62 protein-coding genes (1 of these 62 running past the window's edge) are annotated in these 57,671 nt (G+C 39.9%); 41 read left to right on the top strand and 21 right to left on the bottom strand.

The window, feature by feature from the left end; genetic code table 11:
• A protein-coding gene (gene pmbA, locus H4J59_RS18015; protein ID WP_182241363.1) for a metalloprotease PmbA crosses the window boundary here: on the top strand, positions 1 to 145 show its end. Its footprint begins 1,211 nt before the window's first position; only the last 145 of its 1,356 coding nucleotides appear in the window; the start codon falls outside the window, past its left edge; its stop codon occupies positions 143 to 145.
• A gap of 112 nt (positions 146 to 257) precedes the next feature.
• Here the strand turns inward: pmbA and mgtE are convergent, their stop codons facing one another.
• From mgtE to H4J59_RS17955, 12 genes are all read right to left on the bottom strand, one after another.
• The gene (gene mgtE, locus H4J59_RS18010) at positions 258 to 1,619 is read right to left on the bottom strand and encodes a magnesium transporter (RefSeq protein ID WP_182241362.1); all 1,362 of its coding nucleotides are present in this window, start codon (positions 1,617 to 1,619) and stop codon (positions 258 to 260) included.
• Between the two features lie 514 nt (positions 1,620 to 2,133).
• Positions 2,134 to 2,412, bottom strand: a complete 279-nt coding sequence (locus H4J59_RS18005) for an HPr family phosphocarrier protein (protein WP_182241361.1) — start codon at positions 2,410 to 2,412, stop codon at positions 2,134 to 2,136.
• Between the two features lie 6 nt (positions 2,413 to 2,418).
• Positions 2,419 to 3,273 carry an RNase adapter RapZ gene (rapZ, locus tag H4J59_RS18000; RefSeq protein WP_182241360.1) on the bottom strand — a complete coding sequence of 285 codons (855 nt, stop codon included), beginning with the start codon at positions 3,271 to 3,273 and terminating at the stop codon, positions 2,419 to 2,421.
• Positions 3,274 to 3,279: 6 nt separating this feature from the next.
• Positions 3,280 to 3,738: a PTS IIA-like nitrogen regulatory protein PtsN gene (gene ptsN / locus H4J59_RS17995; RefSeq protein WP_182191487.1), complete on the bottom strand. Its 459-nt coding sequence runs from the start codon at positions 3,736 to 3,738 to the stop codon at positions 3,280 to 3,282.
• 29 nt (positions 3,739 to 3,767) lie between these two features.
• Positions 3,768 to 4,055 (bottom strand): ribosome hibernation promoting factor, encoded by a 288-nt coding sequence (gene hpf, locus H4J59_RS17990; RefSeq protein WP_146879615.1) that lies wholly within the window; start codon positions 4,053 to 4,055, stop codon positions 3,768 to 3,770.
• Between the two features lie 36 nt (positions 4,056 to 4,091).
• On the bottom strand, positions 4,092 to 5,597 hold the full coding sequence (locus tag H4J59_RS17985; RefSeq protein WP_182241359.1) for an RNA polymerase factor sigma-54: 1,506 nt from the start codon (positions 5,595 to 5,597) through the stop codon (positions 4,092 to 4,094).
• Between the two features lie 51 nt (positions 5,598 to 5,648).
• Positions 5,649 to 6,380, bottom strand: coding sequence for an LPS export ABC transporter ATP-binding protein (gene lptB / locus H4J59_RS17980; protein WP_182183828.1), 732 nt, complete (start codon positions 6,378 to 6,380; stop codon positions 5,649 to 5,651).
• The gene (lptA, locus tag H4J59_RS17975) at positions 6,381 to 6,941 is read right to left on the bottom strand and encodes a lipopolysaccharide transport periplasmic protein LptA (RefSeq protein ID WP_182241358.1); all 561 of its coding nucleotides are present in this window, start codon (positions 6,939 to 6,941) and stop codon (positions 6,381 to 6,383) included. It abuts the gene before it with no gap.
• Entirely contained in the window at positions 6,907 to 7,473 is a 567-nt protein-coding gene (gene lptC / locus H4J59_RS17970; RefSeq protein ID WP_182241357.1) for an LPS export ABC transporter periplasmic protein LptC, read from the bottom strand. Before lptC ends, lptA begins: the two co-directional genes overlap by 35 nt.
• Positions 7,470 to 8,015: a 3-deoxy-manno-octulosonate-8-phosphatase KdsC gene (kdsC, locus tag H4J59_RS17965; RefSeq protein ID WP_182241356.1), complete on the bottom strand. Its 546-nt coding sequence runs from the start codon at positions 8,013 to 8,015 to the stop codon at positions 7,470 to 7,472. The genes lptC and kdsC overlap by 4 nt, the downstream gene beginning before the upstream one ends.
• 2 nt (positions 8,016 to 8,017) lie before the next feature.
• The gene (locus tag H4J59_RS17960; RefSeq protein WP_182241355.1) at positions 8,018 to 8,983 is read right to left on the bottom strand and encodes a KpsF/GutQ family sugar-phosphate isomerase; all 966 of its coding nucleotides are present in this window, start codon (positions 8,981 to 8,983) and stop codon (positions 8,018 to 8,020) included.
• Positions 8,984 to 8,999: 16 nt separating this feature from the next.
• Positions 9,000 to 9,980, bottom strand: a complete 981-nt coding sequence (locus tag H4J59_RS17955; RefSeq protein WP_182241354.1) for a calcium/sodium antiporter — start codon at positions 9,978 to 9,980, stop codon at positions 9,000 to 9,002.
• Positions 9,981 to 10,346: 366 nt separating this feature from the next.
• On the opposite strand from H4J59_RS17955, the gene mlaF reads away from it, so the two are divergent.
• From mlaF to murA, 7 genes are all read left to right on the top strand, one after another.
• On the top strand, positions 10,347 to 11,156 hold the full coding sequence (gene mlaF / locus H4J59_RS17950; protein ID WP_182241405.1) for a phospholipid ABC transporter ATP-binding protein MlaF: 810 nt from the start codon (positions 10,347 to 10,349) through the stop codon (positions 11,154 to 11,156).
• Positions 11,153 to 11,929 (top strand): lipid asymmetry maintenance ABC transporter permease subunit MlaE, encoded by a 777-nt coding sequence (mlaE, locus tag H4J59_RS17945; protein ID WP_182241353.1) that lies wholly within the window; start codon positions 11,153 to 11,155, stop codon positions 11,927 to 11,929. The genes mlaF and mlaE overlap by 4 nt, the downstream gene beginning before the upstream one ends.
• Before the next feature lie 60 nt (positions 11,930 to 11,989).
• Positions 11,990 to 12,460, top strand: a complete 471-nt coding sequence (gene mlaD / locus H4J59_RS17940) for an outer membrane lipid asymmetry maintenance protein MlaD (protein WP_182241352.1) — start codon at positions 11,990 to 11,992, stop codon at positions 12,458 to 12,460.
• The gene (locus tag H4J59_RS17935; RefSeq protein ID WP_259369591.1) at positions 12,460 to 13,107 is read left to right on the top strand and encodes an ABC transporter substrate-binding protein; all 648 of its coding nucleotides are present in this window, start codon (positions 12,460 to 12,462) and stop codon (positions 13,105 to 13,107) included. Before mlaD ends, H4J59_RS17935 begins: the two co-directional genes overlap by 1 nt.
• A 62-nt stretch (positions 13,108 to 13,169) precedes the next feature.
• Positions 13,170 to 13,466 (top strand): lipid asymmetry maintenance protein MlaB, encoded by a 297-nt coding sequence (locus H4J59_RS17930; protein ID WP_182241351.1) that lies wholly within the window; start codon positions 13,170 to 13,172, stop codon positions 13,464 to 13,466.
• 24 nt (positions 13,467 to 13,490) lie between these two features.
• Positions 13,491 to 13,748, top strand: a complete 258-nt coding sequence (locus tag H4J59_RS17925; protein ID WP_182241350.1) for a BolA family protein — start codon at positions 13,491 to 13,493, stop codon at positions 13,746 to 13,748.
• Positions 13,749 to 13,775: 27 nt separating this feature from the next.
• Positions 13,776 to 15,038: a UDP-N-acetylglucosamine 1-carboxyvinyltransferase gene (murA, locus tag H4J59_RS17920; protein ID WP_182241349.1), complete on the top strand. Its 1,263-nt coding sequence runs from the start codon at positions 13,776 to 13,778 to the stop codon at positions 15,036 to 15,038.
• Between the two features lie 83 nt (positions 15,039 to 15,121).
• Here the strand turns inward: murA and H4J59_RS17915 are convergent, their stop codons facing one another.
• From H4J59_RS17915 to H4J59_RS17900, 4 genes are all read right to left on the bottom strand, one after another.
• Positions 15,122 to 16,126, bottom strand: a complete 1,005-nt coding sequence (locus H4J59_RS17915) for a trypsin-like peptidase domain-containing protein (protein ID WP_182241348.1) — start codon at positions 16,124 to 16,126, stop codon at positions 15,122 to 15,124.
• Between the two features lie 408 nt (positions 16,127 to 16,534).
• Complete coding sequence (locus H4J59_RS17910; protein WP_182241347.1) at positions 16,535 to 17,224, bottom strand: glucosaminidase domain-containing protein; 690 nt, start codon at positions 17,222 to 17,224, stop codon at positions 16,535 to 16,537.
• 544 nt (positions 17,225 to 17,768) lie between these two features.
• Positions 17,769 to 19,130: a Do family serine endopeptidase gene (locus H4J59_RS17905; protein WP_220469878.1), complete on the bottom strand. Its 1,362-nt coding sequence runs from the start codon at positions 19,128 to 19,130 to the stop codon at positions 17,769 to 17,771.
• A 118-nt stretch (positions 19,131 to 19,248) separates the two neighbouring features.
• Positions 19,249 to 19,713, bottom strand: coding sequence for a YhcB family protein (locus H4J59_RS17900; RefSeq protein ID WP_182241346.1), 465 nt, complete (start codon positions 19,711 to 19,713; stop codon positions 19,249 to 19,251).
• A gap of 178 nt (positions 19,714 to 19,891) precedes the next feature.
• Between H4J59_RS17900 and zapE the strand changes: the two genes are divergently transcribed.
• The 9 genes from zapE (at position 19,892) to H4J59_RS17855 (ending at position 27,888) form a co-directional block, all read left to right on the top strand.
• Positions 19,892 to 21,007, top strand: a complete 1,116-nt coding sequence (gene zapE / locus H4J59_RS17895; RefSeq protein WP_182241345.1) for a cell division protein ZapE — start codon at positions 19,892 to 19,894, stop codon at positions 21,005 to 21,007.
• 110 nt (positions 21,008 to 21,117) lie between these two features.
• Complete coding sequence (locus H4J59_RS17890) at positions 21,118 to 22,044, top strand: hypothetical protein (protein ID WP_182241344.1); 927 nt, start codon at positions 21,118 to 21,120, stop codon at positions 22,042 to 22,044.
• Positions 22,045 to 22,273: 229 nt separating this feature from the next.
• Entirely contained in the window at positions 22,274 to 22,702 is a 429-nt protein-coding gene (gene rplM, locus H4J59_RS17885) for a 50S ribosomal protein L13 (protein WP_182136671.1), read from the top strand.
• Between the two features lie 3 nt (positions 22,703 to 22,705).
• Positions 22,706 to 23,098 (top strand): 30S ribosomal protein S9, encoded by a 393-nt coding sequence (rpsI, locus tag H4J59_RS17880; protein WP_182241343.1) that lies wholly within the window; start codon positions 22,706 to 22,708, stop codon positions 23,096 to 23,098.
• A 1,001-nt stretch (positions 23,099 to 24,099) separates the two neighbouring features.
• The gene (gene petA, locus H4J59_RS17875) at positions 24,100 to 24,690 is read left to right on the top strand and encodes a ubiquinol-cytochrome c reductase iron-sulfur subunit (RefSeq protein ID WP_182136669.1); all 591 of its coding nucleotides are present in this window, start codon (positions 24,100 to 24,102) and stop codon (positions 24,688 to 24,690) included.
• Positions 24,690 to 25,958 (top strand): cytochrome bc complex cytochrome b subunit, encoded by a 1,269-nt coding sequence (locus tag H4J59_RS17870; protein WP_182136668.1) that lies wholly within the window; start codon positions 24,690 to 24,692, stop codon positions 25,956 to 25,958. Before petA ends, H4J59_RS17870 begins: the two co-directional genes overlap by 1 nt.
• Entirely contained in the window at positions 25,955 to 26,653 is a 699-nt protein-coding gene (locus H4J59_RS17865; RefSeq protein WP_182241342.1) for a cytochrome c1, read from the top strand. The genes H4J59_RS17870 and H4J59_RS17865 overlap by 4 nt, the downstream gene beginning before the upstream one ends.
• Before the next feature lie 96 nt (positions 26,654 to 26,749).
• Positions 26,750 to 27,391, top strand: coding sequence for a stringent starvation protein SspA (gene sspA / locus H4J59_RS17860; RefSeq protein ID WP_182241341.1), 642 nt, complete (start codon positions 26,750 to 26,752; stop codon positions 27,389 to 27,391).
• Positions 27,392 to 27,402: 11 nt separating this feature from the next.
• Positions 27,403 to 27,888, top strand: a complete 486-nt coding sequence (locus H4J59_RS17855; protein ID WP_220469877.1) for a ClpXP protease specificity-enhancing factor — start codon at positions 27,403 to 27,405, stop codon at positions 27,886 to 27,888.
• Positions 27,889 to 27,978: 90 nt separating this feature from the next.
• Here the strand turns inward: H4J59_RS17855 and hemL are convergent, their stop codons facing one another.
• The 4 genes from hemL to H4J59_RS17835 form a co-directional block, all read right to left on the bottom strand.
• Entirely contained in the window at positions 27,979 to 29,262 is a 1,284-nt protein-coding gene (hemL, locus tag H4J59_RS17850; protein WP_182241340.1) for a glutamate-1-semialdehyde 2,1-aminomutase, read from the bottom strand.
• A gap of 45 nt (positions 29,263 to 29,307) precedes the next feature.
• Positions 29,308 to 30,318, bottom strand: coding sequence for an aspartate carbamoyltransferase (locus H4J59_RS17845; RefSeq protein ID WP_220464247.1), 1,011 nt, complete (start codon positions 30,316 to 30,318; stop codon positions 29,308 to 29,310).
• A gap of 533 nt (positions 30,319 to 30,851) precedes the next feature.
• Entirely contained in the window at positions 30,852 to 31,283 is a 432-nt protein-coding gene (locus tag H4J59_RS17840) for a CopD family protein (protein ID WP_182241339.1), read from the bottom strand.
• Positions 31,283 to 32,971 (bottom strand): chloride channel protein, encoded by a 1,689-nt coding sequence (locus H4J59_RS17835; RefSeq protein ID WP_182241338.1) that lies wholly within the window; start codon positions 32,969 to 32,971, stop codon positions 31,283 to 31,285. The genes H4J59_RS17840 and H4J59_RS17835 overlap by 1 nt, the downstream gene beginning before the upstream one ends.
• Before the next feature lie 289 nt (positions 32,972 to 33,260).
• Here H4J59_RS17835 and H4J59_RS17830 point away from each other — a divergent pair, with 289 nt between their 5' ends.
• From H4J59_RS17830 to H4J59_RS17775, 13 genes are all read left to right on the top strand, one after another.
• Positions 33,261 to 33,575: a DUF6776 family protein gene (locus H4J59_RS17830; RefSeq protein ID WP_182241337.1), complete on the top strand. Its 315-nt coding sequence runs from the start codon at positions 33,261 to 33,263 to the stop codon at positions 33,573 to 33,575.
• 14 nt (positions 33,576 to 33,589) lie between these two features.
• Positions 33,590 to 33,655, top strand: coding sequence for a hypothetical protein (locus tag H4J59_RS19890; protein WP_404852036.1), 66 nt, complete (start codon positions 33,590 to 33,592; stop codon positions 33,653 to 33,655).
• A 136-nt stretch (positions 33,656 to 33,791) separates the two neighbouring features.
• On the top strand, positions 33,792 to 34,133 hold the full coding sequence (erpA, locus tag H4J59_RS17825) for an iron-sulfur cluster insertion protein ErpA (protein ID WP_182191558.1): 342 nt from the start codon (positions 33,792 to 33,794) through the stop codon (positions 34,131 to 34,133).
• Between the two features lie 284 nt (positions 34,134 to 34,417).
• A complete protein-coding gene (locus H4J59_RS17820) occupies positions 34,418 to 35,827 on the top strand; it encodes a M20/M25/M40 family metallo-hydrolase (RefSeq protein WP_182241336.1) in 1,410 nt (469 codons plus the stop codon).
• Positions 35,828 to 36,288: 461 nt separating this feature from the next.
• Positions 36,289 to 36,906 (top strand): tetratricopeptide repeat protein, encoded by a 618-nt coding sequence (locus H4J59_RS17815; protein WP_182241335.1) that lies wholly within the window; start codon positions 36,289 to 36,291, stop codon positions 36,904 to 36,906.
• 156 nt (positions 36,907 to 37,062) lie between these two features.
• Entirely contained in the window at positions 37,063 to 39,510 is a 2,448-nt protein-coding gene (gene rnr, locus H4J59_RS17810) for a ribonuclease R (protein WP_182241334.1), read from the top strand.
• 137 nt (positions 39,511 to 39,647) lie between these two features.
• Positions 39,648 to 40,406 carry a 23S rRNA (guanosine(2251)-2'-O)-methyltransferase RlmB gene (gene rlmB, locus H4J59_RS17805; protein ID WP_182241333.1) on the top strand — a complete coding sequence of 253 codons (759 nt, stop codon included), beginning with the start codon at positions 39,648 to 39,650 and terminating at the stop codon, positions 40,404 to 40,406.
• 82 nt (positions 40,407 to 40,488) lie between these two features.
• A complete protein-coding gene (locus H4J59_RS17800) occupies positions 40,489 to 41,781 on the top strand; it encodes a DUF945 family protein (RefSeq protein ID WP_182241332.1) in 1,293 nt (430 codons plus the stop codon).
• Between the two features lie 256 nt (positions 41,782 to 42,037).
• Positions 42,038 to 42,481 carry a 30S ribosomal protein S6 gene (gene rpsF / locus H4J59_RS17795; protein ID WP_182241331.1) on the top strand — a complete coding sequence of 148 codons (444 nt, stop codon included), beginning with the start codon at positions 42,038 to 42,040 and terminating at the stop codon, positions 42,479 to 42,481.
• A gap of 7 nt (positions 42,482 to 42,488) precedes the next feature.
• Positions 42,489 to 42,821 (top strand): primosomal replication protein N, encoded by a 333-nt coding sequence (priB, locus tag H4J59_RS17790; protein WP_404842473.1) that lies wholly within the window; start codon positions 42,489 to 42,491, stop codon positions 42,819 to 42,821.
• A 64-nt stretch (positions 42,822 to 42,885) separates the two neighbouring features.
• A complete protein-coding gene (rpsR, locus tag H4J59_RS17785; protein WP_077283912.1) occupies positions 42,886 to 43,113 on the top strand; it encodes a 30S ribosomal protein S18 in 228 nt (75 codons plus the stop codon).
• Positions 43,114 to 43,133: 20 nt separating this feature from the next.
• A complete protein-coding gene (gene rplI, locus H4J59_RS17780) occupies positions 43,134 to 43,586 on the top strand; it encodes a 50S ribosomal protein L9 (protein ID WP_182241330.1) in 453 nt (150 codons plus the stop codon).
• A gap of 581 nt (positions 43,587 to 44,167) precedes the next feature.
• A complete protein-coding gene (locus H4J59_RS17775) occupies positions 44,168 to 46,018 on the top strand; it encodes an EAL domain-containing protein (RefSeq protein ID WP_182241329.1) in 1,851 nt (616 codons plus the stop codon).
• Here H4J59_RS17775 and H4J59_RS17770 read toward each other — a convergent pair.
• Positions 45,972 to 46,916, bottom strand: coding sequence for a 1-aminocyclopropane-1-carboxylate deaminase/D-cysteine desulfhydrase (locus H4J59_RS17770; protein WP_182241328.1), 945 nt, complete (start codon positions 46,914 to 46,916; stop codon positions 45,972 to 45,974). The two genes, H4J59_RS17775 and H4J59_RS17770, sit on opposite strands and share 47 nt — an antisense overlap.
• Positions 46,917 to 47,046: 130 nt before the next feature.
• On the opposite strand from H4J59_RS17770, the gene H4J59_RS17765 reads away from it, so the two are divergent.
• From H4J59_RS17765 to H4J59_RS19710, 11 genes are all read left to right on the top strand, one after another.
• The gene (locus tag H4J59_RS17765) at positions 47,047 to 47,946 is read left to right on the top strand and encodes an MSHA biogenesis protein MshI (protein WP_182241327.1); all 900 of its coding nucleotides are present in this window, start codon (positions 47,047 to 47,049) and stop codon (positions 47,944 to 47,946) included.
• 1 nt (position 47,947) lies between these two features.
• Positions 47,948 to 48,544 carry a PilN domain-containing protein gene (locus tag H4J59_RS17760; protein WP_182241326.1) on the top strand — a complete coding sequence of 199 codons (597 nt, stop codon included), beginning with the start codon at positions 47,948 to 47,950 and terminating at the stop codon, positions 48,542 to 48,544.
• Positions 48,545 to 48,547: 3 nt separating this feature from the next.
• Positions 48,548 to 49,246: a hypothetical protein gene (locus H4J59_RS17755; protein WP_182241325.1), complete on the top strand. Its 699-nt coding sequence runs from the start codon at positions 48,548 to 48,550 to the stop codon at positions 49,244 to 49,246.
• Positions 49,239 to 49,562 (top strand): hypothetical protein, encoded by a 324-nt coding sequence (locus tag H4J59_RS17750; RefSeq protein WP_182241324.1) that lies wholly within the window; start codon positions 49,239 to 49,241, stop codon positions 49,560 to 49,562. Before H4J59_RS17755 ends, H4J59_RS17750 begins: the two co-directional genes overlap by 8 nt.
• On the top strand, positions 49,559 to 51,259 hold the full coding sequence (gene mshL, locus H4J59_RS17745) for a pilus (MSHA type) biogenesis protein MshL (RefSeq protein ID WP_259369590.1): 1,701 nt from the start codon (positions 49,559 to 49,561) through the stop codon (positions 51,257 to 51,259). The genes H4J59_RS17750 and mshL overlap by 4 nt, the downstream gene beginning before the upstream one ends.
• A gap of 11 nt (positions 51,260 to 51,270) precedes the next feature.
• Positions 51,271 to 52,179: an ExeA family protein gene (locus tag H4J59_RS17740; protein ID WP_182241323.1), complete on the top strand. Its 909-nt coding sequence runs from the start codon at positions 51,271 to 51,273 to the stop codon at positions 52,177 to 52,179.
• Positions 52,176 to 53,288, top strand: a complete 1,113-nt coding sequence (locus tag H4J59_RS17735) for a lipopolysaccharide assembly protein LapB (RefSeq protein ID WP_182241322.1) — start codon at positions 52,176 to 52,178, stop codon at positions 53,286 to 53,288. Before H4J59_RS17740 ends, H4J59_RS17735 begins: the two co-directional genes overlap by 4 nt.
• A gap of 1 nt (position 53,289) precedes the next feature.
• Entirely contained in the window at positions 53,290 to 55,005 is a 1,716-nt protein-coding gene (locus H4J59_RS17730; RefSeq protein WP_182241321.1) for a GspE/PulE family protein, read from the top strand.
• Between the two features lie 11 nt (positions 55,006 to 55,016).
• On the top strand, positions 55,017 to 56,255 hold the full coding sequence (locus H4J59_RS17725; protein ID WP_182241320.1) for a type II secretion system F family protein: 1,239 nt from the start codon (positions 55,017 to 55,019) through the stop codon (positions 56,253 to 56,255).
• A 28-nt stretch (positions 56,256 to 56,283) separates the two neighbouring features.
• A complete protein-coding gene (locus tag H4J59_RS17720; RefSeq protein WP_182241319.1) occupies positions 56,284 to 56,790 on the top strand; it encodes a hypothetical protein in 507 nt (168 codons plus the stop codon).
• Between the two features lie 230 nt (positions 56,791 to 57,020).
• Positions 57,021 to 57,638, top strand: coding sequence for a type II secretion system protein (locus tag H4J59_RS19710; RefSeq protein ID WP_182241318.1), 618 nt, complete (start codon positions 57,021 to 57,023; stop codon positions 57,636 to 57,638).
• Positions 57,639 to 57,671 lie beyond the last annotated feature (33 nt).

Below are 57,671 nucleotides of genomic sequence, written 5' to 3'. Positions count from 1 at the left end.
TTATCCAGTGGATGAAATTACCATTGCGGGTAAATTACAGGATATGTTTGCTGGTATTGTCGCTATTGGTAACGATACCGATATGCGAGGCAGTATTCGTACCGGTTCTATTATTGTTAACCAGATGCAAGTAGCGGGCAGTTAAAAATAATAGAAGTTTGAAGTTAAAAGCTGTCAGCTGTCAGAAAAAACAACTGAACAGTAACTAGTTTCAGTTGTTTACTGACAGCTTTAAACTGAAAGCTTATCGCTATGGTTTATTTTCCAAGCAGCAAGGTCGCTGTGCCTAAGAAGGCAAATATACCCACGACATCGGTTACCGTTGTCAAGATAACACTACCGGCTAAGGCGGGATCTATATTCATTTTTTTCAACATTAATGGCACGGTAACACCGGCAATGCCAGCCGCGGTCATATTCATTAACATGGCAAAGGCAATGATGGCGCCCAGCATTAAGTTTTGCTGCCAAATCGCCACAACAGAAGCGATTAACACCGCCCAAATTAGACCATTAAAAAAACCAATGGCCAATTCTTTATAGAGTAAAATTCGCGAGTTACTTTCACCAACATGGCCTAAGGCCATAGCGCGGATAACTAAGGTTAAAGTTTGGTTGCCGGCGACGCCGCCCATGCTAGGCACTAAAGAGTTTAACACCGCCAAAATAGCCAGTTGATTTAAAATGCCTTCAAACATGCTCGACACTGCGACAGCCAGAAGAGCGGTGATTAAGTTCACGCCTAACCAAATAGAACGGCGTTGGGTACTTTTTAAGACCGGAGCAAAGGTGTCAGCCTCGTCATCTAGACCCGCCATACTCATCATAGAATGCTCGGCTTCCTCACGAATAATATCAATAACATCATCGATGGTAATACGACCCAGTAGTCGTGCTTCGTGATCGACAACAGGGGCAGAAAACCAATCATAGCGCTCAAATAGCTGCGCGACATCTTTTTCATTCATATCGGCGGTAATGGCTTGAATATCTTTATTGATTAGGTCTGAGATAATGGTTTCTGCTTTGGCAGTAACAATAGCAGATAAAGATACTGAACCAAGGAAATGATCAGCTCTGTCAACCACATAAAAAGAGTCGGTTGCTTCAGGTAATTCACCACGTAGTCGTAAATAACGTAGCACCACATCTACCGTAACATCAGGACGAATAGAGATGGTATCGGTATTCATGATACCGCCGGCCGTGTCTTCCTCAAATGAAAGTGCAGCCTCAACACGATGGCGATCTTGCCAGTCCATCGCGTTAAGCACTTCCTGATAAACTGTGTCAGGTAGTGTTCTGAATACTTCAGCTAAATCGTCAACATCCATTCCTTCTGCAACGGCAGCTAGTTTTTCTGGATGAATATTTTTCAGAATGCCTTTTCGAACTTCTTCGTTTAACTCTTCGAGCACATCACCGTGATGATCGGCATCAATAAGCTGCCAAAGTGCGACACGGCTTTTGCTTGGCGATGACTCTAATAATAAAGCGAGATCGTAAGTGGGCATGTCTTGCAATAGCTTGCGAACATGGACAAACATACCACTATCAAGGGCATCATTAACCTGCTGAAGGCGCTGATGATTGTATTCTTGTTTAGAACCTTCCGGCATATATTCACCTTTTGCCGTTGTAAAACGAAAACTGAAAATTATCAGGGGTTGTTGAACTGACTTTAGTGCAGTTTGTTTAGTAGGTAGGCTCAGCAAACACATGATATGCCGCTGGCTACATAGACGTATGAGCACGCCATAGCCCTTGCAAACTAATACTATTATCTTTGGGTTTATCTAAAGCTACTGAAGCGAGTTCAATGTTAACCCAAAAAGTTAAACAGATCCTATTATGAGAGATAACTATTAAGCTTTTGTTATAGCCAATAAATAAACATAAGCATCGATAGATTTGGACGGTAGTGCGACTCAGGAGACACAGTTGAAAACGGTTATGCTTGAGTTATTTCGCTTATTCTAAAAGCTTTAATGTAGTGCTAAATTGGCTAGTATATTATTTTAGTCACTAGGGTTCGTTAATAATTATCCGCGTAGAGTTTACCGTAATCTAGCCATTTTAGCAGCTTTTTTATTGACTTAAGCGTGTGCTTAGCAAGGATAAAGCACTCAGTTATTATTCGGCTTCATTAAATTTGTCACTAAAGAGTTGGCAAATCTCTACTAGGGCTTGTTCAGCATCTTGGCCAGAAGCAATAACCTTGACGGTTTTACCTTGGGCGCCTGCCAGCAGCATTAGCCCCATAATACTATTCGCGTCTGCTCGGTTTTCGTCTAATTCAATAATGACTTTAGCGGTGAATTTTTGGCTTAATTGGGCAAGCTTAGAAGCCGCTCGGGCATGCAGCCCAAGTTTATTGATAATAAGTACAGTGCAGCTAGTGGACTTGCTCATCTTAGTTTATGTGCCTTCAACGGTTAAGTCACGGTGGCGAGATTGCACATCTTTACGCTCTTTACGCAAATTATTTGCCAGTAATTCGGCAATATAGACCGAGCGATGCTTGCCACCCGTACAACCAATGGCAATGGTGATATAACTGCGATTATTACGTTCTAAGTGGGGTAACCAGGTCATCATAAAACTGTTAATTTGCCAAACAAATTTAGTCACAATGGGCTGGCTAGCAAGAAAGTCTTGTACCGGTTTGTCTAAACCTGTGTAGCCTTTTAGCTCTTTATCCCAAAATGGATTAGGTAAAAAGCGTGCATCAAAGACATAATCAGCATCTTGTGGTACACCATGTTTAAAACCAAATGATTCAAACACAACCACCATTGAACCAGACGTTTTACCCAGAACTCGCTCTCTAACTAAGTCAGCGAGTTGGTGCGGTGTCAGTTGACTGGTATTGATGTATAAGTCTGCCCGACTGGCGATGGGCTCAAGTAATTTTTTCTCCAAGGCAATCGCTTGGTCTAGCGCAATATTTTGCTTGATCAACGGATGTAAACGTCGCGTTTCACTGAACCGGCGAATAAGGTCACTATCATCAGCATCTAAATACAGTATGCTCAATTCTACCGCATTGGGCAGATATTCAATAATTTCGGGTACGTCGTTAGGATCGGCTGGTAGGTTACGAACATCGAGGCTTACGGCAACATTTTCATAATCATTAATAACCGTATGGGTCAGTGCGGGTAACAAGTTGACAGGGATATTATCAACACAATAATAACCTAAATCCTCTAAAACACGCAGTGCAACACTTTTCCCTGATCCTGAGCGGCCACTTACAATAATTAATTTCATCCGTGTTTAACTCGCTTGTTGTATTAACTGAAACAGTTCTTGATTACTTTTGCATTTACGCACTTGCTTGCAAAATTGCTTGTCACGAAAGATTTTTGCGATACTTTGCAGCGTACTCAAGTGGCTCTGGCATTCTTCTTCAGGAACGAATAAGGCGATAAAAATATCAACGGGGCGATGATCAATAGCGTCAAAATTAATCGCTTGTTCTGTGGTAATAACCACGGCAATAGGTTTCGTAGGCGTAGCATTTTCTAGACGGCCATGAGGTATAGCAATGCCATTACCTATGCCCGTTGAACCCATTCTTTCGCGTTTAACTAAGCTTTCTAAGAGCTGAAAAGTATCATGACTGTCGAGTTTATCGGCGGCCAAGCGACTTAAATATTCTAATATACGTTTTTTACTGGCACCCGGTGCTGCACAAATAGTGCAGTCCGGGGTTAAGATGTCTTGCAACTTCATAAACTTCTAAGACCTGTAGCGAAATGGCGCTAATGTTTGTTGATTTTACCTTTATATTTCAATATTTGGCGATCTAGCTTGTCAATTAATGCATCAATCGATGCATACATGTCACTATGCTGTGCCTTAGCATGAACTTCGGTGCCACTTAAGTGCACTGTTGATTCAGCAATCTGATTCTGTTTTTCTACCGTTAATACTACATGTACATTATTGATATGATCAAAATGACGTTCTAGTTTTTCAAACTTGCCATTGACATAATCACGTAATGAATCGGTAACATCGACATGGTGTCCAGTAAGATTAATTTGCATATACTTCAATCCTCTTTATTGGCTGAATAAAACTGCCTACAATAGGCTTTTACGTTGATTTGATGGCGGTATAGAAAGTGACTCTCGATATTTGGCAATGGTACGCCTTGCCACTTGTATACCTTGCTCTGCTAAAATATCTGCCATTTTACTATCGCTGAGTGGCTTTGCAGGCACTTCAGCAGCCACTAGCTTTTTAATTAATTCTCGAATAGCCGTTGATGAACATTCGCCGCCGTTTTCAGTACTAACGTGGCTAGAAAAAAAGTACTTAAGCTCAAAAATTCCTCTAGGCGTGTGCATATATTTTTGCGTGGTCACACGAGAAATAGTTGATTCATGCATATCTACGGCTTCGGCAATATCGTTCAATACCATAGGGCGCATTGACTCAGGTCCATGTTCAAAAAAGCCTTGTTGGCGTTGCACAATACAATTTGAAACCTTTAAAAGCGTTTCGTTACGGCTCTCTAAGCTTTTAATAAACCATTTTGCTTCTTGCAAGTTAGAGCGAATAAATTGATTATCAGTAGATGACTTCATTGAACGAGACATAGCCGCGTATTGCTGATTAACCGATAGTTTAGGTGCAGTGTCAGGATTGAGCTCTACTGTCCAGCGGCCGTTTTTCTTTTCAACAGACACGTCTGGGATAACATATTGTTCTTCACTTTTTATGACGCTATCACCTGGACGGGGATCTAAACTTTGTATTAGGCGAATAACTTCGCGTAATTGCTCTTCTTTCAAGCGTAATTTACGCATCAATTGACGATAATCGCGATTACCGAGTAAATCAATATACTCGCTGACGGCAATTTTGCTTTCCGCTAACCAAGGGGTATCTTTAGCAAATTGATTAAGCTGAATACGCAAGCACTCGGGAATTGAACGAGCGGCTACACCAATGGGGTCAAATACGTTAATACGCTTTAACACCACTTCAATCTCATCAAGTTCTACACCATCAATACCGACACTTTCTAAGATCTCTTCGGCTGAAACGGTTAAATAACCTGCTTCATCTATGGCTTCAATAATGGCAATGGCAATGGTTCTGTCAGTGTCAGTAAAGGGCGTTAGTTCCATCTGCCAAATCAGATGGTCTTGTAATGAGTCTTTCGTTTCACCTTGATAAGTATAATCTTCTGAGGCATGGCCAACACCGCCACTACTGACACCGGCACTGAAGTTATCATCCCATGTGCTATCACTGTTTAGTTCTTCGGGGATGTCTGTTTTTGCTAAACCTTCAGAGGAGCTAATTTCGTCTATCGAGGGAGTGGAGTCTTCGCTGCCATCAGAGGATGTTGCTGACTTTTCGCCTAAAGTTACCGAATATCCTGCTTCTAAATGGTCAGGGGTATTTTCTGAATTGTTATCGTGCGTTTCGTCAACTTCAAGCAAAGGGTTACTTTCAAGTGCCTCTTGAATCTCTAGTTGAAGATCCAAAGTTGATAATTGCAACAGTTTGATCGCCTGCTGCAATTGCGGGGTCATCGTTAACTGTTGTCCGATACGGAGTTGCAGAGTAGGACGCATTTACGTTTTCTTTTCCCTATTCAAATTCATTAGTTCAATTGGTTTTATTCACTATAGCGTGAATTGTTCGCCAAGGTATACATCTCTTACATGTTGATTTGCAAGAATTTGCTTTGAATTACCCTCAGCGATAAGTTCACCATGACTAACGATGTAGGCATGTTCACAAACATCGAGTGTTTCTCGTACATTGTGATCTGTGATCAAAATACCTATGCCACGATCTTTTAAGTGTAGGATAATTTTTTTTATATCACCTACTGAAATTGGGTCAACACCGGCAAAGGGTTCATCCAGAAGTATAAATTTAGGATCTGCGGCTAATGCCCGTGCTATTTCAACTCGTCGGCGCTCACCGCCAGATAAACTCATGCCTAAGTTATCTTTTATATGGCCTATGTTGAACTCTTCTAATAAATGTTCAAGTTTTTCTTGTCGGTCAACGTCACTAAGTGATTTACGTGTTTGTAAAATGGCCATGATGTTGTCATGAACCGATAACTTACGAAAAATAGAGGCTTCTTGTGGCAAATAACCGATACCTTTTCTCGCGCGCTCGTGCATCGGCAGTAAGGTTATATCTTCATCATTTAAGACAATTGAGCCACTGTCGTTCTTCACCAAGCCAACAATCATATAAAAAGAGGTGGTTTTACCTGCGCCATTTGGTCCTAATAAGCCAACAATTTGTCCTGCTGAAACGTGCATACTGACGTTTTTAACAACTTTCCTGCCTTTATAGGACTTGGCAAGGCCGGTTGCTGATAATGTAGAAGTTGACATTTACTCTTGCTTATCCTTTGATTTTATAGGCAATTTAATTTTGTTTTTCGGCTGTAATACGGTTTCAACTTTAGCATTGTCTAGGCTTTCGGCGTTGACATATTCTGTGGAAAAATTATAGGTGATTTTACTGCCACTGACTTTACTGCCTTCTTGGCTAAGGAGGGCATTGCCTGAAATAACGACGGTATTCATACTCGGCTCATAACGGATTTCATTGGCTTGCAAATTGATTGGGCTACCATCTTGAAGTGTTTGTTCAAAGGTCGCCGGTGAGCCTTTGGCAATATAAATTTTGCTGTCACTTTTTTCTTGGGTGATAACCTGTACTAACTCAGCATGTATGGTTAGTGTGCCCTGAGAAATAATGACATTATCAATATAACTGAATATTTTATTTTTGAGATCGGCAGCTTGGCGTGAAGAAGATATTTTAATCTCTTGTTCTACGTCAAATTTTTCTGCACTTGCGACAGGCACTAATAATGCTAACGCCGTGAGGCAATATAAGTTACTTTTTAATAAGTTACTTTTTAATTTTTTTATAAATAGTCTGTACATGTTCGGTCAATGTCATCTGTGTTGTGTTTAAGTCTACAATTAATCCTGAGCCATACATAGTAAATCCTTTACCTAATATTAAGATAGTTTGCTCTGAGCTGATAATATTAGTTTTTAAGTCCATTTCTAAATTTTTACCATGCACTTCCTGTATCAAACTTTCTTTATCAGTGGCGATTAAACGTACGCGATTTGCTAATTTTACGCGATTGTTGTTATACAAGGTGCCTTCATTGGCGGTTATTTTCCAAGTAGGTTTGTTGTTCCTTGGGTATAATGTATAGCGTGGATATTCAAAGTGTGTGACCCCTAATTCAGCATAATGTTCCATGCGTTTCGCTTCTACATTATAAGATAATGCCCCAGTATTTTTATACACATCACTGTTAAGGTTTTCAGCAATAAATTCAGGGTTATTTGCGGTATCGAGAATGTTGCTGGTTTCTTCCTTCGCGCCATACCATTCAAGTAAGCCATAGGTGGTTAAGGCCAATAAAAATAAGCTTATACTGACAAGGTATATGCGATTCATAGGCTAGCGCCCGTTGCATCAGCTAGGGTATTTTGGCTTTGCATAATAAGATCGCAAGTTTCGCGCACGGCGCCGAAACCACCTCGGGTATAGGTGATGTAGTCACAAGATTTTAAAATGGTGGGGTGCGCGTCATTGACCGCAATACTAAAACCAACATAATTAAGGCAGTCAAAATCTGGCATATCGTCGCCGATGTAAGCCACTTGTTCAGGCGCTAATGTTAATGCGCTGAGCATAGCTTTTAAAGCCGGTAGCTTATTTTCTTCGCCTTGTACTATGTGCTTAACATTTAATGCACTCATACGGGTTTGCACGATAGTTGAAGTTCTGCCCGTGATCACCGCTACATCAACGCCGCTTGCACCTAAGGCTTTAACGCCATAACCATCTTTAGTATGAAAGGCTTTCAATTCTTCACCATTATTACCTAAGTAAATACGACCATCTGAAAAAACGCCGTCTATATCACAAACAAAGAGTTTGATGTTTTGCGCTTTTTGCCAAACACTTGGCGCTACTTTTCCGTATAAACTGTTCACCTTTAGAGCACTCCAGATTTTAATAAGTCATGCATGTTCATCGCGCCAATGGGTTGGTTATTATCGTTAACAATAATTAAGCCGTTAATTTTTTTGTCTTCCATGATCTTTAATGCTTCAGCCGCCAGCATATCTTGCTTAGCCACTAAAGGTTTTTTTGTCATTACGCTGGTAATGCTGTCTTGGTGAATATTAATTTCTTCATCTAAAATACGGCGTAAATCACCATCAGTAAACAGGCCTATTAAGCTATTGTTTGCGTCAACAACAGCGGTCATACCCAAGCCTTTTAGTGACATTTCAACTAAGGCGTCTTTTATTTTAGCTTCTTGGCTTACTGTTGGCAGGCGTTCGTCTTTGTGCATGATATCGCCCAAGCGTAATAATAGCCTTTTACCTAAGCTGCCACCGGGGTGAGATAAGGCAAAATCATCTGCAGTAAAGCCGCGCGCATTCAATAAAGCCACCGCTAGGGCATCGCCCATAACTAAGGCTGCTGTGGTGCTAGAGGTGGGTGCCAAGCCTAGTGGGCAAGCTTCTTGTGCTACTTTTACACAAACATGGCTATCGGCAAGTTTAGCCAGCGTAGAGTCAGGATTACCCGTCATAGCGATGAGTTTTGTCCCGATACGCTTTAGAACCGGAATAATGGCCAAAACTTCGCCAGTTTCACCCGAATTAGAAATGGTCAGTACCACATCATCTACAGTCACCATACCTAGATCGCCATGGCTCGCTTCCCCCGGGTGAATAAAAAATGCGGGTGTGCCGGTACTCGCTAAGGTTGCGGCAATTTTACCACCAATATGCCCCGATTTTCCCATACCGATCACGATGACGCGGCCCCGACAATTAAACATTAACTCACAAGCTTGAGCAAAGTCGTCGTCAATAAATTGCGATAATTGTGCAACAGCTTGCTGCTCAATGTTAATGACATTTAGGGCTAATTGTTTGAAGTTTTTCATTGCTATAAACCACTTGTTACCTGTTAATTTGACTAAAAAGTAGCACTTGATAACCAATAAATACGGCTAATAATAGTAACCCTTTCGCCCGTGTGATGCGAAACTTTCCACCTCGACTAAAACAAAGTATAAATAATAAGAAGGTTGTTGCCAGCATAAATGGCGCGTCACGCACCGCGGCGGCATTATCGATATCGCCCGGCGCAATTAAGCCAGCTAACGATAAAACCGCAAGTATATTAAAGATATTCGAACCAATAATATTACCGAGTGCTAAATCATCTTCTTTTTTAATAATGCTCATAATACTGGCAGCTAACTCAGGTAGGCTAGTGCCAATAGCGATAACCGTTAAGCCGATGACTAAATCACTAATGCCAAAAGCTTTGGCTATAAATATTGATGAGTCAACCAGAAAACTAGCACTTAGCGGCAGTAGTATCATACCAACCACTAACCAGATTACCGATTGTTTGGTACTGACCCCATCAGGCACTTCTTGTTCTGCTTCTAAGACCATTTTATCGTCAATAGGGTTTTGTTTTGAACGTCTTAACGTGACGACAAGCAAGGTAGCAATATAAAGTACAAAGCCGACAATCAGTATTAAGCCTTCATTAAAACTAAAGTTGCTGTTGGCTAGCATATATGTCGCGATAGCCGTAACAACCAAAATAAGCGGGATTTCACGTTTAATGGTCGTTGAGGAAACCGATAAAGGATGAAACAGTGCCGTTAAGCCTAACACTAACGCAATGTTGGTAATATTTGAGCCAATGGCATTGCCGACGGCAGTATCTACATTACCCTGTAAAGAAGCCGTGACCGCTATCATGATTTCAGGTGCTGAAGAGCCCATAGCAACAATAGTTAAGCCAATTATCATAGGAGAAATACCCAGATTGCGTGCTAATGCTGAGGCACCAAATACAAATTTGTCTGCACTCCACACTAAAGTGATTAGTGAAAGTAATAAGATCAAAATTTGGATGAACATTCAAAGCTCCTGTTTGGCTAAGATAAATAAATAGTGTTTGTGCTAATTGATGAAAGACAAAGAGGAATTATAAACCACGGATGGTAACCGATGACACTCAATTAATACTCATTTTGCTAACATAACGTGAGCGAAAAGCATTATAAACTTTTTCTGATATTATTGGCACGTGGATTCACAATAAAATAACTAAGCCAAGAAAAAGGCTTGTTCATTACGCTAACTTTACACTTGCGTTACATTTATATACTTTTGGTTACTCTTTTAGCACTAAATAGTTGTGAATTTGTAATGACTGAGGTGTTGCGCTGCGGTAGAATTCTACTACATAAAACAATAATTGACAGTGATGTTATTCCAAGCGATATGTCTGAAATTTTAGTTGATATCAAAAATATGACCTTTAAGCGTAACGAGCGTGTTATTTATGATGGCATTAGTTTGTCTATTCCTAAAGGTAAAGTTACCGCGATAATGGGTCCAAGTGGTATTGGTAAAACTACGTTATTGCGCTTAATTGGTGGTCAAATTAAACCAGAGTCTGGGCAGATCCTTTTCGATGGCCACGACATTCCTAAATTGTCTCGTAGTGCATTATATGAAATACGTAAACGTATGAGTATGCTATTTCAAAGTGGTGCCTTGTTTACCGACATGAGTGTTTACGACAATATCGCCTTTCCTATACGCGAGCATACCCAGTTATCAGAAGACATCATTGAAAAAATGGTGTTAATGAAATTAGAAGCGGTGGGTTTGCGTGGTGCAAGAAATTTACGTCCAGGTGAACTCTCTGGTGGTATGGCGCGTCGAGCAGCATTAGCTCGCTCAATTGCGCTTGACCCTGAACTTATTCTTTACGATGAGCCCTTTGCTGGCCAAGATCCTATTTCTATGGGCGTGATTGTCCGGCTCATTCATCAACTAGGTGATGCATTGGGATTAACCTCTGTGGTGGTATCTCATGATGTCCCAGAAGCGATGAGTATTGCAGATTATATTTATATTATTGCCGAGCAAAAAATTATTGGCCAAGGTACGCCGGAAGAAATCTACGCGCACACCTCACCTTTAGTGCAGCAATTTGTTAAAGGTGAAGCGGATGGCCCGGTGCCATTTCATTATCCTGCGGCGTCATATAGTGAAGAGTTAATTGGTCGAGGTGTTGAGAAGTGAATCAGCTGCAAATATTGGGTCATAGCATTATCGAACAAATCTCAGGCTTAGGCAGAGCTTTGTTGATGTTAGCATCAGCGCTCTTGCATATTCCGAACCCACGCAAAGGTTTTCCTTTGTTGTTGAACCAATTGTACTCCGTTGGCGTATTATCTTTAGTTATCATCGTTGTTTCGGGTTTGTTTATCGGCATGGTATTGGCTTTACAGGGTTATACTATTCTGGTTGATTTTGGCGCTGAAGCTAGCTTAGGGCCAATGGTCGCCTTGTCGTTATTACGTGAGTTAGGTCCAGTGGTTGCCGCCTTACTTTTTGCTGGTCGAGCTGGGTCTGCGCTGACTGCTGAAATAGGTTTGATGAAAGCAACAGAGCAACTTTCTAGCCTTGAAATGATGGCAGTAGATCCTTTGCGTCGTATTATTGCCCCGCGCTTTTGGGCTGGTTTTATCAGTTTGCCACTATTAGCAGCTATATTTTCTGCGGTGGGCATTTTAGGTGCTCATCTAGTTGGTGTTGATTGGTTAGGTGTTGACAGCGGTACGTTTTGGTCAGTAATGCAGTCGCAAGTGTCATTCGAAAAAGACGTTTTAAATGGCATTATTAAAAGCTTAGTATTTGCTTTTGTAGTGACTTGGATCGCGGTTTATAAAGGTTATGCTTGTGAGCCAACTTCTGAAGGTATCAGCCGAGCAACAACTTCAACTGTAGTGCAGTCGTCATTATTAATTTTAGGATTAGATTTTGTATTAACCGCGTTAATGTTTACAAGTTGATGTTTTTAAAGAAATTATAGTGGTTATTTAGTTAAATATTATTTGAATTTGGTGGAAGACATGGTGTCGAAAAAAATAGAATTATTGGTTGGACTATTTGCTGCAATTGGTATTGCTGCATTGTTAATGCTAGCACTAAAAGTAGCTAACAGCGGTATTACAGGTAGTGGCAACACGTATCAGTTGTATGCCAAATTTGACAACATTGGCGGCTTGAAAGTTCGCTCGCCGATAAAAGTGGGTGGTGTTGTCATCGGTCGTGTCAGTGCGATTTCGTTAGACAGTGAAGATTATACGCCTTTGGTGACTTTAGAAATTTTTGCCGAGTATAAGAACTTCTCAGAGGCGACTTCAGTGTCAATATTAACGGCGGGCTTATTAGGTGAACAATATGTAGGTTTGTTACCGGGTTTTATTCATACCTCAGTTGAAATCTTAAAACCAGGTGATTATATTGAAGATACCAAGCCGGCATTGATATTAGAAGAATTGATCGGTCAATTTTTATTCAGCCAAGGAAGTGGTGATTAATGATGATAAACAATGCGATGAAAAAATGCTTTTTTTGTTTAGCACTGCTAGGTTTGTCGATATCGGTTAGTGCCACAGGAAATGTTGATAAAAAAGACCCTTATCAAATGATTAAAACGGTTGCCAAGATCACTTTTAAGCGTTTTGCCAATGAACAAGTGGCTATACGTGCAGAGCCTAATTTATTGAAAAAAATTGTTCGCGAAGAATTAATGCCGTATATAAATTATCAATATGCTGCTTATAAAGTTATTGGTAGCAACTTCAAGAAAACCAATCAGGCTGACCGAGCTGAGTTTGTACCGGCATTTCGTGAGTATCTTATCACCTCTTATGCTCAGGTTTTTACCTTGTACAATAACCAAAAGGTCGAATTTGCACCGGCAGAAGATTTTGCTAAACATCGCGTAGTGTCTGTTGATACGAGTGTAATAGAGCCAGGTCGCGGTCCAATTAATATTTCCTTTCGTGTGCGCAAGCATAAAAAAACCGGCGACTGGAAAGCTTATGATATGGTAGCAGAAGGTGTCAGCTTACTTGACAGCAAACAAGCTGAGTTAAGTAGTTTGATCCGTCAAAAAGGCCTAGCTTATGTCACTGAAATGCTAAAAGAAAAAAGTGAAAAGAGCATTGTTTTTAAATCGTAAAGATTAATTTTTGCCAAGCATACAAACAAAGTAGCGTATTATAAGGTTATTAGTAGATTAAAATGATAGAAGTCCAACAAGCAGAGCAAAAAGCGATTTTTAGTGGTGCGTTAACCCGTGCTACAATAACGCCTGCATTTGATAAAAAGTACCGAAAATTAATCAATAATGAACGAATTATTATTGATTTGGCTAAGGTGAGTCAAGTTGACACCGCAGGCTTAGCATGGATTTTATTATTAATTGAACTAGCGGCCAGCAAAGCTTGTCATATCAGTTTGATTAATTTACCTGAAGACTTATTAAAGCTGGCAAAGTTAAGTGCAGTTGATACGTTATTGCCGATAGAAACCCCTTAATCTACACGCTATTTGGAGCAAAAAGTGGAAGTAAAAGAGATAGAAAAATTAATTACCGATGCCGTTGAATTAGACGAGATTCATGTAGCATTTGATGGTTCACAATGTAAAGTAATTGCCATTGCTGACTTTTTAGGTGATTTAAGCCGAGTGAAAAAACAACAAACTATTTATGCCCCTTTAGCGCAAATTATTAACGAAGGTGTCATTCACGCGGTATCCATTAAAACCTTCACAACGTCTGACTGGCGCCGTGAAAAAATGTTTAACCTACCCCTTTAATTCACACCGACATATAAGAATATACTCTTGGACGCATTTAAAATTATTGGTGGGCAACCACTACATGGCGAAGTGACTATTTCAGGCGCAAAAAATGCGGCATTACCTATTCTAATGTCGGCATTGCTCTCAGAAACACCGGTTACTTTTTCTAATGTTCCGAAACTTAATGATATAGAAACGACGATTAAACTCTTGTCACAATTAGGCGCTAAATGTCAGTGGCTTAGTGAGAGTAGCTTGATGATTGATGCTAGTAGCATCGAGCATTGTCGCGCGTCATATGAGTTAGTGAAAACTATGCGCGCTTCTATCTTGGTTTTAGGGCCTTTACTTGCCCGTTTTGGTCATGCTGAAGTGTCTTTACCTGGCGGTTGTGCCATTGGCGCGCGACCAGTTAACTTGCATATTCATGGTTTAAAGTTGATGGGTGCAGATATAGCGGTTGAAAATGGTTATATCATTGCGCGCAATAGTGGTCGACTTAAAGGTGCGACTATCTTTATGGACACCGTTAGTGTTACCGGTACTGAAAATCTAATGATGGCTGCCGCTTTGGCTGATGGCATCACTGTTATCGAGAATGCAGCGCGTGAGCCTGAAATTGTCGATCTAGCGCATTGTTTAAATAGCATGGGTGCTAAAGTTTCAGGCGCAGGTACTGAAACCTTAACGATTACCGGCGTTGAAAAGCTTCATGGCGCAGGTTATTCAGTCATGCCAGATCGCATAGAAACCGGAACATTTTTAGTTGCAGCGGCGGTCACTCAAGGTAAAGTAAAGTGTTTAAACACAGATCCTAAAGCGTTAGACGCGGTACTGACTAAGTTAAGAGAAGCTGGCGCAGTTATCACCATAGGAGATAACTGGATAGAGCTGGAAATGACCTCAAGGCCAAAAGCGGTCAATATACGCACCGCACCTCATCCGGCATTTCCAACCGATATGCAAGCACAATTTGTTGCACTTAATGCGATAGCTGATGGCACGGCAACAACAACTGAAACGATTTTTGAAAATCGCTTTATGCATGTGCCTGAACTACAGCGTATGGGGGCAAATATAAGTCTTGAAGGCAATATAGCAATAAGTACCGGTGTAGAGCAGTTAAATGGTGCGCAAGTTATGGCGACTGATTTACGTGCCTCTGCGAGCTTAGTTATTGCGGGACTTGTTGCGGGCACTGAAACGCAAGTAGACCGTATTTATCATATTGATCGTGGCTATCAAAAAATTGAAGATAAGCTGCAAGCGTTAGGCGCAAATATCACCCGTATTACGGTTAAATAAGGTTAATTAATCGTTTGCGAGTGATAAAAAATCCCAGCTACTTTGCTGGGATTTTTATTTGCTTGGTGAATTGCTTGCAGGATTTACTTTGGTACTTCAACAATAGTCACGGGTAAGGTTAATTGTTGATTATCGCGAGAGATCATAAAACTCAATACTGCACCTGGCGCAGCCTCAGCAACAACGTCTAAGCCTTGTTTCGCATTTTGTAACCGAATATCGTCTATTTGATAAACCACATCACCTGATTGTAATCCAGCTTTCATAGCCGGACTCTCTGGCGTTACTGCACCAATAATAAAGCCCTTAAGATTAGTCACAGAGTCGTTTGCCTCAACACCAAGCCAGCCACGCACCACGCGACCATGCTCAATAATTTTTAACATAATGGTACGTGCCAATTGATAAGGTACAGCAAAAAATATGCCCTGAATATTGAGATTAGGATTCGCTTGGGTAAATTTCCTTGAATTAATGCCGACTAACTCACCATTAGAATTTATCAGAGCACCACCAGAATTGCCCTCATTAATAGCGGCATCCATTTGTAAAAATTGTAAATAGCTGGTGCTTAGACCACTTTGTCCGGTTGCACTGACAATGCCTTGAGTGACGGTTTGCCCTAAATTTAGTGGATTACCTATGGCTAATACTACGTCACCGACTTGCGGTGTTAATGTGCTCATTTGAGGAATAACCGGCAAATTGTTCGCTTGCACTTTTAATACAGCAAGATCAGTCAAGACATCATAACCAATGAGTTCAGCATGAAGCTCTTGGCCTCGTTGTAAAACCACTACAGTTAAATCAGCACTTTGTACCACATGGTAATTGGTTAAAATATAACCTTGACTGTGCATGATAACGCCACTACCTAAGCGGGTTACTTTTCGCGGTTGGCGGCCATAAGTTGGGTTTACTTGAATTTCTTCAGAGTAAATATTCACTACAGCAGGGCCAGCTAGACGTACCGCTTTTGCATAAGACAAAGGCGCTTGTATTTTCTCGGCGCTAGTAAATAATTGCCAAGGAAGCATGTTTTTTTCACGCAGCTCAGGGACTAGTATCAACAAAACGAACGCAAACATGACACCGTAGCTAGCTGAACGAATGAAAAACTTTAGGGCATTAATAATTTTCAACAGGATTATTTTTATTGGTCTGATTTTTTATAGATTAACATAAAGCCTTTGTTGTTATAAAGTTTTTGTCTTAGATAATCGCTGAGCTGACTTTGAGTATGGGCTAGAGGTTAGCCTGATTTAAATAGCGGACATACTGATTTTGTGAGCTAAATAGTGAAAATATTTGGCTCTGAGACATAATGTCACCATGAATCCGCCTGCAATAAAAGCTGTTGCAGGCGGATTCAGTAGGCTTGTTGTCGCTTGAAAATTTTTCTAGTCTATATCTCTAGCTTATATGGAATTTTTCAATGCTATAAATCTAAGGTGAGGTTAAATCTCATGCCTAATTTTAGCGCATACTGCTTGAGTTTATTCATTAGCATCAAGTTGATGAAACTTATTAAACTTAATAATCGAGGTTAATTCATGACCATATTCTGCACCTTTTTCAGAATAGCGGTCTAATTTTTTAACTAAAGCAAATGGGTCATCAGTTTTCATTTTTAATTTTCTAAATTCTTTAAATGCACCACCACGGGCAATGGTCCTATAATAGTCGCTAACAGAGGCTTTTATCGATGGATATTCTTTTACCCAAATAGTTTTATCACCGCGTTTTTTAAGGGCAGCAATTCTAGGTTCATTTTTATCAAACGACCAAACACCAAATATATTATAAGCTTCTCTAAAAAAACGAGATGTTGCCCAAGAACTTTCCATTGCGGCTTGTGCAATCGCAATACTTTTAGGGTGTGGTTTCAGTGCCATTAAAAGCTCTGCATTGCTTTTTGCTTTATATTCCACTTTCAGCTTGGCTATTTTATCGGCATCACTACCTGATTCTAGTGACGCTGAAACCTTATTATATCGAACCATAAGTTCAGCATAAACATCGTCTACTGCCGGAATAATGAGGTTTTTAAACCTGGCCTTTTTTTCTTGCACTGTCATTTTAGGCAGCGCTGTATCTTCTGATGAGTAAAAATAAATAACGGCAGAAAATAAGAGTATGGCAATAAGTGCAGCTAATGCTTTTGATTGCAAAGAGGTTAATTTCATATAAAGCCTTACTTAAAGTGTAAAAAAAAATAGTAAACTATAATAGCATATAATTTATCTCTGCTGAAAAGTTGCTCATTGAGCTGAGCCTTAACCTTGGTCGACAATAAAAGTTGTTTGTTTATCCAGGCACTTTTTACCTGTAATAGTCTACTGCTTCAAACTTGCGAGCCAAAGACTAAACCTTGGTGAAAGTTGAGCTTAGCTTTTAGTTTACCCAGATAGAGATAAAGCAAGTTTCATTAAATTTTTAGTTTCAATACTTAGCGCACCTACACCTTTGTGAGCGAAGCTGTTTAGCATAAGTGCTAGCTATATTGCGGGTCATGTTATTTACACAATCAAAGTAAAGGCTAGGCTTTAAAATTAGACATAGTTTGTCAAATACGTCTTAATCAATGGCAAGTTAAAAGTTTAGTCGATGATGGTGGCAGAATAAAAACTATAAAAAAAGCCTGTCGTTCGACAGGCTTAGGTTTAGTGCTTAGGTTAGCGATTAATACCGTGCCGTTAGCAGATAGTGACAGCTCTTAAGGTGAAAGTATTAGCGGATCATCAAGAACAATGACGTGTTGTTACGCTGAACATTCAGTGCAAAAACGCCCTTATGATCGCTTAAGTAACTACGTAGCTCACCAATGTTATTAATGGGTTGGCGGTTAATACCATTAATAACATCACCTTTGCGTAAACCGACTGCAGCAGCAGGGCTGTTTTCAGCAGCTTCAGCAACACTGATACCATTACCTTTACTGTTATTTTCTAGTTCAGCACCATCAAGCATGGGATGTAAACTCGCGGCTTCAATATTAGCCATGTCAGCTTTTTTCAAAGTAACATCATATGTTTTTTCTTTACCGTCTTTTCTGATCACGGTAATTTTTACTGTTTGCCCCGCGCCAATTGAACCAATTTTACCTCTGAGTGCGTTAAAGGTTTTAATCATTTTACCGTTAATTTTAATAATAACATCACCAGCACGAATACCGGCTTCATCAGCGGCTGAATCTGGCATTACTTGTTCGACAAAACCGCCTTGACTAATATCAAGTTCCATTGCTTTAGCAATTTCACTGGTAACACTGCGACCAGCAACACCTAAAACGCCGCGTCGTACTTCACCAAACTCAATAATTTGATTAACCAAGTTTTGTACCATGTTACTTGGAATGGCAAAACCAATACCAACATTGCCACCGTTAGGGCCTAAGATGGCGGTGTTGATACCAATCAGCTCACCACGTAAGTTGATCAAAGCACCCCCTGAATTACCACTATTAATCGCGGCATCGGTTTGAATAAAATCTTCGTAGTTTTCAACGTTTAGGCCACTACGACCTAAGGCGCTGACGATACCAGAGGTAACCGTCTGTCCTAAGCCAAATGGGCTACCTATAGCAACCGCAAAATCCCCAACACGTATATTGTCAGAGTCTGCGATTTTTACTGCAACCAGGTCATCCGCTACTATCTGTAATAAAGCGATATCGCTGGCTTCATCACCACCAATTTTTTTAGCGTCAAGTTGGCGTCCATCTTTTAGCGTAATTTGGATTTTGTCAGCATCGTTAATCACATGGCTGTTAGTGACAATGTAACCTTTGTCAGCGTCAAGAATAACACCTGAGCCCAAACCTCGAAACTGTCGTTCTTTTTGTTGGCTTTGGCCTTGGCGGGGGGTACCAAAGAAAAATTTGAAAGCTTCTGGCACACGTTGTTCAACTTCATGGGTGCCACGAACTGAAATGAGCACAACTCCCGGTGTTACTTGCTCTAACATAGGTGCAAGGCTAGGCATATTTTGCCCATTGAACGATTGAGGTAATTTGGCTTGTGCGGGTAAACTTGCCATGGCAATCGTTGAGGAAAGTAAGACAATATTGATTAAAACTGATAAATTCTTCATGTAACAGAAAACTCCTAATTAAAGTATGTATAAGCAACAGGATTGTTTAGTTACATAAATCAGTTAAACAAACCTGTTGGGTCACTCAATTAAAGACCTGCAATAAAAAGATTAGTTCCTAATTATTTTTTTCAGTATTTGTCACACTGTATTTCTTATCATTAAACAAGCCACTGGGTGCGCCGGAATAATCTAACGGAGGCTCTGATGTTGTTTCGTCATTTTTGCGAAGATTTTTGTCGTGTCGTAAATTTACCGTTTCCGCTAATTGCTCTTGGGTTTCTTTAGAGAAAAAGGGCATACTTTCAATATGATCAGGGGTTACTTGTTGCAACAGTTGGGTGCTTTGGGCCATTTGAGTCATAGCAACTTGGCAGGTACTGTTCATTTGTTCAAGCAAATTGGCGGAGTTTGCAAGATGGTCTGCTACGTCAAGTTTATATCGTGCTAATTCTGCTTCACTTTGGCTGGCTTTAGTCGCAAGTTTTTGTGTTTCTTGTGCCGATGAAAAAAGCGTTCTGTTAGCAAAAAAACCGACAATTGCGCCAACGATAAATAGTCCGAGCCCTAAAACAACATTCATATTTCTTTACCTTCATTGTATTCATGGAAAAAATTAGAGAAAATAAGCTTCAATAAATTTAATATAACGTGCTTCACGCTACTTACCTAATGAATATATTTGTAAAAAAAAATATTTCAAGCTGAGTTGGCTTAAACGTTATAAAAAATAAAGTCAGTATTAATTAAATGGCAGTTAAATGATCAAATTATCTCCAATTGGAAAATACACACAAGATTTAACCCGCGATGATTTTCTCTTTGACGCGGCACAAGAAAATGCAGTTAAAAATTTACAACGTTTGTACGACGATTTAATGACTCAACCTTTACCGGTAACGGGCTTTAAAAAGGTGCTTAATCGCTGGAAGCGCGTGGTAAAAAAACCCGAAATTAAGCAGATAAAGGGCATTTATTTTTGGGGGGGTGTTGGGCGTGGTAAAACCTATCTCGTTGATACTTTTTATGATGGCTTACCCTTTTCTAATAAAATGCGCGTGCATTTTCACCGCTTTATGCATCGTGTGCATGAAGAGTTAAAATTGCTACAAGGGCAATCTGACCCACTAAAAATTATTGCTAAACGCTTTGCCGATGAAACCTGTATTATCTGCTTTGATGAGTTTTTTGTTTCAGATATTACTGACGCGATGATTTTAGGGACTTTATTTGAAGAATTATTTGCTCACAATGTCACGCTTGTTGCGACATCAAATATTATTCCAGATGACTTATATCGTAACGGCTTGCAACGCGAACGTTTTATGCCGGCAATAAAGTTAATTAATCAATGTTGCGATATTATCAATGTTGATAGCGGGGTCGATTATCGTCTTCGTACTTTGGAGCAAGCCGAAATATTTCATTTTCCCTTGGATCAACAAGCCGATGACAATTTAAGACATTACTTTCAAAGCTTGTCACTTGAAGCGGGTCATAAAGACAAGGTTATTGAAATTAATCATCGGCCATTACCCACCGTTCAGGAGTCAGATGGTGTGGTGCACTTTGAATTTTCAACCTTGTGTGAGTCTGCGCGTAGTCAGAGCGACTATATGGAACTAAGCCGTTTATATCATACGGTATTAATCGCTAATGTTATGCAAATGGGCGTCGATAATGATGACAGTACACGGCGATTTATTGCCTTAGTCGATGAATTTTATGAGCGCAATGTTAAATTAATCATCTCGGCAGAAGTCGCCTTAGAGTGTTTATATGTTAACGGTCGTTTAAGTTTTGAATTCAAGCGTTGTTTAAGTCGACTGCAAGAAATGCAGTCACATAGTTATTTAGCGAGTGAGCATTTACCATAATTAATGTTTTTATGAGTAAAACATAATAAGTTGTTTTTATATTGAAAAGAAGTTTATAAAAAATGATTAACAAGCGGGTTGTTAGCTTTAGCGTCATATTCATGGCGCTTGTGTCGTTAAATGTATTTGCTGGGGTAACTGATAATCCTTTTAGGAAATCACTAGAAATAACAGAAGCATATCTGCCAAAAGCTATTTTGACTATGTGGCAGAGTGAGCATTTGATATGGCGTGCTCAGTTATTTAATAGCGCGTGCGAGGAAAATACTCAAGCGGTAAAGCACGCGATTAATGCCGGATTTGCCTTAGTGAATCAAGTCATTATTGATCAAGCGATAATAAATCATCAGCTAATTGATGAAAACGCTAAACTGATATTGCAAGATAGTAATAAGTTGTATTACCAAATTTTTAGCAGAGTATACGCCTATGCCTATACAGAACGACTGAGAATAATTCAGCAATATTACCCTGAAATCAGTGCAGATTTATGTGCGCATTCTAAGACAATGTCACAACAGTATCGGCCTGATGATTTGCCGATAGTACCTTGGCAATTAACTGATCAAACCGAGTTTAAAGCATGGCGAGCTGATTTATTTTCAATGCGTGTGGTTAATCAGCATTTTGTTGCGGCCTTTATTAAACGCCAACAAGCATTTGCTCACATCATAGATGCAGAAATTTATGCCATGATGCAACACAATGAAAAGGCAATCAGTGCATTTTCTGCTCTTAGCGGTAGCTATCAATATAACCATTTATTGATGAAAGAAATAACTCAAGCGTATAGCGAAGTAAAAGGTAAAAAATTACCTGATGAGCTTTGGCGAGCAGGTTATGCCCAGGCCGCCAGTTTATCGGCAACGTATGCCTATAAGTTAGCAACAATATCAGCATTAAGGCAAATTAGAGCGCTTTATCCTGAGCTATATCAGCGTATTGAAGCTCATACTATGAGTTATGTAAAATTACAGTTGAGCAGATTGAAAATGAGTAAATCACAGTTGAATAAAGCGTTTAATCAGCACGAGTAGCACTTTTTGTTAATTTCGTTTGGCTTATAAAGAAAGATCAAAGATTAGGCGTGATCTTTTGCGTATTGTTCTGTATAATCCGGCCTCCCTACGTTACAAAGCCTGTTCTTTTTCCAGAGGACCGGCAACGGACTCGATGCTCGAAGGGGCAATGGCGTAGTCTTTAACGGATAACTTGAGGTTTTCTTAGGTTATTATTTAAGTAACATTTATATAATTGGGTTTTTTAATGAAAACTTTTGTAGCTAAACCAGAGAGCGTACAACGCGAATGGTTCTTAGTGGACGCCGAAAATAAAACTTTAGGCCGTATCGCTACTGAAATTGCAAGCCGTTTGCGCGGTAAGCATAAAGCAGAATTTACTCCTCATGTAGATACTGGCGATTACATCGTTGTTATCAATGCTGAGAAAGTAAAAGTAACTGGTAATAAAGCGAAGGGTAAAATTTACTACTCGCATACAGAATTTGTTGGTGGTCTTAAGCAAATTAGCTTTGAAAAGCTAATCGCAAAAGCTCCAGAGCGCGTTATTGAATTCGCAGTTAAGGGTATGTTACCTAAAGGTCCTTTAGGTCGTGAAATGTTCCGTAAGCTTAAAGTTTACGCGGGTACTGAACATAAACATACTGCACAACAACCACAACTTTTGGAGCTGTAAGTCATGGCTGATAATCAATATTACGGTACTGGTCGTCGCAAGAGCTCAACTGCTCGTGTGTTCATGAAAGCTGGTAACGGTGCAATCACAATTAACAAACGTGACATTTCTGTATACTTTGGCCGTGAAACGGCTCGTATGGTTGTTCGTCAACCATTAGACTTAGTTGAAATGTTAGAAAAGTTTGATTTTAACATCACTGTTACAGGTGGTGGTATTTCTGGTCAAGCTGGCGCAATTCGTCACGGTATTACTCGTGCATTAATGGAGTTCGATGAAACTTTACGTGGTACTTTACGTAATGCTGGTTTCGTTACTCGTGATGCTCGTAAAGTTGAACGTAAGAAAGTTGGTCTACACAAGGCTCGTAAAAAGCCACAATTTTCAAAACGTTAATATTTACGTTATGTTATTTCAAAAACCGGCTTCTGTCGGTTTTTTTATGTCAAAAATACTAGCTATATTACGATTATAGGGTCGTTCTTAGCCATCACGGCAATTACTCCTGCATGACTCTAATGACTTGTACCAAATTGATTAATTATCCGCTTATTTTAATCTAATGAAATGAGCAAAAATTAGTGAGATTATTATATCCCTTAAGAGCATGGCTCCATGGTATTTGTGCCTCCATACACGTCGATGTGAAAGTGTCGCGATGGCAAAATTTTCTGGGTGTTATATATTACTTGTTCTGTACCAAAGTGCTCTGTACCGAAGCGATAAATTAACTGTTCACTATGCCAATGCGCAACATAATAAACTAATTCGTTGTGAGCAAGCATATACGCGAGCGATTGCTCGACAATATGCTCTTGCGTTGTTTTAACGGTTTACGGCCATCTAGCCGCAATCAAGCGTATCACCTGCAGGAATTTAGGTGCTATGTGTAGAGCGATAACCATAACCATGAGTATTTGACTATTTATCGCCATTATCCGGATTGAATTTTACTGAATTGGTATAATGTCTATGTGTATTTTAATCAACAAATTAGCTTTAAGATGCAAGGTTACTTTTAGCTCAGTATCCATGCCGAGAATATGGCGAAAATCCCCACCCTACAAGTAAAATTGTAACCAACAGCGAGGTGTTTTTTCTTTTTAATAGATAGTTGAACACTTAAAACTGACCGGTGTTTTATGGCAACTTGCAAGGTAATAAAGCCATAAATACGAATAGTTTTTATTCATTGGGTGCGTGGTTATAATAATTGACTTTTATTTGCATAAACCTGTCTTGAAAAGGTTAATTGCCTTGTAAAAAACGAGGGTTTTCTTTATTATCAGAGCAATTTTTTTATCGTTGATTTAGTAGATCAACAATCTACACAATTACTAGGTAATCCTCTTAGTCATGTGTTGTTGTATTAGCTAGATAATAATTGGAGAGTTTGAATGAGCAATGCGCCTGTTAACAACGGTCGTCGACGCTTTTTGACTGCAGCTACTTCGGTAGTCGGTGGTATTGGTGTTGTCGGTGTGGCTGTGCCTTTCATTGGTTCTTGGAACCCTAGTGCTCGTGCGAAAGCCGCAGGTGCGCCGGTTGAAGTCAATGTAAGTAAAATCGAGCCTGGTCAATTAATTCGTGCTGAATGGCGCGGTAAACCAGTGTATGTGGTCCGTAGATCAGAAGAAATTCTTTCTGGTTTAAGTACGCATGATGACCAATTAAAAGATCCACAATCAGAAGTGCCACAACAACCTGCTTATGCGATGAATGCACATCGCTCGATTAAACCTGATTTATTGGTGGCACTGGGTGTATGTACGCATTTAGGTTGTGCACCAACTTACCGCAAAGGTGACTTTGATCAGGAAGTTGCTGGTGTTAAAGACGGTTTTTACTGTCCTTGTCATGGCTCTAAATTTGATATGGCCGGTCGTGTTTTCCAAAATGTCCCGGCACCGACTAACTTGATGGTGCCTGAACACTCTTTCCCAAATGAAGATACCCTACTCATTGGTGTGTCTGGAGGAGAAGCATAATGTCTTTTAAATTAATGGATTGGATCGAACAGCGTCTACCTTTAATGGAAGCAATAAACAAGCATGTTACACAATACCCAGCACCAAAAAATTTCAACTTTTGGTATGTGTTTGGTATTTTAGCGAGTGTTGTTTTAGTCAACCAATTGTTAACCGGTGTGTGGTTAACAATGAACTACGAACCATCAGGTGAAGGTGCCTTTGCTTCTGTAGAATATATTATGCGTGACGTCGACTACGGTTGGTTATTACGTTATATGCACTCAACGGGTGCATCAGCATTTTTTGTTGTTATTTATATGCATATGTTTCGTGGCATGATGTATGGCTCCTACCAAAAGCCTCGTGAATTATTGTGGCTGTTCGGTATGCTGATTTTCTTGGTATTAATGGCTGAAGCCTTTATGGGCTACTTATTACCTTGGGGTAATATGTCATATTGGGGAGCGCAAGTCATTATCTCCATTTTTGGTGCTATTCCGATCATTGGTGATGACTTAACCCTGTGGATACGTGGTGATTATGTTATCTCAGGAGCGACATTAAATCGTTTCTTTGCTTTACATGTTATTGCCTTGCCATTAGTGCTGGTCGTGTTAGTTTTCCTACATATTTTAGCGCTACATGAAGTGGGTTCAAACAACCCAGACGGCACTAATATTAAAAAGCCTAAAGGCAGCGTGGCTCCCGAAGAGTTAAGTAAATTTGCCTTTCATGAGCAGTACACTAAGAAGTACGACATTGTTGACGCTATACCTTTTCATCCCTACTACACAGTAAAAGATTTGGTCGCTATTGTGATCTTCTTAATTATATTTTGTGGGGTTATGTTCTTTGCGCCAGAAGGTGGTGGCTACTTTATAGAAGCGCCAAACTTTGAGCCGGCTAATGGCCTGAAAACACCAGAGCATATAGCACCTGTATGGTACTTTGGTCCCTTCTACACCATTTTACGTATTATTCCTGATAAGCTTTTAGGCGCTGTGGGTATGTTTGGTGCGATTATCGCCTTGTTCATGTTGCCTTGGTGTGACCGTGGTGTGGTTAAATCAATACGTTACCGTTGTACCGCTCATACGGTAAACCTTGTTCAATTCGCTATTTGTTTTATTATTTTAGGTGTTTTAGGTACTTTACCTGCATCGCCGCTGAATAACATGATTGGTGTTGTGGCAAGTTTCGGTTACTTTGGCTTTTTCGTGGCTATCTGGATTTACAGTAAAAACGAAAAAACGAAGCCAGTTCCAGATAGGGTGACAGGAAAATGAAAAAATTTATTATAGCAATTTTAGCTATGCTTCCTATGCTCGCTTCGGCAGCTGGGCCCAGCATACAATTAGATGAGGCTAATAATGACTTACGTGATAAAGCCTCGTTAAAACGTGGTTTTGAAGCTTTTATTAATAATTGTTTAGCTTGTCACCAGTTGCAATATCAGCGTTATAATCGCACTTTTGATGACTTGGGTATTTCTAATGAAGATGGCTTAGCAAATTATATGTACACCGGTGAAAAAGTGGGTGATCATATAACCAATACTATGCCAGCTAAAGATGCGGCTAAGTGGTTTGGTGGCGCGCCACCAGATTTAACACTTGAAGCACGCTTTAGAAGCCCTGATTGGATTTACACTTACTTGCGATCTTTTTATGTTGATGAAAGTCGTCCGTTTGGCGTGAACAATAAAGTTTTTAAAGATGTGGGTATGCCACATGTATTACAAAACCTTCAAGGTGTTAAAACAATAGATGAGCACGGTAATCTTTCTGAGGCTACTGGCGGTTCAATGACAACAGAAGAATATGATACTTTTGTTCGTGATATAACCAACTTCTTGGAATACACCGGTGAGCCAAATAAACTTGAGCGTGAAAGCCTAGGTTATTGGGTTATTGGTTTCCTCTTTATCTTGTTGTTCTTTGCCTATTTACTGAAGAAAGAATACTGGAGAGATGTACACTAATTACAAATTTTTTGTGAAACAGTGTAAACTTTAGATATTATTGGGGGCTTTGGCCCCCTTTGTTAGTTTTTTAAATAAGAATTTTTTGGAGGCATTATGGCCATCGCCGCAAACAAACGCTCTGTTATGACTTTATATTCGCATGCAGATGATATGTATAGTCATCAAACCCGCATCGTGTTGGCAGAGAAAGGTGTCGGAGTTGATATTAACTTGGTCGACTTAGCCGATTTACCTGAGGATTTATTGGATTTAAACCCTTATGGCACAGTGCCTACGTTAATTGATCGTGAATTAGCGCTTTATGAAGCGTCAATTATTATCGAATATTTGGATGAGCGTTTTCCGCATCCACCACTTATGCCAGTTTACCCGGTATCTCGTGGTCGTAGCCGTTTAATGATGCATCGTATCGAACAAGACTGGTACAGCCTAGCTAAAGTTATCTACAATGGACCAGCTGATGCAGCCGCAAAAGCACGTCAAGAATTGAAAGAAAGCTTGTTAAGTGTAGCGCCTATTTTGAATGAAGCGCCTTATTTTATGAGTGAAGAATTCAGTTTGGTTGATTGTTATTTAGCTCCGCTATTGTGGCGTTTACCTGTTATGGGTATTGAGCTTGATGGTGAAGGCTCAAAAGAATTAAAAACTTATATGTTAAGAGTCTTTGAACGTGAGTCATTTCAAGCGTCATTAACTGAGTCTGAGCGTGAATTACGCTTTGGCGCTCCAGTATAAAGTCGTAAGCTATGACAAGTGAAATGAGCTCAAATAAGCCTTATATTGTTAAGGCTTTTTATGACTGGATTTTTGATAACGGCCTAACACCTTACATTGTTGTTGATGTCAATGTTTATGGCGTTATTGTACCTATGTCTTATGCTGATGACGGTCAAATCGTGTTAAATGTCTCACCGTCAGCTGTCGGTAGTATTGCCATGGGGGAAGAAACTATTGAGCTTAGCGCACGTTTTGGCGGCAAGCTTGAAAACATGAGCATACCTTATGGTGCTGTTGTGGCTATTTATGCCAAAGAAAACGGTGCTGGCACATCGCTAGCGATTGAGCACCCTGAGCCAGGCACCATTACTGAGGAACCTCTTTTACCTTCACCGGTGAAAATGTCTTCAGTCAAAGCAGTAGATAGTAAGATAACGACTAAAGCGTCAGCTAAGCAGCAAAGCACTCAAGCATCAAAAGTGAAAAAGCCCAGCCTGTCGGTAGTAAAAAAGTAAGCAAAATTAAGTATATTATAATTTTGTTAACCATTAAAAAAGGTAAGCGTTATGCTTACCTTTTTTATTGTCTGCTTGATAATGTAAAGTTTACAGTTGAGCGAAACAACGCTCAGCCGCGGCTAAGGTAAATTCAACTTCTGCTTCACCGTGTGCCGTTGATACAAAGCCGGCTTCAAATGAAGAAGGGGCAAGATAAACGCCTTCATCCAACATCAAATGAAAGAAGCGTTTAAACTTTTCACCATCACATGCGGTTGCCTGAGCAAAGCAAGTCACGTTTTCTTCCTCAGTAAAAAAGAAACCAAACATACCGCCAACATAATTAACCGCTAATGATATACCATTGCGCTCTGCAGCGGCTTTTAAGCCCATTGCTAGCTTTTCTGTCGTAGCACTGAGTTGTTCGTGCTTATTATCTTTAGATAGCTCATTTAACGTTGCCAAACCAGCTGCCATAGCAATAGGGTTGCCTGATAATGTACCCGCTTGATAAACAGGTCCAATAGGGGCAATGTAATCCATGATTTCTTTTTTCCCACCAAAAGCTCCTACCGGCATGCCACCACCGATAACTTTACCTAAGGTAGTTAAATCAGGCACTATGTTGTAGTGAGCTTGGGCTCCACCTAAGGCAATGCGAAAGCCGGTCATGACTTCATCAAAAATTAAGAGGCTTTTATATTGATCACAAATGGCGCGTAATCCTTCCAAGAAACCTTCGACCGGTGGAACACAGTTCATATTGCCAGCAACAGGTTCAACAATGATACAAGCGATTTCATCACCCATTTCAGCGAAAATTTGTTTGACTTCATCAAGGTTATTAAAGCTAACGGTTAACGTGTGTTTAGCAACATCTTCAGGAATGCCAGGAGAGCTTGGCACGCCCATGGTTAACATGCCTGAGCCAGCCTTGACTAATAAAGAGTCGGCATGGCCGTGATAACAACCTTCAAATTTTAATATTTTGTCACGACCCGTAAAGCCACGGGCCAATCGTATAGAGCTCATGGTTGCTTCAGTGCCTGAACTGGTCATACGTAATTTCTCCATTGAAGGAACCATTTCGCGCACTTTTTCAGCCATGGTTATTTCAAGTTCTGTTGGAGCGCCAAAGCTAAGTCCGTTCTGGGCAGTTTCAATTACAGCGGCCAGAATTGCTGGGTGATTGTGACCTAAAATCATCGGTCCCCATGAACCAACATAATCAACATACTGCTTATCATCAACATCAAAAATATAGGCTCCTTGTGCTTTTTTGATAAACAGTGGTGTGCCACCTACGCCATTAAAGGCACGAACCGGTGAATTTACGCCACCAGGAATAACTTCTTGGGCGGCATTAAATAATTGCTGGGAATTTTTTGTCATAATATGCTACTCGCGGTTGAGGTAACCTAACTATTGAGGTTAAAATTAGTATTTATTGGTGTGCCAAATGACAGGTTTTTCATAATGGCTAAGTTGGTTTTCAACCCCTAAACTTAGGGCAAATAATGCCATACGTACCAGTACACCGTTTTGCGCTTGGCGAAAAATAGCTAAATTATCTAGGTCATTTAAATCGATATCGAGTTCATTCGCTTCAGCACGAGAATCGCGCGGTAATGGGTGCATGATTACCGTATGTTCGTGGCAATATTGCTGATAAATTTTTCGATTCAAACTAAAGTGACCACGGTATAAATCGGCTTCATCTTTACTGGCAAAACGCTCTTGTTGAATACGGGTTTGGTAAATAACATCACAGGCCAAGTTGCCTTCAATTTTGTCAGTAATAACCACTTGGTGTCCGGCGTCAGTTAAGGTAGCCACTATGCTATCTGGCATTTGCAGAGCCTTAGGGGCAATCATAGTGATTTTGATGTTGTTATATAAGCTAATTAATTTAGACAGAGAATGCACGGTTCTACCATGTTTAAGATCGCCCATTAAGACAATGTTTAAGCCATCTAGCCCCATGTCATAACGCGCCATTTCTGACTGTATGGTAAATAAATCTAGTAGCGCCTGTGTTGGGTGTTCGTTAGCGCCGTCGCCACCATTAATCACAGGCACACTGCTGCCTTTAGCAAAGTCAGCAACCGAATGCATGGTGGGGTGGCGCATGGCAATCACGTCTGAATAACCACTAATAACACGGGCGGTGTCAAATAATGACTCGCCTTTTGAAAGCGAAGAGTTCTCTTGTCCAACCGTTTCTCTGACAAAGCCACCCAGTAAATTAAAGGCGGTACCAAAGCTAACACGGGTGCGGGTGCTGGGTTCAAAAAATAAATTACTTAATATTGCCCCTTCAAGTACATGGCAGCGCTTTTTTCGCATGGCGTAGGGCGCCATTAAGGTTGAAATCTCTAAAATACGGGAAATACTCTCTCTATCGAACTGCGATACAGATAAGATATGGCTTCCTTCAAATTTCATCATAGATAATACCTACATTATCGAAATCTTTAGCAATGCACTGTGCCAGCTGATTTGATAATTTTATTATATAGTGGATCGTTGTTGAGCCAACAACGAAAAATTGTTGCGAAATATAGCATAAAAGTTGAATGCTGAGAATGTATTATCAAGATTTGAACTAAGAAAATGTCTGGAGTTTGACTAAAATGTTGAGAGGGTTAAACAAGATTACAGCCTTGGCAATGCAAGGGCTGTAGTTAGGTGACTAAGCGCCACTGATAGACAGCATAAGATGTTTCTGTGCTTGTTCAGTATTTAAGTATTACGGCTTGATATTGTGGTTTGGAAGTATAGCTTGATATTATGACTTGCTATAGCGGGTAAACCTTACTTTTTACCGTCAATTAAATTGGCTAGAGTTATACTGACCTAACATCCTATGGGCGTTGTACAGGTCAGTATACCTAAATCTGTCAGCACTGATAAACATAGCTTTTTGGCTTTAATTCGCGTTGGATATAGCAAGTTATAACCAACAGCTTAATATGCCAAGCTTAAAAAGGTTTTAGATAAACTAGCAGTATAACAATCAGTAAGATAATTACAGGTACTTCGTTGAAAAAGCGATAAAACTTGCCAGAACGAGTATTCTTATCAGCAGCAAATATTTTGACTAATTTAAAGCAGTAACCATGATAAATGAGCAATAGCAGCACCAAGGATATTTTTACATGTAACCATTTTTCCGCCACAAACCAGGGATAGCCATATTGATAAATAATGGCAATACCTAATAAAACCGTCAATAGAGCAAAGGGGGTAACAAAATAAAGTAATCGTCGCTCCATGCCTTTAAGATGTTGATGTACAAGAGGTTCAGCTGATTCGGCATGATTAACAAAAATGCGCGGTAAATAAAAGATACCGGCAAACCACGCGACCATAAAAAAAACATGGAATGCTTTAAGCCAGAGAATGGTAACCATCAGTTAGTTTTTCCTTTTAATAAATAAGCGCTAATATAATCAAAGGTTATTATACCCATAATTTCATCTGGATTATCTTGATATATATAAACACCACCCGTCCTCTTCTTCATTAGCAGTAAATAGGCTTCAGTCAGTGTAGATTGGCTAGAAAGTGGGATTAGTGTGTGTTTTGTTAGCGTCGGCTTTGCGTCTATGTCTGTCATACTTTGCTGGTAAAAAACAAATTGTGTTGTTTCATCTGGCCGTTTTATCTGGTGAATAACATTATCCTGTGGTTTTTGCTTTGATAATGCAGTGGCAATAGTCTTATCATCGACTTGTCGCAACAGCGTGATGCGCTCATCCATCACCCCAATGACTCCAATGCGCTGTAAGAACTTCTCAATAGGGGGTTGTCGGTAGGGTAAGCCCTGAATCTCTAACTGGAGAATGAAAATTGAACGATTACCAAAAAATTGTCCAGAAAACACACAAGCACTAGTGATAACAATCATGGCGGGTACAATAATCTCTATTTGATTAGACATTTCCACCACACAGAGCAATGCAGCTAACGGGGCATTAAGTGTCGCAGCCATAAAGCCGGCCATACCCATTAATGCAAAGTCACTGGCAGAAATGTTACCGCCGATAAAGTAGCTTGCGACCACAGAGCCACAGGTACCTGCGATAGCGCCGATACCAAGAATAGGGCCAATAACACCGCCGGGAATGCCTAAGCCAAGCGCAAAAATGGTCATCAGTACTTTTGCGACTAATAAACCCAGGAGTAGTTGCAATTCAAGACTATTTTGCAAAGAAAAATTAATCGCACTTAAATCGGTTCCCATCGCATAAGGCAGTGCATAACCTAAGCTGCCAGTAATTAATGCCGCAGTCAGTATTCTTGGCACAAGATGAAAACGAGCACTGTGTTTGATCACTAATATCAGGTTGCGATTAAAAATAAAGGCTAAAACACCTAGCACCATGCCGAGTAAAGCCAAAACAAGATAATGGTCGATGTTTAAAGTAATGGCGGTAAAATGGCCAAATTCGTGACTAACACCAAAAATATGACTGGTGGTCATCGACCCAACCAGAGCCGCAATCATTACCGGTATAAAAATATGAACTTTATACTCTCGTAAGATAACTTCCATCACAAACAAAACCGCGGCTATTGGGGTATTAAAACAAGCGGCAATGCCAGCTGCAATGCCACAAGCACTTAGGCTGCGAATGGCGTTATAAGGTAAATTTAACTTGTTGGCAATATAACTGCTACAGGCGGCGCCTAAATGTACAGCCGGACCTTCTCTGCCCACTGAAAAACCAGCAGCAAGTGCGGCGGCACTACCGATAAATTGATTAACCGTGTTACGAAATGGCATGACACCATTGGCAACTTTTAAGCGATGTAAAACAAAGGGAATGCCACTGCGGATATACTTGTAACCGGTTAGCCAGGCAAATAAGAGAATAACGACAGCACCCATAATAGGTAATTGAAAACGACTTAAAGCGCTTATGCTGTTATAGTCGTCTTTTTCGGGCAGAAAAAATAACTGAATGCCTTCAATGGTAAAAATAAATAGCACCACTAACAACGCCGATGCAAAACCCCCAATAGCGGCTAGTAAACAGAGTTGCCATGATGTTTGTGGCACGGCGAGACGTTTTTTTAGTTGAGTTATTGTCTTCATATTGAGTTATTTTTGTTGGACATATTTACAGACACACTGGATATCATAATACTTTTCAAATGAATTGGTTAGCAAAAATAAATTTCCGCACTGTGGTGATGCGTCTAGGAAGCTTTAGTTCAGCGATTTCACTACTGGTCATCGCGGCTATCAGGTTGATACTTTAGCACAACAAAAGGCTCACTTAGATTTTATCTATCAATAATAAACTAATAAGAGTAAAAAAATCAACATGTTATAATTTGATCTTGAAGTTGTACATATGGCAAGCGTACGCAGCCAATAAACTTTGAAATTGATCGAACAAGCGCACTTTCAAGTTAAAAAAGAACTCGCTTTTTATGAAAAAATCATGGCACTTGAGAAACAAGCAAATGGCCTAGTCATTGATGGAGTGACCTTAACAAAAAGCCAAAGTCCTGCTCATTACCGTTTTCAAGTGGTGTTGGTGCAACAAGTATTACGTAAGCGTTATGTGAAAGGTTTTATTGAGCTAACCATCATTGGCAGTTTAAATAATAAGCCCACTAGCATTGCCTTGTCTGAGCTGAGACACTCAACAAGGAAGAGCTATCTTTTAGCTTTCAATACTTTCAAATTATAAGTGGTGAGTTAATTTTGCCAGAAAACTTTGTCCCTGAAATCATCAATGTGGCAGCAATATTGCCAAAAAGCAGATGGTAAAAATATAATCGTATCAATCATAGTTATCCATGGCTGAAAAGTATTGATAATATTACGCAGAGTTCACCATAATACTTGACTAAAACAGTCAAGTTTAAGATAATTACTTTAGTTCATCCGTTTTAAGTTGAGTTATATGTCAAATACTGAATTACCTATTAAATTTTCCGATGCTGCAGCGACCAAAGTATTATCGTTGATCACGGAAGAAGAAAACCCAGACTTGAAATTGCGTGTCTACGTTACAGGCGGCGGCTGCTCAGGATTTCAGTATGGTTTTACCTTTGACGAAAAAGTCAATGACGGCGATATGACCATAGTCAAAAAAGGCGTTACCATGGTGATTGACCCCATGAGTTTACAGTATTTAGTCGACGGCGAAGTTGATTATACTGAAGGCTTGGAAGGCAGTCGTTTCTTGGTAAGCAACCCAAATGCTAGTACAACTTGTGGTTGTGGTTCTTCTTTCTCGATTTAATCACCATCGATTGTAAATAAAAGCCGACGAATGTCGGCTTTTTTGATCTTGGCTTAGCGAGAATTAAAAACCTAATATCACATCACTAACTTGTCTTTATAAAATAACAGGCTCTTTGTTTTGCGATTTAAAGGGCAGTTTATCTTTACACTTACCTGGGGTTTATTATTGGTGATATGGCCAAAATCAGGCGAAGTGATTGCAAGTTAATTACCTTTTATAGATACTTATACTAGGTTGATTAACGATACCATCAATAAAAAATAATTCAGTTAAGGAAACATATGATCCCAACAACAAAATTGATTGCCGGCACTTGTCTAGCCGTTTTAATGAGTGTGGGTAGTTTTACTACTAGTGCACAACAACTAAATACTGAGCAACAAGCGCAACTAAAGCAGTTAAAAACAACGGCATTGCAATCAGATTTATCCTACCAATTAATCGAGTCATTAACTACCGAAGTAGGTCATCGCATGATGGGCTCAACAGGGGATAAAAAATCGATAGTATGGGCGGTTAATAAAATGAAAGCTTTAGGCTTTGATAAAGTATGGACCGAAGAAGTCACCGGTAGCTACTGGTTACGTGGTGAGACAAAAGCACGTATTGTTGCACCGTATCCACATGATGTAGTCGTTTTAGCGCTTGGTGGCAGCATAGGTACGGCTAAAGAAGGTTTGACCGCTGAGGTAGCGCATTTTGAAACTTTTGCTGATTTAAAAGCGGCACCAGATAATAGCTTAAATGGCAAAATAGCCTTTGTTTCCTATCAAATGGAGCGTCATATCGACGGTAACGGCTATGGCCCTGCTGTAGCTACGCGCGTTAATGGCGCCGTTGTCGCTGCACAAAAAGGCGCTTCTGCTCTGGTGATGCGCTCAGTAGGAACAGACAACAACCGTACCGCTCATACCGGGGTTATGCGTTATAAAGATAAAGTTAAACAAATTCCTGCGGCCGCTTTATCAAATCCTGATGCTGATTTATTAGTGAACCAACTTAAGCGTGGCGAAGCCGTTAGTCTGTATTTGAACATGACGGCTAGAACTAAAGCTGAAGTGGTTGCAACGTCGGCCAATGTTATTGGCGAGTTTACCGGTAGTGAGTTTCCAGAAGAAATCGTCGCTTTAGGTGCTCATCTAGACAGTTGGGATGTAGGCACAGGTGCATTAGACGATGGCTTAGGTATCGGTATGGTCATGGCGGCAGCGCATCACATTGGGCAATTGCCTGAACGACCAAAACGCAGCATTAGGGTGATTTTATTCGCCGCTGAAGAAGTGGGCTTATTAGGCGCGAAGCAATATGTCAAAGATCATAAAGATGATATGGCGGCGCATGTTATTGGTGCTGAGTGGGATTTTGGTATAGGGCGTATATATAAAATGACCCCTGGTGTTGGTGCACAATCGCTCAATGCAATACGTGAATTAGCGCAATACTTGGCTCCAATGGGTGTAGCGCTTGCACCAGAGAATAATGCCAAAGGTCAGTCGGATATGAGTGCGTTAAGTGACGCAGGTATGCCAAGCATAGACTTTGCACCAGACGGTTCAAATTACTTTGATTATCACCATACTGAAAATGATACTTTGGACAAAGTTGAACCTGAAGCACTAAAGGTCAATACCGCCATTTATACTATGTATGCCTACTTTGCCGCACAAGCTATGGTGGACTTTAGAAAGTAAAGCATTGCAATTGTGCTAAGTTAGCCCTTGGGTAAATGAGGGCAGTTTTTGTTATAGCACAGGCAAATTGCAGTTTGGTATGTTCGATTGAATGCAAGGTTCAATTGAGTACAACTGCGGTTTGCCTTTTGTTAAATTTTATCAGTCTTCCCGTGATAAAAATTCGCTTATTTGATTGCGATCTACATCAAGGTCCTTAGCGTTAATCGCTTCAACCATTGGCGGATAAAAAGAGACTTCTATGTATTTATGTTGATATTTTATTTACTTGACGTCAAATCTGTTAAACCAGCTAAATAAGACATGTTAGTTGCCTACTTAAAAGTAACTTACTTTAAGTGTTAAAAAATACTATGAGTTGTTTACTAAGTTATTTATGCTAACGGCCGATATAAAGCATGACCTAACTTGAGTGACACCCTGAATCACACCTTGAATTACAAATTGTGCAAAGAGGCATTATGCAAAAACTACTTATCGCGATCTTATTGACAATAACTCATGTTATTAGCGCCTCTGCTGCTGAATTGAGGGCTGTGCAAATTTATAGTGATAACGTCTTGCTTGATTTAATAAAAGAAAACAAGCACTTAAGTCAAGTAGTTATTGATGATTGTCAATTGGTGCAAGATATTGAAGCGCGAGCGGTAAAGGCGCAAATGCCAGGGTATCAGTTCCTTTGGGGGGATATGCTTGCCTACGGTGTTTGCATAAAAAAAGATGTACCTTTGGGCTTACATTATATGCAAGCGGCAGCCGATCAGGGATTACCGGAAGCGTTAGAGCAAATGGGTCGCTATTATCATCTGGGTAAATTCGTACAAGTAGATATTAATCAAGCTATTACTTTTCTTAAAGAGTCAGCAGCATTGAATAACATAAAAGCACAGCTTAGATTAGCCGATATGTATTTAGCTGGTTATGGTAGCCCGTTGGATTTTCCTCAGCTATACACGCAATTACACCAATCAGTGACTGACGACAAAAAAACGCATAAAGTTATCGCTCAGCACTTAGCAAAGCTAACGGAAAAAATGCCTGAACGTGTAGTCAATGCCGCCAAAAATGGCAAATATTAAAGGCTCAAGTCGATAAACTGTACTTTTTTTAATGTTTAAAATTTTATCTTGCTAGGTTTTAACCACCTCAATACACAGCACAGCCTGCATATTGAAGTGGCTTGGGTATATAGTTAATCTACGATATACTAAACAAAAAACCATTATTGAATAAATGTGACCAAAAACGACCCGCACCAACAGCGAGAAGCTGACAAATATGACAAGCCAGTAGCGAGCCGTGAGCTGCTATTGTCTCTGATCGAAAAATCAAACATCCCACCGACGTTTAAAGCCCTTGTGAGTCAATTGCAATATACTGATGACGACATGGTAGTGGGAGTGAAACATCGATTACGTGCCATGGAAAACAGTGGTCAAATTGTCTTTAATAAATTTAAGCAATATGCCATAGCAAAGCGTAGTGATGTGTTAACCGGCAAAGTTATTGGTCATCGTGATGGTTTTGGCTTTTTTTCGCCCGACAATGGTGACAAAGATTTTTATATTTCTTCTTATGAAATGAAACGGGTTATCCATGGCGATATTGCGGAAGCGATATTACTTGATCGCAGCGATCGTAAAGGTCGTAAAGAAGTCAAAATACTCGATGTTATTAAACCTCGCACTGCCGGTGTTGTTGGGCGATTCTTTGTTGATCACCATATCGCGTGCGTGATCCCAGATGATGCTCGTATTCAACAAGAAATTCTGATCCAACCCGATAAAAAGTTAGGTGCTCGCCATGGCGAAGTCGTGGTGGTTAACATAATTCAAAGACCTACCAAGCGCTCGAACGCCGTTGGTGAAGTGATTGAAGTACTCGGTGAGCACATGGCACCAGGCATGGAAATTGAAATTGCCTTGCGTGAACACGACTTGCCGAGCCAGTTTTCTGCTGAAGTGATTGCCGAAGTCAGAGGTATTGCCGATGAAGTTGAAGAATCAGCAAAAACGCCAAGAGTTGATCTACGTGATTTACCTCTAGTGACCATAGATGGCGAAGACGCCCGAGATTTTGACGATGCGGTTTATTGCCACCCAAATGCCGATGGCGGCTGGACCTTATGGGTGGCTATAGCCGATGTTAGTTATTATGTGCGTCATAAAACCGCATTAGATGAAGAAGCTATTTCTCGTGGTAATTCGGTGTATTTTCCTAGCCAAGTTATTCCTATGTTGCCGGAAAAACTCTCTAATGGACTGTGTTCGTTAAACCCGGATGTTGATCGCCTTTGTATGGTTTGTGAAATGACCATCAGCGCAGCGGGAGATCTAGCAGGATCTAAGTTTTATCCTGCCGTGATGCGCTCTAAAGCGCGTTTCACTTATAGTAAAGTGGCGACTATTCTAGGGGTGAACCCAGAACAAAAAGATGAAGACTATCGCGCGGAATTACGCACACAATACCAGGCCTTGATTCCTGATTTAGAAAACCTCAATACCATGTATCACGTGCTAGCGGCCGCACGTACTAAGCGTGGCGCTATTGCCTTTGAAACCACAGAATCACAGTTTCTCTTTAACAGCGAGAGAAAAATAGAGTCTATTGTGGCTATGGTGCGTAATGACGCGCATAAAATCATTGAAGAGTGCATGATTTTAGCCAATGTTGCGACCGCAGAGTTTATTGAAAAACATAAAAAACCCGGTTTATTCCGTGTTCATGATAAGCCTAGCGAAGATAAATATAATAACTTTATCAGCTACGTAAACGAGCTAGGGCTTGATTTATCTTCGATGGGAGAAACCAAAGCACAACCTGAACCTATGGATTATTGCCATATTTTAGCGACAATAGCTGACCGACCTGATCAAGAGCTTATTCAAACTATGCTCTTGCGCTCAATGCGCCAAGCCGTTTATCAAAGTGAAAATATAGGTCATTTTGGTTTAGCATTGCCCTCGTACAGCCATTTTACTTCGCCGATACGTCGTTACCCAGATTTAGTTGTGCATCGTGTGATTAAAGCCATTTTAGATGAGCAAGCACAACATGAAGCCAATGCTGGCGCACACAGTTATACACCCGAAGCAGTCATCGAACTGGGTGAGCACTGCTCGATGACTGAACGCCGTGCTGATGACGCCACGCGTGATGTTTCTGATTGGCTAAAATGTGAATATATGCAAGATCATGTCGGCGATACTTTCACTGGTGTGATCTCAACGGTAACTAACTTTGGATTATTTGTTCGTTTAGCTGACCTACATATCGAAGGTTTAGTACATATTACCTCGCTAGGTCATGACTATTATCATTTTGATGATGTACGTATGTGCTTAACCGGTGAAAATACCGGCGCTAAGTATCACATCGGCGATACGGTAGAAGTAAAAGTTGCTGCAGTTAATCTTGATGAGAAAAAAATCGATTTAGCCTTAGCGGGTGAAAACGCCGTCACTAAACGTGCTAAACCGGCAGCAAAAGGTAAAAGCAGCGATAAGCATAAACGTGGCAAAGGCACTGCTGGCAAGCCCAAGGCAGAAGGTGAACAAGCTAAGCCAAATAAAAAGTCAGCTAAACCTGATGACAAAGCTAGTGACAAAACCACGACTAAAGCCAAAAAGCGCAAGGCAAGAAAAAAACGTCCTGGTAAAAATGCTCGTAAAACAACCGATTAGTCATGTATACCCAAAGCACTTGCTGAAATCTGCATATTCAAGTGGCTTGGGTATAGGTCTTAGCAGGTGGCTGTGTTAGCAAATGCAATGCAGACAAGCTTTTAAAGTAATTAATTAATAGAGAAAGAAATAAGTTTATGGCAAAGCAAGAAGAATTAGTATTTGGCATCCATGCGGTAAAAGCTTTGATTGAAAATGCACCTGAACGATTTATTGAGTTATGGCTACTCAAAGGTCGTGAAGACGATCGGTTGATGCCGATTATTAACTTAGCGCAACAATACGGTATACCTGCACAAATGGCGAGCCGTAAAGTACTAGATGATAAAAGTGAAGGTGATCAGCATCAAGGTGTTGTAGCACGTGTTAAACCAGGAAAAGTCTTCACTGAAGCCGATTTAGATGACATTCTTGCTGAGGCAGCAGGTAAAGAACAAGCACCATTTTTATTGATTTTAGATGGCGTGACTGACCCGCATAACTTAGGCGCATGTTTACGAAATGCTGATGCTGCAGGTGTGCAAGCGATTATTGTGCCCAAGGATAATGCCGCTCGCTTGAGTGCAATCGTACGCAAAGTCGCCGTTGGTGCAGCAGAAGCTGTACCCTTAGTACAAGTGACTAATTTATCAAGAACCATGAAAGCGTTACAACAAGCGGGTGTATGGATTATTGGCACAGCGGGTGAAACTGAGACTTGTCTTTATGATGTCAAACTGGCTGGGCCCATGGCCTTAGTGATGGGAGCAGAAGGTAAAGGCATGCGCCGTTTAACTCGCGAGAATTGCGATCAATTGGTTAAGCTACCTATGGCGGGTAGTGTTTCAAGCTTAAACGTATCTGTGGCAACCGGTATTTGTTTATTTGAAATCGTACGACAGCGTCTTGATAGTTAGGTTTTTATTTAGCTGTTATCATTGAAATAATTTTGTCACGTTAATACGGATTTTGTATTTAAAGGAATATAAGGGAAATAAAATGAAGAAAGCTCTATTTGCTGTCGGTGCACTTTTGTGTGTCGGAATAATTGCGCCAAAAGTGATCGGTAGTCTTGTTGAAAAAAAATATGAAGATATTACCAGTCGACTTGTTGAACATCCGTCAATTGAAATAACAGAACATAGTTTCACTAGCGATTGGTTTTCTGGTCAAGTGATCAACAAAATCAGATTTAAAGGCGTGGAATTCGATAATGTCGATATTATTGTTACCGAACAGCTTAACTTTGGTCCGCTAATTTTTTCGGATAATGAGTTTACGCTTGCATTAGCAAGTTCAGTTGCTGATGTTAACTTTGAAGTGACTAATCTAGATGAAAGTCAACAACAAGAAATTGCGATTTTCACTCAACAATTAAATGAAAAATTATCGATTTCATCTGTTGTCAGTTATGGCTTGAATTACACCACACATATAGTCTTAGAAGCCATTGAACTTGAACAAGACGGTAATCAAATTAATAGCGGTAGAATAGAAAGCGAGTTTACTCTTAGTGATGAGAAATATCTTGAAGGCTACATAAACTGGTCAGGTCTTGATTTCAATGGCTCTGAAATGAATGCGCATGTGTCTCCATTAACTGCAACATTTACTCAAGAAATTATTAGCGGTGACTTTTATACAGGTAATACATTAGCTGCAGGTGACTTTTCTATGCAACTGAGTAACATTAGCGCTCAAGATAGTATAGGCAATGAATTACTGAATATTGAAAACTTAATATTCATTGCTAACAGTGAAATTGAACAAGATCTAATGAATTTACATATTAAATACGGCGCAGAGCGCTTTAAAGGCGCAGGACAAGAACTTGAGAAGTTGAATCTGGATATCGCACTCAACAAGCTAGATCCTCAGGTGTTAATCGAACTGAATGATTTGGTAATGAAAATGCAGCAAGACCCTGAAAATACAGAAAGTTATAGTCAGCAGTTAACCATTTCAGCGACAAAACTTTTAGCAAATAATCCTGAGCTCAATATTAATGATTTTAGTCTGTTAACGCCTGAAGGAACCATTAAGTCGGATTTGCAATTAGTTGTTGATCATACGCTCTATGACCAAGCGAACCCAATGAGTATTATTGCCGCATTAAGAGCTGATGCGAAAGGCGTTGCACCGCTACCATTTTTTCAAAAAATGGGCTTAGAAGCTATGATCAATATGTATGTTGAGCAAGGTTTTATTATGAAGAAAGAAGCTGAACTGTCTTTTGCCGCTCAGTTTGCAGAAGGTCAATTAACTGTTAATGGTCAGGCTATAGCTTTATAGGCTTGTATTATCACATTTTACTGCTAAAAATAGATAAATTTAAATTTATTAAAAAATAGTCACTTATGTGGCTATTTTTTTGCCAGTACAAATTAATTTTACCTTAAGTACTCTATTTATCGTAAAAACTAGTGCTTGCCTTTGTTGCTTATTTTCCCTACAATACGCCTCCTTAATTCAGCCTGAACTTTTGTTCCTTGCCTCAACTGGTGTTGGCTGAGCCAGACAATGAGGCTACAACCGTAAGGAGCTCGTAATGCGTCATTACGAAATCGTATTTATGGTTCACCCTGATCAGAGTGAACAAGTACCAGCTATGATTCAGCGCTACAGTGACATCGTCACTAATGCTGAAGGCAAAATCCACCGTCTTGAAGACTGGGGCCGTCGCCAATTAGCTTATCCAATCAATAAATTACACAAAGCACACTATGTTTTAATTAACATTGAAGCGCCTCAAGTAGTTATTGATGAACTAGAAACTTCTTTCCGTTACAACGATGTAGTTATTCGTAACATGATTATGCGCACTAAAGACGCGGTTACTGAAGCTTCAGCTATGGCTGTTGCTAAAGAAGACCGTCGTGATGAGCGTCGCGAAGTGAAGAAAGAGGTTACTGAAGCACCAGCTACTGAAGCATCAGATGTTGAAGCACCAGTTGCTGAAGCACCAGCAGAAGAAGCTGCGAGCGAAGAATAAGTAACCTGTGACTAATTCTCTACCTATGAATAATAGCCAAGAGAATTGCTTGGTGTTGACCGGACAGGTGCTAAAAGTACCTAAAACGTCAACCAGCCCAGCGGGTATTCAACATTGTCAGTTTTCAATGGACCACAAGTCCATACAAAATGAGGCGGGCATGAACAGACAAGCGTTTGTTCGAATACAAGTTGTTGCAACAGGTAAAGTGTCACAACACTTAACTCGTGATTTAATTGAAGGCTGTAATGTTAGAGTGACTGGTTTTATAAACCGTCATGAATCTAGAAACGGAAATCCGCTTTTAGTATTACATGCCCAACAAATTGAAATGATTTAATTTAGGCTATTTTTATTTAACGGTGTTTTCACCTTAATAACTTAAGCCATATTAGGAGAAATCCATGTCTCGTTTTTTTAGACGTCGCAAGTTCTGCCGCTTTTCAGCGGAAGGTGCTGCTGCAATCGATTATAAAGATACAGCTGTACTAAAAAACTATATCACTGAAAGTGGTAAAATTGTTCCTAGCCGTATTACTGGTACAAGTGCTAAATATCAACGTCAACTTGGTCGTGCGATCAAGCGTGCTCGTTACTTAGCATTGTTACCATATACTGATTTACATAAGTAACCTAATAAGGGGTTTTGAAAATGGAAGTAATACTTCTTGATAAAATCGCCAAATTAGGCGGCCTTGGTGACAAGGTAACAGTTAAATCTGGTTACGCTCGTAACTTTTTATTACCTAAGGGTAGAGCTGTTTTTGCCTCTAAAGCAAACGTTGAGCACTTTGAAGCTCGTCGTGCTGACTTAGAGACTAAACTAGCTGAGCAACTAACTGCTGCACAAGCACGTGCGACTAAATTAACTGAATTAGCTGAAATCACTATCGCTTCTAAAGCCGGTGACGAAGGTAAATTATTTGGTTCAATTGGTACACGTGATATTGCTGATGCAATCACTGAAGCTGGTGTTAAAGTTGTTAAAGCTGAAGTACGTTTACCATTAGGTAGCATCCGTGAAACAGGTGAATTCGATATCGTAATTCACGTGCACAACGATGTAGATGCAACCATTAAAGTTGTTGTTATTGCTCAAGCTTAATTGCCTTAAGTAATTATCTATTGAAAACCCTGAGTTCGTTATGAATTCAGGGTTTTTTTATGTCTAAAACATTAGGTATTTATAAATAATACCATTAATTTTATTAATTAGGTGGTCTACTTTATACGCAGGAAAAATGGCCAAATATAAGGCATTTATTTTAATAACTAGTTGCTCTAATTATTAAATAAATAACGCAGTAGTGGGTTATTTTAACCAGTAAAAATGATCAGATAATTAGTGAGATTGGTATAAGCTACCCACAGTAGGTTTTCAATATACTGTTAGCAAGCAGTTTTATTACCATTAAAACAAAGCATTTAAAGAAAAATCATCAACAAAAATTAAAAAATATTGATTTTTTATGGTCTACAATTAATTTAATTAGCTTGATATAATATAAGGTATTAAAAGGACGTTGTTATACCAAGTATGGCGTTATAAAATCTATAAGTAGCAAAGCTACTGATTAAATTTTATGCTAGTATTGCCCCATTTTTTACATAAAAAGTAGAACACTTAATGCATCAAATTGATATTAAGTGACTCTTAAAAAATATTTATTTAGCAATGGAGTGCTTATGTTAGCAAAGGTTAAACTAATAGAACAACTGAAGATAAAATCCCTATTGATGATAATGGTAGTACTTTATCTATTGGTTTGTTTTTTTTCGGTGTTAGCGGTTTACCAAACGCAGAATAGCCAACACCATAGCCTAGAAGCATTAGCGCTCAATAACCAGCAATTAGAAAACCTTGCCAGTAAAACCGCTTTATTGCACAGAAGTTTTGCTCGATTAGCGCTGAACAAAGAAAGCAGTTCCCGTCAGTTAGCAATTACTAACAGTCGCTGGTATCTAAGTTTTCAACAGCCCATTTATCTAGTATTTACCTCGCCATTACACCTTTTTTTCACTCTGGTATTATTTGTCATTGGCTGGCTATTGCAAAAAAAACTACAGCGAGAGTTAGTTATCAAGCTTAAACCTTTACAGCAATTGGAACATTGGGCTAGTCTCACTCTAATGCAGGGTTCGGCTAATGTACTTGCTATTGATAACTCATCGCAAGAGATAGAAACTATTACCTTGGCAATTCGTCAATTACAGCAACAAATAAATGACAATACCGCTAATGATATTGCTTGGGATAAAAGTATTCGCGCCAGCGCTTTACTGGATCAAGAAACCCGTATTGGTAACCGAGCATTTTTCGATAATAGATTACAAGCCTTGCTTAAAGAGGAAGATGCCCAGGGGGCGGTGCTTTTGATCCAATTTAAAGAAATAGAGTTGGTACAAAACTTATACGGCTATCAGCAAGCCATGTCGCTTTTATTAACCCTTATTCAAGTCACTAAGCAAAGATTACAAGACCAGCCTGGCTATTTTCTTGCAAGGCACAGCGATGATGAGTTATCGCTGTTATTACCCAATGTTTTTATTAAGGATGTTGAGAAGTTAGCGGATCTATTGTTGAAAAAACTAGAAACTGTAGTGATGCCAGTTGGGAGCAATCAAGAAGAGTCTGTTCATATCGGTGTCAGTTATTTTGGTGCTGAGCATGTACCCTATCAAATAATGTCAGAAGCGGATATGGCGTTACGTGCTGCGCAGTTACAAGGGCCCTCTCAATGGTTTATGTTTGAAGCCGGTGAGTTGGCTGTAGTTAAAGCGAAAGGGTCATTAAAATGGCGCACCTTGCTCAATGCGGCGATCAACGGCAATGGTTTTGTCATTTTTTTTCAGTCTGTTATTGCTAGTGATAGTGCTAAAATTTTGCATCATGAAGTGCTATCAAAAATTAAAGATAAAAATGGCACTTTGATCAGTGCCCGTGTTTTCTTTCCCATGGCACAAAAATGTGGACTCATGGTGCAAATAGATTTACTCATCCTTGTACAAGTATGTCGTATGTTAACGGCAAAAAAAGCACAACAAAATAAGTGTAGTATTAATATTTCAATAGACTCGCTGTTATCAGCTGGGTTTGCGGAGAAATTTCTCTCAATATTGTGCAGTTTCCCTGAAGTCAAAGGCCAGCTAATGATTGAAATTAGCGAGTATCAGTTAGTTAATCATTTGTCAAAATTACAACTCACGTTAGCCACTTTAAGCACTGCAGGGGTGAAAATAATCGCTGACAAAGTGGGTCAATATGTCGTTAGTGCTCGCTATATTAACATCTATCCTATCTATGCGATGAAATTACATCGTAGTATTGTACTAGACATAGATAAAAAAATAGAAAACCAAGTATTTATTCAAAGTTTGAGAACCCTAGCCGCCGCCAAAAACATTCCGCTTTACGCCTTAGGAGTTGAAAAACCAGCCGAATGGCGTGCTTTACTGCAGCTTGGTGTAAAAGGTGGTCAAGGTCACTTTTTTACTGAGCCGGTGGCACAGGAAGCGCAGGCCACTGCGCTGGATTAAGTAAACCCCGTTCAAACATACCAGCTAGACCTTGCAAGCCACCTGTATGCAGCAGCACAATACGATGATATGCGGGGAAATAACCCGATTTGACAAGTTCAAGTAGTGCTAAAATCATCTTCCCTGAATAAACCGGTTCAAAATCAATACCGACTATGTCACTAAAATGGCGTATTTCTTCTGCATCTTGGGTACTAAACTTAGCGTATCCCCCCCGATGAAATTGATGCGCTATTCGCCAATTTTGCTGATCTTTATCGTTGGGTGGTAATAACGCCTTTACTTCATCTTCAAGATAACCTTGTTGTTTTAGTACCGCGATGCCTAGTAGATTATGTTGTGATTGGTCGCCAATAATAAGCCCTGCCAGCGTACCACCACTGCCGACCGGGGTTATTATAGTGTCAAATTCACTTTGTAGTTTTAGCTCATTAATCACTTCAGCAACACCCGTTAACGCGAGCGAATTACTGCCACCTTCAGGGATAATAAAGTGATTAGGGTATTGCTGCTGTAACCGTTTTAAGTAGCTTTCTTCAGAGCGCAGACGATAGGTTTTTCGATCGACAAAAGACAACTGCATGCCCCAATGCTTAGCCCAGGCTAGCGTATAATTGTCTTGATTGCGCTCTTCGCCACGAATAATGCCAATAACAGGCAGTTGCTGCAGTTGACAAGCGAACGCACAAGCATGAATGTGATTTGAAAAGCAACCGCCAAAAGTTATAACACCGTCAGCACCAATAGATTTTGCGTAGCGTAAATTGTATTTGAGTTTGCGCCATTTATTACCAGAAATAATGTGATGAATTTGATCATCACGCTTAACCTGTACGGCTATTTTATGCTGAGTAAAAATGGGATGAATAATAGATTGTAAAGATGATAAAGTAGGCATGAATTTTGCTTCTTATTGTTATATTATTTTGCATTTTAAGGCATAAAGTAATGAAAACACTTGCACCGAGAATAAAATTAGCCATAATAGCTTTTACGATTAAAGCTAAAAAAAATAATAATATCGCTTAATGTCAATTATTACACGTATAAAAAATGTTTTTTCAAAAGCAAAAACCACTGACTTGATTGGTGTAGCTTTGCGGCAGCAATCGATTAGTTATTTCGTTAGAAAAGCTAATGAAAGTAAATGTGAAGTTTTTGAAAATAAAGACAATTCAATTGCAAAAGCACTAAAGGCTTTGGTAAGTGTCGAACCCTTGCCAGGACAATGCCATTTAGTGTTGGCACACGTTCATTCGCAAATTGTACAAGTAGATAAGCCTAATGTGCCAGCTGCCGAAATAAAGGCTGCATTGAAATGGCAAATAAAAGACTTGGTCAGTATAGCACCTGAAAATATGATGTTGGATTACTTCGATGGCCCAACGTTAGCTGGGGGACATGAAAAAATTAATGTTGTTTGCGTAGCTAAAAATGATCTGATAGCGCTAGTCTCCATATTCAACGATGCACAACTCAACATAAATAGCATAACGATTGAAGAGTTTGCCTTTGCAAGCTTACTGCCATTGCAAGAAGACGCGGTGTTGTTTGTTTGCCAGCAGCCTAATGAAGAAATAAATCTTTTAATTGTTAAAAATGGCCAACTATTTTTCAGTCGACGCTTGCGTGGTTTTGCACAAATTGCCAATAAAAGTGAAGATGAATTAACTATGGGCATTATCGACTCTCTGAGTTTAGAGATTCAGCGTTCTACCGATTACTTTGAACGACAATTAAAACAAGCGCCAATCAAAATTATTGAAATTTTGCTACCCGTGGAAAAAGAAGCATTTTTAGCAAGTAAGTTGGCGGAGAACACCAATGTAGAGGTTAAATTGTTTGCCATGCCAGAGACATTAGAAAGTTTTCGAGGTAGCGCTGTCGCTATTGGCGCAACACAGTTAAATTTTATGGAGCCAAATTAAGGTGGCTAAACATTCAATAAACTTATTGCAGGCTGATCTGCAAACAGTGAAAGCATTATGGACACTCAACCGTGTTGTGGCACTATGGGGAACGACCCTAGTTGTTATGCTCGGATTAATTTTTATTGTTCAACTGCAAGTGAGTAACTTAACAACAGAATTTGCAACAGCAAAATTTTTCAATAGTCAGCAAAAACTACAGTTACAAAATTTAGAATCGGCCATTAGTAACAATCGCCAAGATAGTGAGTTACTAACGCAACTTAATACCATTAAGCTAGTCATTGCAAATAAACAGCATTTACACCAGCAATTGACCGATCCAACAAAAACCTATAGTGCCGGTTTCTCTACGGCTATGGAAGAATTGGCCGCGTTGCACGATAATAATATTAGCTTACAAAAAGTTAATATTGGTCATGGTAATATGACTTTTTCAGGTATTGCACGTACACCTGACGCCGTCCCTAATTGGTTGTCTGGCTTTGAATCATCAACATTTCTTTCAGGTCAGCGATTTATTAATTTTTCTTTAACGGAAAATGAACAAAAATTAACTGAGTTTGTGGTTAGCTCTGCACAAAGTAAAGGAGAGTAGCACATGACACAGTGGTTGGCTTACAGTGAGAAATTCAGTAATACCACACCACGTGAGCAATATTTAATTATTGCTAGCGGTTTAGTGGCAATAATTTTTATCTTGTATAGTTGGTTTTTGGATGAATCAATTCAACGTGTTGAGCAGCTTAATAAACAAGTAGTACAAACAGAGCAAAGCAATAAAAATAATCAGGATTCGATCCAAGTATTAGAGCAAGCATTAAGTGAAGACCCTAATGTTGCTTTGCGAAAACAGTTATTACAATACCAAGCTAAACTTGGCGGTATTGACCAGAGGTTGCTCACGTTAACCTCTGATTTAATTGACCCTATTCAAATGCGTTATGCCTTGATCAAGCTATTAAAGTTACAAAAAGGCGTTAAATTACTTTCATTTAAAGTGCTTCCCGCCAGTGCGGTAACACAAAGCAAAACTAATTTTGAAACTGATGAAATAGCAACCGCAACCGTCGGTGACATCAAGGCACAGACCCAGCAATTACAGTTATATCGTCATGGCATTAGCATTAAGCTGCAAGGGAAATATTTTCAGTTAAAAGACTATTTAATTCAACTAGAGCGTTTGTCTTGGACATTTTTCTGGCAAGAATTTGACTATCAACTAAAAGTCTATCCGGTAAGTGAGCTAGAAATTGAAATTTATAGCTTAAGCACAGCACAGGAGTTTATTGGTGTATAAAATTATACTCGTTGCATTACTGCTATCTTTGCCTCAATACGCAAATAGTCAACAGGTTGATCCCACTAAGCCTTTTGGTGCAGTAGCCGCAGCATCAACTAATAGTAGCAAAAAGAGCATAACGTTAGTTTTGCAGTCAGTTATCAAAAATAATAACAACAAAAAAGCGATTATTAACGGTCAAGTACTTAATGTCGGTGATAAATATAAAGGCTTTGCATTGATTGCAATCAATGCCAATGGGGTGGTATTAGATTCGCCACAAGGTAGAATGGAATTATCATTATTTTCCAGTGTCATAGCGAACTCACAATGAAAAAAGCATATAAAAATAAAAAGCAGCCAATGAAATTGTTATGTTGTTCAGCAGTACTGGTACTGGTGGGTTGTCAGTCAGCGCCAAAACCGCCAACAGATGTAACACAAACATTAGACAAAGCGATTGCGGCAACGACTAAGCCACTGCAAACTGTACCAAACTCTGTTCGTCAAGAGCTTATGCAAAAAGAAACTCAACAAGCTCGTCATGGCTTATTATCAGAAAAACGTCTAGAAATTGCCGCCAGTGGCGTTGCCGCTCAGCAGTTTTTAGCCGCTATTGTTGACGATTCACCTTATAGTATTGCCGTTCATCCTGACGTTAGTGGTACCATCACCCTGAACTTAAAAAATGTCACCTTAGATGAAACTCTTGACGTGATTGAGTCACTCTATGGCTATGATATTCGCCGTGAAGGGCGTGTTATTCAAGTGTATCCGGCGGGTATTCGCACTGAAACTATTCCATTAGATTATTTATATGTGAAACGCAGCGGTATCTCTAGTACTAGCGTCAACTCTGGTGGTGTTTCTGGCAATGATTCCAGTAGTGGTAATTCAAGTGGTGGCAGTAATAACAGTAATAACAGTAATAGCGGCAACAGCGGTAGCAATAGTGGAAGTAACGGTGGCAATAACAGTAATCAAAACGGCAGCACTAGTAGTGGTGTAAATATTTATACTGAAAATGAATCTGATTTTTGGTCTGAATTAAAAGTAACATTAAGCGCGTTGGTTGGCAGTGAAAATGGTCGTTCTGTGATTGTATCTCCCCAAGCAGGGCTGATTACGATTAAAGCCATGCCTGCTGAGATAACCGCAGTTAAACGCTTTATTGCAAGTACCGAAGAGCATTTACGCCGTCAGGTCATTATTGAAGCGAAAATAATGGAAGTTACCTTAAATGACGACTATCAACAAGGCGTAAAGTGGGATCAAGTGCTAGGGCACATTGAAAGCACTAATCTTGATTTTTCAACAACGGGCAATATTGCAGGTAATGCTATTGCCTCGGCCATTGGTGGTGTAACAAACTTAAGCTTCCTCAATAAAGACTTTAGTGGCGTGATTGAATTATTATCTACACAAGGTAATGTGCAGGTACTTTCTAGCCCGAGAATTACCGCCACAAACAATCAAAAAGCGATCATCAAAGTCGGTGAAGATGAGTATTTTGTTACCGATGTTTCCAGCACAACCACCACAGGTACTTCAACCACAACGACACCTGAAATTGATTTAACACCTTTCTTTTCAGGTATTGCTCTTGATGTAACGCCGCAAATTGATGCTAATGGTGAAGTTATTCTCCATGTTCATCCATCGGTCACCATCACGGCTGAGCAAACAAAAACTATCCGTTTAAGTGATGAAGATATTATCTTACCACTGGCACAAAGCAGTGTGCGTGAATCTGATACCATTATTCGCGCTAAATCAGGTGAAATTGTTGTTATTGGTGGTCTGATTGAAACCCGTAAAGTTGACTTAGAGTCTAAAACGCCTTTCTTTGGTGATATCCCAATTGTTGGCGCATTATTTAAGAGCAAAAGTGAATCGGTGCAAAAGAAAGAATTGGTTATTTTGCTTAAACCGATTGTTATTGGCCAAGACACTTGGAAGAATCAATTACAAGATGCACGGGCTTTATTAAAACAGTGGTTTCCTGAAGATGCGGATGCAGCTAGAAATTAAGTTATAACTCTATGTATTTTTATCATTTTGGCTTAAGGGAGTTACCCTTTACCCTGACCCCAAATACCAATTTTTATTTAGGCTTAGAGTCTCACAACGAGGCACTAGCCGTGCTGTTTACCGCGCTCAAAACCGGTGAAGGTTTTATTAAAGTGGTTGGTGAAGTGGGTACAGGTAAAACCTTAATATGCCGCAAATTGTTAAATGAAATACCGGATAATTTTGTTACCGCTTATATTCCCAATCCCTATTTAGAGCCTGATGAGTTACGCCGTGCGGTAGCGGTAGAATTAGGTGTTCAACAGGCACAAAGTATGTCGGTGCAGCTGTTAACTCAACGTATTCAGCAACGATTATTAGAGCTAAACAGTCAAGGTAATTCAGTGGTACTGATTCTCGATGAAGCACAAGCACTACCTGGTGAGAGTCTTGAGGCATTGCGCTTATTTACCAATATAGAAACCGAAACCCGCAAATTATTACAAGTGGTTTTATTTGCTCAGCCAGAGTTAGATGAAAGATTGGCTGAAAAAGCCTTTCGGCAATTGAAACAACGTATTACATTTTCTTATAAATTGCGCCCGCTGAATACATTAGAGGTAGAACACTATATTCAACATCGATTACAAGTAGCGGGCCATAACAGCGCCCCTTTATTTAGTCGGGCTTTGGCAAAAAAAGTGGCTAAGGTCAGTGGGGGGGTTCCAAGGCTAGTTAACATTATTTGCCATAAAATGCTGATGCTTGCTTATGGCGAAGGTCGTTATCAACTCACCAATAAACATTTAAGCCGAGCCATAGAAGACACTGAAGGTATGCAAAACAAAACATCAGGAAAATTTTATCTCATTAGCTTATTAATTGTGACCGTTTTGGCTGGCTTATACTTTTCGTGGGATATTTTGGGGACCTTGTTATGAGTGTCATTAACCAAATGTTAAAAGATTTAGATAAGCGCCAAAGCGAGCAGCAAAATGCGGCTAATCTAGCGGTTTCTGGGCCAACAAAAAACTCAAATACTAAGCTGATTATAGTCATAGTTACTGCGATTATTATGTTGAATGTGGCGGGCATATTTGGCTGGCAACTTTACAGTGAAAACCAGCAATTAAGAATGCAAGTACAGCAAGAAACGATGAGGCTGGCCAGAGAACAAAATTTAGCCGAAAGCAAGAAGAATAAAATATCTGCCACAAAGCTAACAGAAGCACAAATGCCAATAGCTATTGTGGCATCAAGCTTGCCAAGCCGAAGCGCTAAAGATAACAGTGCTTTGGCGAGTAATCTCCAGCAACAAAATGAAAATAAAGCCGACAGTATAGCTGGGAAAATGATAGAAAATAATGCCGTGGCTGTAAAACCTTCGCAGCTTCAAGTTGAGGATAATAGCATTATACCTGAGCCGGTTAATGAAGCGCTTAAAGCTAAGTCAAGTTTAACTATTTCCCGCACACAATTATCACCACAAGCCTTGGCAGCGAACAAAATTTCTGAAGCTGAGCATGCCATGGAACGCAATAATCTAGCTAAAGCTGAAGCCTTATTTGAAGAAGTGCTGCTCGTTATGCCTGAGCATGAAACCGCACGTAAACAGTTGGCGGCGTTATGGTACGGTAAAAAATCTTATCGAGATGCGATTAACCTGTTGTCGCAAGGTATTGCATTAGCACCGCCAGCACAAGAAATGCGTTTAATGAGTGCTCGGATTTACTACGAACAAGGTCAAACAAGGCAAGCATACAAGATATTACGGCCAATAAAAGCCAGTAATAGTGCCGAGATACAAACACTATTAGCTAACACCTCGGCAGAACTGAATGAGCATAACAGTGCTGTTACCGCTTATCGAAAATTAATAACATTAGATCCTGATGTAGGTCGATGGTGGTTAGGCGTTGCAGTTTCATTGGATGCTTTGGGCAATTTTTTGCCTGCAAGAGACGCTTATAAGCAAGCAATAGCACGCAATAATTTATCTAGCAGTGCGATGCAATTTGCTCGAGAACGCCTGATAGAGTTAGGAGAATAATATGGCAGCACCTAAATTAAAAATGCGTTTGGGCGATTTATTGGTTTACGAAAATATTATCAGTAATGAGCAACTGATGGAGGCGCTAAGCAGCCAAAAAACCAGTGGCCGAAAATTGGGTGGTGCTTTAATTGAGCTTGGCCATATTAACGAACGACAACTACTAGAATTTTTTGCCCAACAACTTGATGTACCTTTTTTAGATATAAGCCAACATAGAATTCCAGCTGAAGTGGCCATATTGTTGCCTGAGGTGCACGCACGGCGTCTACGCGCCATTGTTATTGAAGACCAAGGTGACTCTGTGCTAATTGGCATGAGCGATCCTGCTGATTTAAGTGCCCTTGACCAACTAGAGCAAATGTTAGCACCAAAACGTTTAAAACTGGCTGTGGTGATGGAGTCGCAACTCTTCAATGCCTTTGACGGTTTATATCGACGCACCGCTGATATAGAGTCTTTCGCGAGTCAATTAGAGGAAGAATATGATCAAAGTAATAACTTTGATATGTCAAACAATTTCCTTGAAGAAGGCGGTGATGCAACCGTTGGCAAGTTATTACAGTCAGTGTTTGAAGATGCGGTGCAAATGCGCGCCTCTGATATTCATATCGAACCAGATGAAAACGCTCTGCGCATTCGCCAGCGTATTGATGGTGTGCTGCAAGAAAGTATCTTAAAAGAAAATAAAATTGCCTCTGCCATGGTCTTACGCTTAAAACTCATGGCCGGCTTAGACATCTCAGAAAAACGTTTACCACAAGATGGTCGTTTTAATTTAAAAATTAATGGCCATAATATCGATGTGCGTATGTCAACTATGCCAGTGCAATACGGTGAGTCTGTTGTTATGCGTTTACTTGATCAGTCAGCGGGTTTACTGTCGCTCGATGAAACCGGTATGCCAGAAGACTTTGTTAAACGTATTCGTCATCAAATTTCACGACCACACGGCATGGTGCTGGTTACTGGCCCAACCGGTAGTGGTAAAACCACAACCTTGTATGCGGCATTAAGTGAACTTAATAAAGCCAGTAAGAAGATTATCACAGCAGAAGACCCGGTAGAATATCGCTTACCGCGTGTTAATCAGGTACAAATTAACAGTAAAATTAATCTGACCTTTTCCACTGTATTACGTACCGCCTTACGACAAGATCCTGATATTCTTATGGTGGGTGAGATGCGCGATCAAGAAACGGTAGAAATTGGCTTACGAGGTGCATTAACCGGTCACTTAGTGTTATCAACACTACATACCAATGATGCCATCACCAGTGCTTTACGTCTTTTAGATATGGGTGCGGCAGGATTTTTAGTCGGCAGTTCGCTGCGCGCTATCATCGCCCAGCGCTTAGTACGTAAAGTGTGTGAAAGTTGCCGTCAAGCTTATCAACCCGAACAACAAGAAATCATGTGGTTGTCTCATCTGGTTGACGAGGATATTAATGCTCTTAAGTTTAGCCATGGTCGAGGTTGTCAAACCTGCCAATACACGGGTTATAAAGGCCGTATTGGTGTTTTTGAGTTATTAGAAATGAATGAGCCCATGATGGCGGCTTTAAAGCGTGATGACCCCGAAGCTTTCACCCAAGCCGCTAAACAACATCCAGGGTTTAGGCCTTTAGCATTAGCCGCCTTCGACTACGCTAAACTGGGTGTCACCAGTGTTGAAGAAGTACTGCGTTTAGTAGAAACCGTTGATGTCACAGGATAAGTTATAATATTATGCCCGCATTTAATTATATTGGCCGAGATGCCAACGGTAGCCAAGTCAAGGGTGATATTGAAGCGGCAAACTCTGCTCTGGTGGCAGAGCAATTGTCTCGCAAGCGTATTACTCCCATATCAATAGAAATGGCAAAACGGCCTAATACCGCTGTTGCTAGTAAAGATATTAATATCGAGGATTTATTAGGGCTTAATCAAGTTACCCTTGATGATGTGATTGTTTTTTGTCGACAAATGTATGCCTTGGTCAGATCAGGTGTCCCTATTTTAAGAGCCATTAAAGGTATGGCTGAATCGAGTACCTCAGTAAAGTTAAAGTCAGCGTTAATTGATATTTCAGCACAATTAGAAGGTGGCTTTCCCCTGTCGACTAGCTTGCACAAACACCCAAAAATATTTAATCCTTTATTTGTCTCATTGATCCATGTTGGCGAAAATACCGGTAATCTCGACGAAGCATTTTTAAAGCTTGCTGGCTATTTTGAGCGCGAGCAAGAAACTCGAAAACGTATTAAAACCGCCTTACGTTATCCCAGCTTTGTGTTAATTGCCTTAGTGGCTGCTTTAGTTATTTTAAATATTTTCGTTATCCCCACGTTTGCCAATATGTTCGCCAAACTAGGCGCTGATTTACCTTGGGCAACAATAATGCTTATTGCTAGCTCAAGCTTTTTTCTCAATTATTGGCCACATATGCTAATAGCCAGTATTGCGGGCATTTTTTTACTGAAACGTTATTTAGCTACACCGGATGGCATGTATGTCTGGGATAAACGCAAATTAAAATTGCCGATTGTTGGCAGCGTTATTGAACGCTCAATTTTGTCACGTTTTGCCCACAGTTTTTCTATTATATTGCGTGCGGGTGTACCCATGACAACCGGATTAACCTTAGTGGCTGACGCGGTTGACAATACTTATATGCGCAATAAAATTCTGGCGATGCGCAGCAGTATTGAAAGTGGTGAAAGTTTGTTACGTTCATCGGCGAGCAGTGGCTTATTTACCCCGTTGGTACTGCAAATGGTTGCCGTTGGTGAGGAAACAGGCCGAGTTGATGAGTTATTAGCCGAAGTGGGTGATTACTATGAGCGAGAGGTAGATTACGAACTAAGTACCTTAACCGCACGTATTGAGCCTATTTTAATCGCCATAGTTGCTGCCATGGTGTTAGTACTAGCCTTAGGTATATTTACCCCAATGTGGAATATGATGTCAGCCTTTCAAGGCAAGTAAGTTTATTTGTTATTAGGATGCAAAGATCATGTCATCATTACAAGTGGCTCAAAAAAGTGAAAAGTCATTAACCGAAATTTTAGTGATGGTGGTGCTCGTCGCGGTATTAATGGCGAGTTTTATTTTTTACTTTTTTAAACAGCAAGGGCAAATAAGCCAGGCCGGATTTTCATCAATAGCGCAAGTTTTTTCCGCGCGAGTCAATGGTATTCGTGGTCAATGGTTTATGGATTTAAAGCCGCGTTTTGTTAGCCTTGCCAGTAACCAAGTTCAACCTGATGGTGGTTTTCTAATGCAAGTGCCAGTGAATAAATTGGGTTGGGTCGATAGCCATGATGACGCTTTGTTGTGTCAAATGATTTGGCACTACGTTATGGAAGCACCTTTGTTGTATATGAGGGTTCCTATTAGTGCTGTTTTGGTTGAGCAGCAAAAGCAAGTGCTGCCATATTGTCAATATAGTTTACCCAGTGGTGAGTATTTCACTTATCAGCGCCATAACGGTAAAGTTAGTGAAATCAAATTGGCATATTAAATGCATGTAAATAGCTATTAAAGAGCAAGTTTTGTAGCCTTTAATAAGCATTTAGAGCATAATGTGAATAAGTCAGTTACATTGTTGATATTTAGTTGTTAAAGTGAGCGTAAAATAGTTAAGATAATCAAGTCTATATTGTGATTACGTTAAAAGAATCAAGTCTATATTATTATTAATAGAGCGTTAATAAAACATTTAAAATGTCAAGAAAACGTCAAGAGGTGGTTATGAATAAGCAGTCAGGTTTTACCCTTATAGAATTAGTTATTGTGGTGGTGATCTTAGGCTTTTTGGCGGTTACCGCAATTCCTAAATTCCTCGACTTAACGGATCAAGCTAAGCAAGCCAATATTGAAGGTATGGCCGGCGGTTTCGCCACAGCAGTTTCATTGGCGCGTGCTCAATGGGAGGCTGAAGGTCGTCCAAAAGATGCTACCAGCCAAAATATCGTGGATTATGATGGCACAGATTTAATATTGACTACAGAAACAGCTGATATTCGTCCTGGTTATGTGGTGTCTTCAGTTGCGGGTCAAAATAATGGCGCAGCATTAGACGGTAACTTTACCAAGGCAAACTGCGTGGATATATGGCAAAGTATTTTTCAACAGCCGCCGCGTTTAACTGACACGATTAGCACATTAAACAGTGACAGTACCCTAGATTACCTAGCGGTCAAGTCAGGTACGGGAGTAACAACCTTATGCCATTTTTATTTGAAAGAAACCTTAAATAAAGATGCCAACAATGACTTTGCTGATCCCGGTGCTTCAACTAGCACAGGTAACAGTTTTACTTACCAACCAGCTGATAGTTCAGTGGTTGTTTATATTAACGATAATTAATTAACAATAATTAATTAACAACAACAATTAATT

The organism is Colwellia sp. MB02u-10, assembly GCF_014077185.1.
Lineage (GTDB): Bacteria > Pseudomonadota > Gammaproteobacteria > Enterobacterales > Alteromonadaceae > Cognaticolwellia.
This window is presented reverse-complemented; position numbering and strand designations above follow the sequence as displayed.

What these genes read in the sequence shown, in the direction of transcription:
- rlmB (WP_182241333.1), top strand. Translation starts at nt 39,648, where the DNA reads ATGGCAAAGCAAGAAGAATTAGTATTTGGCATCCATGCGGTAAAAGCT.
- H4J59_RS17845 (WP_220464247.1), bottom strand. Translation starts at nt 30,318, where the DNA reads ATGATGAAATTTGAAGGAAGCCATATCTTATCTGTATCGCAGTTCGAT.
- hpf (WP_146879615.1), bottom strand. Translation starts at nt 4,055, where the DNA reads ATGCAAATTAATCTTACTGGACACCATGTCGATGTTACCGATTCATTA.
- H4J59_RS17855 (WP_220469877.1), top strand. Translation starts at nt 27,403, where the DNA reads ATGACAAGTGAAATGAGCTCAAATAAGCCTTATATTGTTAAGGCTTTT.
- H4J59_RS17800 (WP_182241332.1), top strand. Translation starts at nt 40,489, where the DNA reads ATGAAGAAAGCTCTATTTGCTGTCGGTGCACTTTTGTGTGTCGGAATA.
- sspA (WP_182241341.1), top strand. Translation starts at nt 26,750, where the DNA reads ATGGCCATCGCCGCAAACAAACGCTCTGTTATGACTTTATATTCGCAT.
- H4J59_RS18005 (WP_182241361.1), bottom strand. Translation starts at nt 2,412, where the DNA reads ATGAGCAAGTCCACTAGCTGCACTGTACTTATTATCAATAAACTTGGG.
- H4J59_RS17955 (WP_182241354.1), bottom strand. Translation starts at nt 9,980, where the DNA reads ATGTTCATCCAAATTTTGATCTTATTACTTTCACTAATCACTTTAGTG.
- rpsF (WP_182241331.1), top strand. Translation starts at nt 42,038, where the DNA reads ATGCGTCATTACGAAATCGTATTTATGGTTCACCCTGATCAGAGTGAA.
- H4J59_RS17765 (WP_182241327.1), top strand. Translation starts at nt 47,047, where the DNA reads ATGTCAATTATTACACGTATAAAAAATGTTTTTTCAAAAGCAAAAACC.
- H4J59_RS17935 (WP_259369591.1), top strand. Translation starts at nt 12,460, where the DNA reads ATGATGATAAACAATGCGATGAAAAAATGCTTTTTTTGTTTAGCACTG.
- H4J59_RS17775 (WP_182241329.1), top strand. Translation starts at nt 44,168, where the DNA reads ATGTTAGCAAAGGTTAAACTAATAGAACAACTGAAGATAAAATCCCTA.
- H4J59_RS17905 (WP_220469878.1), bottom strand. Translation starts at nt 19,130, where the DNA reads ATGAAGAATTTATCAGTTTTAATCAATATTGTCTTACTTTCCTCAACG.
- H4J59_RS17930 (WP_182241351.1), top strand. Translation starts at nt 13,170, where the DNA reads ATGATAGAAGTCCAACAAGCAGAGCAAAAAGCGATTTTTAGTGGTGCG.
- H4J59_RS17735 (WP_182241322.1), top strand. Translation starts at nt 52,176, where the DNA reads ATGAGTGTCATTAACCAAATGTTAAAAGATTTAGATAAGCGCCAAAGC.
- lptA (WP_182241358.1), bottom strand. Translation starts at nt 6,941, where the DNA reads ATGTACAGACTATTTATAAAAAAATTAAAAAGTAACTTATTAAAAAGT.
- rpsI (WP_182241343.1), top strand. Translation starts at nt 22,706, where the DNA reads ATGGCTGATAATCAATATTACGGTACTGGTCGTCGCAAGAGCTCAACT.
- lptC (WP_182241357.1), bottom strand. Translation starts at nt 7,473, where the DNA reads ATGAATCGCATATACCTTGTCAGTATAAGCTTATTTTTATTGGCCTTA.
- mlaF (WP_182241405.1), top strand. Translation starts at nt 10,347, where the DNA reads ATGTCTGAAATTTTAGTTGATATCAAAAATATGACCTTTAAGCGTAAC.
- mlaD (WP_182241352.1), top strand. Translation starts at nt 11,990, where the DNA reads ATGGTGTCGAAAAAAATAGAATTATTGGTTGGACTATTTGCTGCAATT.
- H4J59_RS17985 (WP_182241359.1), bottom strand. Translation starts at nt 5,597, where the DNA reads ATGCGTCCTACTCTGCAACTCCGTATCGGACAACAGTTAACGATGACC.
- mgtE (WP_182241362.1), bottom strand. Translation starts at nt 1,619, where the DNA reads ATGCCGGAAGGTTCTAAACAAGAATACAATCATCAGCGCCTTCAGCAG.
- H4J59_RS17815 (WP_182241335.1), top strand. Translation starts at nt 36,289, where the DNA reads ATGCAAAAACTACTTATCGCGATCTTATTGACAATAACTCATGTTATT.
- erpA (WP_182191558.1), top strand. Translation starts at nt 33,792, where the DNA reads ATGTCAAATACTGAATTACCTATTAAATTTTCCGATGCTGCAGCGACC.
- H4J59_RS17915 (WP_182241348.1), bottom strand. Translation starts at nt 16,126, where the DNA reads ATGTTTGCGTTCGTTTTGTTGATACTAGTCCCTGAGCTGCGTGAAAAA.
- H4J59_RS17725 (WP_182241320.1), top strand. Translation starts at nt 55,017, where the DNA reads ATGCCCGCATTTAATTATATTGGCCGAGATGCCAACGGTAGCCAAGTC.
- petA (WP_182136669.1), top strand. Translation starts at nt 24,100, where the DNA reads ATGAGCAATGCGCCTGTTAACAACGGTCGTCGACGCTTTTTGACTGCA.
- H4J59_RS17840 (WP_182241339.1), bottom strand. Translation starts at nt 31,283, where the DNA reads ATGGTTACCATTCTCTGGCTTAAAGCATTCCATGTTTTTTTTATGGTC.
- hemL (WP_182241340.1), bottom strand. Translation starts at nt 29,262, where the DNA reads ATGACAAAAAATTCCCAGCAATTATTTAATGCCGCCCAAGAAGTTATT.
- mshL (WP_259369590.1), top strand. Translation starts at nt 49,559, where the DNA reads ATGAAAAAAGCATATAAAAATAAAAAGCAGCCAATGAAATTGTTATGT.
- H4J59_RS17770 (WP_182241328.1), bottom strand. Translation starts at nt 46,916, where the DNA reads ATGCCTACTTTATCATCTTTACAATCTATTATTCATCCCATTTTTACT.
- H4J59_RS17870 (WP_182136668.1), top strand. Translation starts at nt 24,690, where the DNA reads ATGTCTTTTAAATTAATGGATTGGATCGAACAGCGTCTACCTTTAATG.
- H4J59_RS17960 (WP_182241355.1), bottom strand. Translation starts at nt 8,983, where the DNA reads ATGAAAAACTTCAAACAATTAGCCCTAAATGTCATTAACATTGAGCAG.
- ptsN (WP_182191487.1), bottom strand. Translation starts at nt 3,738, where the DNA reads ATGAAGTTGCAAGACATCTTAACCCCGGACTGCACTATTTGTGCAGCA.
- H4J59_RS17865 (WP_182241342.1), top strand. Translation starts at nt 25,955, where the DNA reads ATGAAAAAATTTATTATAGCAATTTTAGCTATGCTTCCTATGCTCGCT.
- H4J59_RS17730 (WP_182241321.1), top strand. Translation starts at nt 53,290, where the DNA reads ATGGCAGCACCTAAATTAAAAATGCGTTTGGGCGATTTATTGGTTTAC.
- zapE (WP_182241345.1), top strand. Translation starts at nt 19,892, where the DNA reads ATGATCAAATTATCTCCAATTGGAAAATACACACAAGATTTAACCCGC.
- H4J59_RS17835 (WP_182241338.1), bottom strand. Translation starts at nt 32,971, where the DNA reads ATGAAGACAATAACTCAACTAAAAAAACGTCTCGCCGTGCCACAAACA.
- H4J59_RS17910 (WP_182241347.1), bottom strand. Translation starts at nt 17,224, where the DNA reads ATGAAATTAACCTCTTTGCAATCAAAAGCATTAGCTGCACTTATTGCC.
- H4J59_RS17740 (WP_182241323.1), top strand. Translation starts at nt 51,271, where the DNA reads ATGTATTTTTATCATTTTGGCTTAAGGGAGTTACCCTTTACCCTGACC.
- rapZ (WP_182241360.1), bottom strand. Translation starts at nt 3,273, where the DNA reads ATGAAATTAATTATTGTAAGTGGCCGCTCAGGATCAGGGAAAAGTGTT.
- lptB (WP_182183828.1), bottom strand. Translation starts at nt 6,380, where the DNA reads ATGTCAACTTCTACATTATCAGCAACCGGCCTTGCCAAGTCCTATAAA.
- rpsR (WP_077283912.1), top strand. Translation starts at nt 42,886, where the DNA reads ATGTCTCGTTTTTTTAGACGTCGCAAGTTCTGCCGCTTTTCAGCGGAA.
- H4J59_RS19710 (WP_182241318.1), top strand. Translation starts at nt 57,021, where the DNA reads ATGAATAAGCAGTCAGGTTTTACCCTTATAGAATTAGTTATTGTGGTG.
- H4J59_RS17720 (WP_182241319.1), top strand. Translation starts at nt 56,284, where the DNA reads ATGTCATCATTACAAGTGGCTCAAAAAAGTGAAAAGTCATTAACCGAA.
- H4J59_RS17820 (WP_182241336.1), top strand. Translation starts at nt 34,418, where the DNA reads ATGATCCCAACAACAAAATTGATTGCCGGCACTTGTCTAGCCGTTTTA.
- rplM (WP_182136671.1), top strand. Translation starts at nt 22,274, where the DNA reads ATGAAAACTTTTGTAGCTAAACCAGAGAGCGTACAACGCGAATGGTTC.
- H4J59_RS17755 (WP_182241325.1), top strand. Translation starts at nt 48,548, where the DNA reads ATGACACAGTGGTTGGCTTACAGTGAGAAATTCAGTAATACCACACCA.
- rplI (WP_182241330.1), top strand. Translation starts at nt 43,134, where the DNA reads ATGGAAGTAATACTTCTTGATAAAATCGCCAAATTAGGCGGCCTTGGT.
- H4J59_RS17900 (WP_182241346.1), bottom strand. Translation starts at nt 19,713, where the DNA reads ATGAATGTTGTTTTAGGGCTCGGACTATTTATCGTTGGCGCAATTGTC.